This is a genomic window from Massilia sp. Soil_C_3 (assembly GCF_057657035.1).
Genome location: NZ_JBDGJG010000006.1, coordinates 227,984 through 285,654 on the forward strand (window position 1 = coordinate 227,984; position 57,671 = coordinate 285,654).

At 66.3% G+C, this 57,671-nt stretch carries 45 protein-coding genes and 1 tRNA gene (1 of these 46 cut by a window edge); 17 read left to right on the forward strand and 29 right to left on the reverse strand.

All coding sequences use genetic code 11. From position 1 onward, the window contains the following. A protein-coding gene (locus tag AC3A6F_RS13980) for a putative bifunctional diguanylate cyclase/phosphodiesterase (protein ID WP_487681669.1) crosses the window boundary here: on the reverse strand, positions 1–372 show its start. 1,728 nt of this gene lie to the left of the window's left edge; 372 of the gene's 2,100 nt are visible here — the first part of the coding sequence; it begins with the start codon at positions 370–372; its stop codon lies beyond the left edge, outside the window. Positions 373–647: 275 nt separating this feature from the next. Here AC3A6F_RS13980 and AC3A6F_RS13985 point away from each other — a divergent pair, with 275 nt between their 5' ends. From AC3A6F_RS13985 to AC3A6F_RS14000, 4 genes are all read left to right on the forward strand, one after another. Next, positions 648–2,927: a carbohydrate binding family 9 domain-containing protein gene (locus AC3A6F_RS13985; protein WP_487681671.1), complete on the forward strand. Its 2,280-nt coding sequence runs from the start codon at positions 648–650 to the stop codon at positions 2,925–2,927. Positions 2,928–3,081: 154 nt separating this feature from the next. Next, positions 3,082–7,239 carry a CheR family methyltransferase gene (locus AC3A6F_RS13990; RefSeq protein WP_487681673.1) on the forward strand — a complete coding sequence of 1,386 codons (4,158 nt, stop codon included), beginning with the start codon at positions 3,082–3,084 and terminating at the stop codon, positions 7,237–7,239. Between the two features lie 75 nt (positions 7,240–7,314). Further along, positions 7,315–8,346: a chemotaxis protein CheB gene (locus tag AC3A6F_RS13995; protein ID WP_487681675.1), complete on the forward strand. Its 1,032-nt coding sequence runs from the start codon at positions 7,315–7,317 to the stop codon at positions 8,344–8,346. A gap of 62 nt (positions 8,347–8,408) precedes the next feature. Beyond that, positions 8,409–8,756, forward strand: a complete 348-nt coding sequence (locus AC3A6F_RS14000) for a hypothetical protein (protein ID WP_147935595.1) — start codon at positions 8,409–8,411, stop codon at positions 8,754–8,756. A 43-nt stretch (positions 8,757–8,799) separates the two neighbouring features. Here AC3A6F_RS14000 and AC3A6F_RS14005 read toward each other — a convergent pair whose 3' ends face one another. Continuing rightward, positions 8,800–10,758: a phosphatase PAP2 family protein gene (locus AC3A6F_RS14005; RefSeq protein ID WP_487681677.1), complete on the reverse strand. Its 1,959-nt coding sequence runs from the start codon at positions 10,756–10,758 to the stop codon at positions 8,800–8,802. Positions 10,759–10,852: 94 nt separating this feature from the next. On the opposite strand from AC3A6F_RS14005, the gene AC3A6F_RS14010 reads away from it, so the two are divergent. Continuing rightward, positions 10,853–11,701: an oxygenase MpaB family protein gene (locus AC3A6F_RS14010; protein ID WP_487681679.1), complete on the forward strand. Its 849-nt coding sequence runs from the start codon at positions 10,853–10,855 to the stop codon at positions 11,699–11,701. Here the strand turns inward: AC3A6F_RS14010 and AC3A6F_RS14015 are convergent, their stop codons facing one another. Both AC3A6F_RS14015 and AC3A6F_RS14020 read right to left on the reverse strand, forming a co-directional pair. Then, positions 11,702–12,895, reverse strand: coding sequence for an acyl-CoA dehydrogenase (locus AC3A6F_RS14015; RefSeq protein ID WP_320473974.1), 1,194 nt, complete (start codon positions 12,893–12,895; stop codon positions 11,702–11,704). A 108-nt stretch (positions 12,896–13,003) separates the two neighbouring features. Continuing rightward, complete coding sequence (locus tag AC3A6F_RS14020; protein WP_487681681.1) at positions 13,004–13,516, reverse strand: flavin reductase family protein; 513 nt, start codon at positions 13,514–13,516, stop codon at positions 13,004–13,006. A gap of 156 nt (positions 13,517–13,672) precedes the next feature. Between AC3A6F_RS14020 and msrA the strand changes: the two genes are divergently transcribed. Next, entirely contained in the window at positions 13,673–14,215 is a 543-nt protein-coding gene (msrA, locus tag AC3A6F_RS14025) for a peptide-methionine (S)-S-oxide reductase MsrA (protein WP_487681683.1), read from the forward strand. A gap of 174 nt (positions 14,216–14,389) precedes the next feature. On the opposite strand, the gene AC3A6F_RS14030 is transcribed toward msrA, so the two are convergent. Next, on the reverse strand, positions 14,390–15,607 hold the full coding sequence (locus tag AC3A6F_RS14030) for a class I SAM-dependent methyltransferase (RefSeq protein WP_487681685.1): 1,218 nt from the start codon (positions 15,605–15,607) through the stop codon (positions 14,390–14,392). A gap of 48 nt (positions 15,608–15,655) precedes the next feature. Further along, a complete protein-coding gene (pdxH, locus tag AC3A6F_RS14035; protein WP_487681687.1) occupies positions 15,656–16,855 on the reverse strand; it encodes a pyridoxamine 5'-phosphate oxidase in 1,200 nt (399 codons plus the stop codon). 110 nt (positions 16,856–16,965) lie between these two features. Between pdxH and tcdA the strand changes: the two genes are divergently transcribed. From tcdA to cysK, 3 genes are read left to right on the forward strand one after another with little or no spacing between them, the layout of a single operon-like run. Further along, complete coding sequence (gene tcdA, locus AC3A6F_RS14040; protein ID WP_487681689.1) at positions 16,966–17,862, forward strand: tRNA cyclic N6-threonylcarbamoyladenosine(37) synthase TcdA; 897 nt, start codon at positions 16,966–16,968, stop codon at positions 17,860–17,862. A 43-nt stretch (positions 17,863–17,905) separates the two neighbouring features. After that, positions 17,906–18,439, forward strand: coding sequence for an FKBP-type peptidyl-prolyl cis-trans isomerase (locus AC3A6F_RS14045; RefSeq protein WP_320473980.1), 534 nt, complete (start codon positions 17,906–17,908; stop codon positions 18,437–18,439). A gap of 30 nt (positions 18,440–18,469) precedes the next feature. After that, positions 18,470–19,402, forward strand: a complete 933-nt coding sequence (gene cysK, locus AC3A6F_RS14050) for a cysteine synthase A (RefSeq protein ID WP_487681692.1) — start codon at positions 18,470–18,472, stop codon at positions 19,400–19,402. 173 nt (positions 19,403–19,575) lie between these two features. Here the strand turns inward: cysK and AC3A6F_RS14055 are convergent, their stop codons facing one another. The 4 genes from AC3A6F_RS14055 to AC3A6F_RS14070 form a co-directional block, all read right to left on the reverse strand. Continuing rightward, positions 19,576–20,559, reverse strand: a complete 984-nt coding sequence (locus tag AC3A6F_RS14055; protein ID WP_487681693.1) for a cation diffusion facilitator family transporter — start codon at positions 20,557–20,559, stop codon at positions 19,576–19,578. After that, the gene (locus AC3A6F_RS14060; protein ID WP_487681694.1) at positions 20,556–20,912 is read right to left on the reverse strand and encodes an ArsR/SmtB family transcription factor; all 357 of its coding nucleotides are present in this window, start codon (positions 20,910–20,912) and stop codon (positions 20,556–20,558) included. The genes AC3A6F_RS14055 and AC3A6F_RS14060 overlap by 4 nt, the downstream gene beginning before the upstream one ends. A gap of 57 nt (positions 20,913–20,969) precedes the next feature. Then, positions 20,970–23,804 carry a M16 family metallopeptidase gene (locus tag AC3A6F_RS14065; protein ID WP_487681696.1) on the reverse strand — a complete coding sequence of 945 codons (2,835 nt, stop codon included), beginning with the start codon at positions 23,802–23,804 and terminating at the stop codon, positions 20,970–20,972. Between the two features lie 98 nt (positions 23,805–23,902). Beyond that, positions 23,903–24,385 (reverse strand): CinA family protein, encoded by a 483-nt coding sequence (locus AC3A6F_RS14070; protein ID WP_487681698.1) that lies wholly within the window; start codon positions 24,383–24,385, stop codon positions 23,903–23,905. A 309-nt stretch (positions 24,386–24,694) separates the two neighbouring features. On the opposite strand from AC3A6F_RS14070, the gene AC3A6F_RS14075 reads away from it, so the two are divergent. Further along, positions 24,695–26,731, forward strand: coding sequence for a sensor histidine kinase, YfiR-like protein-associated (locus AC3A6F_RS14075; RefSeq protein ID WP_487681700.1), 2,037 nt, complete (start codon positions 24,695–24,697; stop codon positions 26,729–26,731). Continuing rightward, positions 26,728–29,331, forward strand: a complete 2,604-nt coding sequence (locus tag AC3A6F_RS14080) for an EAL domain-containing protein (RefSeq protein WP_487681702.1) — start codon at positions 26,728–26,730, stop codon at positions 29,329–29,331. The genes AC3A6F_RS14075 and AC3A6F_RS14080 overlap by 4 nt, the downstream gene beginning before the upstream one ends. 25 nt (positions 29,332–29,356) lie before the next feature. Here the strand turns inward: AC3A6F_RS14080 and AC3A6F_RS14085 are convergent, their stop codons facing one another. The 7 genes from AC3A6F_RS14085 to AC3A6F_RS14115 form a co-directional block, all read right to left on the reverse strand. Next, complete coding sequence (locus AC3A6F_RS14085; protein ID WP_487681704.1) at positions 29,357–30,538, reverse strand: SGNH/GDSL hydrolase family protein; 1,182 nt, start codon at positions 30,536–30,538, stop codon at positions 29,357–29,359. A gap of 3 nt (positions 30,539–30,541) precedes the next feature. After that, entirely contained in the window at positions 30,542–31,108 is a 567-nt protein-coding gene (locus AC3A6F_RS14090; protein ID WP_487681706.1) for a DUF308 domain-containing protein, read from the reverse strand. A gap of 21 nt (positions 31,109–31,129) precedes the next feature. After that, the gene (locus tag AC3A6F_RS14095; protein ID WP_487681708.1) at positions 31,130–31,897 is read right to left on the reverse strand and encodes a molybdopterin-binding protein; all 768 of its coding nucleotides are present in this window, start codon (positions 31,895–31,897) and stop codon (positions 31,130–31,132) included. Further along, the gene (locus AC3A6F_RS14100; protein WP_487681710.1) at positions 31,890–32,633 is read right to left on the reverse strand and encodes a cytochrome b/b6 domain-containing protein; all 744 of its coding nucleotides are present in this window, start codon (positions 32,631–32,633) and stop codon (positions 31,890–31,892) included. Before AC3A6F_RS14100 ends, AC3A6F_RS14095 begins: the two co-directional genes overlap by 8 nt. Before the next feature lie 17 nt (positions 32,634–32,650). Continuing rightward, complete coding sequence (locus AC3A6F_RS14105) at positions 32,651–33,292, reverse strand: hypothetical protein (RefSeq protein ID WP_487681712.1); 642 nt, start codon at positions 33,290–33,292, stop codon at positions 32,651–32,653. 122 nt (positions 33,293–33,414) lie between these two features. After that, positions 33,415–33,999 (reverse strand): TetR/AcrR family transcriptional regulator, encoded by a 585-nt coding sequence (locus AC3A6F_RS14110; protein WP_487681714.1) that lies wholly within the window; start codon positions 33,997–33,999, stop codon positions 33,415–33,417. Between the two features lie 66 nt (positions 34,000–34,065). After that, positions 34,066–34,893, reverse strand: coding sequence for an oxidoreductase (locus AC3A6F_RS14115; protein ID WP_487681716.1), 828 nt, complete (start codon positions 34,891–34,893; stop codon positions 34,066–34,068). 87 nt (positions 34,894–34,980) lie between these two features. Here AC3A6F_RS14115 and AC3A6F_RS14120 point away from each other — a divergent pair, with 87 nt between their 5' ends. Continuing rightward, positions 34,981–35,904, forward strand: coding sequence for an AraC family transcriptional regulator (locus tag AC3A6F_RS14120; RefSeq protein ID WP_487681718.1), 924 nt, complete (start codon positions 34,981–34,983; stop codon positions 35,902–35,904). Positions 35,905–35,909: 5 nt separating this feature from the next. Here the strand turns inward: AC3A6F_RS14120 and thiL are convergent, their stop codons facing one another. After that, positions 35,910–36,893, reverse strand: a complete 984-nt coding sequence (thiL, locus tag AC3A6F_RS14125) for a thiamine-phosphate kinase (protein ID WP_487681720.1) — start codon at positions 36,891–36,893, stop codon at positions 35,910–35,912. Positions 36,894–37,033: 140 nt separating this feature from the next. Here thiL and AC3A6F_RS14130 point away from each other — a divergent pair, with 140 nt between their 5' ends. The 5 genes from AC3A6F_RS14130 to AC3A6F_RS14150 all read left to right on the forward strand — a co-directional run bounded on the left by AC3A6F_RS14130 (position 37,034) and on the right by AC3A6F_RS14150 (position 43,959). Further along, positions 37,034–39,346 (forward strand): NADP-dependent malic enzyme, encoded by a 2,313-nt coding sequence (locus AC3A6F_RS14130; protein ID WP_487681721.1) that lies wholly within the window; start codon positions 37,034–37,036, stop codon positions 39,344–39,346. A 302-nt stretch (positions 39,347–39,648) separates the two neighbouring features. Then, a complete protein-coding gene (gene gmd / locus AC3A6F_RS14135; protein ID WP_487681723.1) occupies positions 39,649–40,689 on the forward strand; it encodes a GDP-mannose 4,6-dehydratase in 1,041 nt (346 codons plus the stop codon). A gap of 1 nt (position 40,690) precedes the next feature. Further along, positions 40,691–41,641, forward strand: a complete 951-nt coding sequence (locus AC3A6F_RS14140) for a GDP-mannose 4,6-dehydratase (RefSeq protein ID WP_487681725.1) — start codon at positions 40,691–40,693, stop codon at positions 41,639–41,641. Continuing rightward, positions 41,638–42,777, forward strand: a complete 1,140-nt coding sequence (locus AC3A6F_RS14145) for a glycosyltransferase family 4 protein (RefSeq protein ID WP_487681727.1) — start codon at positions 41,638–41,640, stop codon at positions 42,775–42,777. Before AC3A6F_RS14140 ends, AC3A6F_RS14145 begins: the two co-directional genes overlap by 4 nt. Before the next feature lie 12 nt (positions 42,778–42,789). Next, positions 42,790–43,959, forward strand: a complete 1,170-nt coding sequence (locus AC3A6F_RS14150) for a glycosyltransferase family 4 protein (RefSeq protein ID WP_320473994.1) — start codon at positions 42,790–42,792, stop codon at positions 43,957–43,959. Positions 43,960–44,102: 143 nt separating this feature from the next. On the opposite strand, the gene AC3A6F_RS14155 is transcribed toward AC3A6F_RS14150, so the two are convergent. The 11 genes from AC3A6F_RS14155 to hutC form a co-directional block, all read right to left on the reverse strand. Then, positions 44,103–45,098 carry a response regulator gene (locus AC3A6F_RS14155; RefSeq protein ID WP_487681730.1) on the reverse strand — a complete coding sequence of 332 codons (996 nt, stop codon included), beginning with the start codon at positions 45,096–45,098 and terminating at the stop codon, positions 44,103–44,105. Further along, on the reverse strand, positions 45,095–48,442 hold the full coding sequence (locus tag AC3A6F_RS14160; RefSeq protein WP_487681732.1) for an MHYT domain-containing protein: 3,348 nt from the start codon (positions 48,440–48,442) through the stop codon (positions 45,095–45,097). The genes AC3A6F_RS14155 and AC3A6F_RS14160 overlap by 4 nt, the downstream gene beginning before the upstream one ends. A gap of 190 nt (positions 48,443–48,632) precedes the next feature. Beyond that, entirely contained in the window at positions 48,633–50,837 is a 2,205-nt protein-coding gene (locus tag AC3A6F_RS14165; protein WP_487681734.1) for an O-linked N-acetylglucosamine transferase, SPINDLY family protein, read from the reverse strand. Positions 50,838–50,986: 149 nt separating this feature from the next. Then, positions 50,987–51,071: transfer RNA gene (locus AC3A6F_RS14170), tRNA-Leu, on the reverse strand. Positions 51,072–51,194: 123 nt separating this feature from the next. Beyond that, on the reverse strand, positions 51,195–51,662 hold the full coding sequence (locus AC3A6F_RS14175) for a hypothetical protein (RefSeq protein WP_487681736.1): 468 nt from the start codon (positions 51,660–51,662) through the stop codon (positions 51,195–51,197). Positions 51,663–51,925: 263 nt separating this feature from the next. After that, entirely contained in the window at positions 51,926–53,647 is a 1,722-nt protein-coding gene (locus AC3A6F_RS14180) for an ArnT family glycosyltransferase (RefSeq protein ID WP_487681738.1), read from the reverse strand. Between the two features lie 111 nt (positions 53,648–53,758). Continuing rightward, positions 53,759–54,028 (reverse strand): type B 50S ribosomal protein L31, encoded by a 270-nt coding sequence (locus AC3A6F_RS14185; RefSeq protein ID WP_487681740.1) that lies wholly within the window; start codon positions 54,026–54,028, stop codon positions 53,759–53,761. 358 nt (positions 54,029–54,386) lie between these two features. Further along, on the reverse strand, positions 54,387–55,649 hold the full coding sequence (gene rho, locus AC3A6F_RS14190; protein WP_005665081.1) for a transcription termination factor Rho: 1,263 nt from the start codon (positions 55,647–55,649) through the stop codon (positions 54,387–54,389). Positions 55,650–55,789: 140 nt separating this feature from the next. Beyond that, complete coding sequence (trxA, locus tag AC3A6F_RS14195; RefSeq protein WP_005665082.1) at positions 55,790–56,116, reverse strand: thioredoxin TrxA; 327 nt, start codon at positions 56,114–56,116, stop codon at positions 55,790–55,792. 230 nt (positions 56,117–56,346) lie between these two features. Further along, complete coding sequence (locus tag AC3A6F_RS14200) at positions 56,347–56,754, reverse strand: response regulator (RefSeq protein ID WP_487681743.1); 408 nt, start codon at positions 56,752–56,754, stop codon at positions 56,347–56,349. An 86-nt stretch (positions 56,755–56,840) separates the two neighbouring features. After that, entirely contained in the window at positions 56,841–57,542 is a 702-nt protein-coding gene (gene hutC / locus AC3A6F_RS14205; protein ID WP_320474124.1) for a histidine utilization transcriptional repressor HutC, read from the reverse strand. Positions 57,543–57,671 lie beyond the last annotated feature (129 nt).

The following is a 57,671-nucleotide window of genomic DNA, read 5'->3' on the forward strand; positions in this document are numbered from 1 at the left end:
CATGCCGGGTGCGCCGCCCGACAGATTGAGCGAACCCTGTTCGCAGATCCAGCGTATGTCGCCGCTCGCGGTGCGGATCCGGTAGGTCACCTGGTAGGTGCTGCCCTGGGCCAGCGCCAGGGCAACCGCGCCATCCACCAGGACGCGATCCTCAGGAACAATGATGGAGCCGAAAGGCAGGCCGGGCCGCGCGGTGAAGGCGGCCGGCGAGTAGCCGGTCAGCTTTTCGACGCCGTCGCTGATGAATTCGATGGTCCAGTCGCGGTCGTGATGGCAGCGATAGACTGCGCCTGGCAAGTGACTTAATAGCAGGTCGAGCGACAGGGCGCCCGGTTGCTCGGGCAGGGAAGGATCCGGCTGCGTCGTACTCATCTGCGCACTCATGTGTTCTCACGCTCAAGAAGTAGAGACTGGCACGATCTTCATGCGTCGTGCATTGATGGTAGCGTAAATACTCACGCACACAGAGTGGACCTGAGGCTGATAGCGCTAAAGATTGTCAAATGAGAACGCCATACCACGGAATGTGACATGTTCAGTAATCACTTTCACAGTCGCAACCCAAGTTGCATGGTATGTCGGTTGAATTTTCTTTTTAATAACTTGCATGCTAGACTGCCCGGCCCCCATTCCGAGCGATCCCTGACGTGACCCTGCGCCGATTTTTTGTCCTGCTCGCCGCCTTCCTCTCGGCCGGCGCCGCGCATGCTTCCGCTGATGGCGACGGCTTGCGCGCGCTGCGCATCGGCGCGCCCGAGGCGCCGGCCATCGATGGCATGCTCGATGAGGCGGCCTGGCAGCGCGCGCCACTGTACGACGATTTCCACAAGCACTTGCCGCGCGACGGGCAGCCCGCTCCAGGGGGCTTGCGCACCACGGTGCAGTTGCTGGTGGACGATGGCGCGCTGGTATTCGGCATCCGCGCCTGGGACCCGGCGCCCGAGCGGCGCCGCGGCCAGCTGGCGCGGCGAGACAAGGTCGCCGCCGACCAGGACTTCATCGGCATCTGGATCGACCCGGCCGGCCATGGCCGCTCGGCCCAGTTCGTGCGCATCAATACCCTGGGTGTGGTCAGCGACGGCATCCACCGCGCCGACGACGACGAATCCGACCTGGGCCCGGACTTCCCGGTCGAGACCGCCGTCAAAATCCTTCCCGACGGCTACAGCATGGAAGTGCGCTGGCCGCTGTCGAACCTGCGTTTCCCGTATGCGGACGGACGCAACTGGCGCATGATGGTCGAGCGCAGCGTCCCGCATGCCCAAGGCGCCTTGCTGGTGACGGCGCCGTTCCGGATCGACTCGCTGAGCCACCTGAGCTTTTTGCAGGAGATCGCGGGCATGGACGCCACCGTGGAAGCGGTGCGCGACCGCGGCTTCGTCGAGCTGCGTCCCGAACTGACGGTGCGCAGCGCACGCGCCTGGAGTCCGGGCCAGCGGATGCGCGGCTCGCAGGCCGAGCTGGGCCTGGAAATCAATGCCCGCCCGCGCGCCGACTGGGTGTTCAACGCCACCATCAACCCGGATTTCTCGCAGGTCGAGATCGACGAGCCGGTGTCGCAGGGCGCCAGCAACGTGGCGCTCAGCCTGCCCGAGAAGCGCGGCTTCTTCCTGGAGAGCGCCGACGTGCTGGGCCTGCCGCTGCCGGCCTTCTATTCGCGCACCGTGAACGATCCCGAATATGGCCTGCGCGCGACCTGGCGCGGCGCGCACATGGACGCCACCGCGATGAGCCTGCGCGACGAGCCGGGCGGCCTGGTGCTGCGCGGGCGTCCCTATGAAACGCTGGAATACGCGCAGACCCTGCGCACGATGGCCAGCCTGGCGCGAGCGCGCTGGCACCAGGACGGCCTGCTGCTGGGCGCCTTCGTCTCGCAGCGCGACTACCACCGCTTCGGCAGCAACGAGGTGCTGGGCGTCGATGCGCAATGGCGCGGCGAGACCGACGGCGGCGTCCAGCATCAGCTGTCCGGCGTGGCGATGGCCTCGCGCACCACGGCCGGCTTCACGGAAGATGATTTACCGGCGCAGGTGGACGGGCGTTCCGGCGGCTACCTGTGGGGCAAGTACCTGCACAAGACCGCACGCTGGTGGCACGAAGCCGAGGTGGAGGCGATCGCACCGGGCTTCGTGAACGACAACGGCTTCGTGCCGCAGGCCGGCATCGCCCGCATCACGGGATCGATGAACCGCATCCTGGGCCCGCAATCCATCGGCTCGCTCGAGCTGTACGAATTCGAGACCTATCTGATCGTGCACGAGATGCGCACGCTGGCCGATAGTTTCACCGGCCAGCGCGGCGGAGAAACGGTCGAGCGCAAGCTCCGTCCCGGCGTATGGATGGCGGCGCCGCTCCAGACCGGGCTGTGGTTCGAACTGGGCTTCGACCGCCAGCGCGCCGGGCCTGGCGGGCGCCTGCACGATACCCGGGTCGTCAACTTCGGCGTCGAGACCACGCCGGCGCCGTGGATCTCGAAGATCGCGGCGGAAGTCGCGCTGGGACGCCAGCTGGACGTCGACGCCGACCGCGTGGGGCCGGGCGGCAACGTGATCCTGGACGTGGGGCTGCGCTTCCCATTGCGCCGCGGCTGGTCGCTGGAGCTGGACCATCACGTGAACCGGGCCTGGGTACAGGGCACGCTGGGCCAGCCGGCGTTCTCCGACACCGCCTGGCGCTGGCTGGCGATGCTGCATTTCAGCGCGCGCGACTCGGTGCGTCTGCTTGCGCAAAACACCTGGGCTGCGCGGCGCGACGACGGCGTGACCCAGCTGGAAGCGTGGAACGACCGCCAGATCCATCGTTCGCTGCTGTACCGCCACCAATGGCGGGTCGGGCGCACGGTGTCGTTCGGCGTCGTGGACGACAAGCTGCCGCTGGTGGATGAGCGCAGCAGGTCGGTGACGTTCAAGCTGCAGTGGGAAGTGTAGGCGCTGCAGTGACGGTCCGCCGGCATGAAGCGTGCAGCACCATGTGAATGTGCACAATCGCGCGGCTCCCGCAAGCGACATACATTTGCATAAAGGCTTACTTTAATGACATTCATCGGATAGACTGCAATTTCACTCTCGAGTCCCCGAACCGATGAATACAGGCAACCCACCGGCTCTCGCAGCCAACCAGACGCCCGGACGAGCGGCCCGTAGCGGACTGGATTTCCCGGTTGTGGGGATCGGGGCGTCGGCCGGCGGTTTGCCGGCCTTGCTGCGCCTGTTCGGCGCGATGCCGGCCCAGCATGGCATGGCCTTCGTCGTCATCCTGCACCTGGCGCCAGAGCACGACAGCGCCGCCGGCGCCATCCTGCAGCGGGTGACGCAGATGCCCGTGCACCAGGTGAGCGAGCGGCAACCCATCCGGCCGGGTCATATCTATGTGATCGCGCCGAACCAGCAATTGTCGATGGACGACGGTCACCTCGACGTCGCCGCGCTCACGCGGCCGCGCGGCAAGCACACCGCGATCGATCTGTTCTTCCGCACGCTGGCCGAGGCGCACGGGCGCTGCGCCGTGGCCGTCGTCCTGTCCGGCACCGGCTCGGACGGCTCGGTCGGCCTGGGGCGGGTAAAGGAGCTCGGCGGCGTCACGCTGGCGCAAGACCCGATCGATTGCGACCATGAGGGCATGCCGGCCGCCGCCATTGCCACCGGCGTGGTCGACTTCGTGCTGCCGGCCGATGCGATGGCCAAAAAACTGGTCGACTTGTGGCAGACTTCACGCGATCTGGAACTGCCCTCGGAGGCCATCGAAGCCGAACCGGAATCCGGCAACGACAATGCCAGCGGCGGTAGCGCCAACGCCCGCGACGAGGAGGCCCTGCAGCGCATCATCACGATGCTGTGCGCCGATACCGGTCACGATTTCCGCCACTACAAACGCGCCACGGTGCTGCGCCGCATCGAGCGCCGCCTGCTGGTCAAGGGTGTGACCTCGCTGTCCGCCTACGCCGAACTGCTCGAACGCGAGCCGATCGAATTCCAGCTGCTGCTGAAAGACCTCCTGATCAGCGTAACGTCGTTCTTCCGCGACCGGGGTGCGTTCGAGGCATTGGAGCAGACGGTCATTCCCGACCTGTTTCGCAACAAGCCGCCGGGCCAGCAGATCCGCGTCTGGGTTGCCGCATGCGCCACCGGCCAGGAGGCGTATTCGATTGCCATGATGCTTGCGGAACACGCGGCAAGCCTGCCCAAGCCGGCGGAATTCCAGCTGTTCGCCTCCGATATCGACGAACACGCGATCTCGGTTGCCCGTGCGGGCGCCTATCCCACCGCGATCGCCATGGATGTGCCGGCGATCAAGCTGCGCCGTTTCTTCACGAAAGAGGAGGGACGCTACTGCATCCGCAAGTCGGTGCGCGACCGCATCCTGTTCGCATCCCACAACCTGTTGCGCGATCCGCCGTTTTCGCGGCTGGACATGATTTCTTGCCGTAATGTACTGATCTACCTGAACCGCGAGGCGCAGCTGCGCGTGCTGGAAAAATTCCACGCGGCCCTGAATCCCGATGGCTTCCTGTTCCTCGGGTCGTCCGAATCGGCGGATGCGGCGTCGGAATATTTCGTGCCGTTCGACAAGAAGAACCGGATCTATCGCGCTCGCACCCTGTCCCGGTCCGCCCGCTACCTGCCCGCACTGACCAGCCCAGCGCCGCATCGCACGCCAGAGCCGCTGCTGGCCGGCGTGCCGCCGCGTCCCCAGTTTTCCTACGGCGAGGTGCACCAGCGCGCGCTGTCGAAATTCGCGCCGCCAAGCCTGATCGTCGACCGCGATTCGGACATCGTGCACATGTCCGACACCGCCGGCCGCTTCCTGCGCCATATCGGCGGCGAACCGTCGCGCAATGTGATGGCGCTGGTGCTGCCCGAGCTGCGGCTCGAACTGCGCATGGCGCTTTACCAGGCGCTCCAGACGGGCAACAGCGTCGAGGCGCATCGGGTGATGATCAAGCGCGAAAGCGCGACCTTCTTCGTCAACATGATCGTCCGGCCGTTTACCGACGAGGTCGCCAATACCGGTTTCGCCCTGATCCTGTTCGAGGAGATCGAAAGGACGATGAACCCCCAGCCGGGCGAGAACGTCGTCGAGCCGAAGGATCTCGTGCTCCGCCAGCTCGAATCCGAGCTGCAGCGCAGCAAGCAGAAACTGCAAGAGACGATCGAGCATGCCGAGGTCTCCAACGAAGAGCATCGCGCTTCCAATGAGGAACTGCAGGCCATTAACGAAGAGCTGCGCTCGGCCACCGAGGAACTCGAAACCAGCAAGGAAGAGCTGCAGTCGGTGAATGAGGAACTCGTCACCGTCAACTACGAGCTGAAAGTGAAGGTGGAAGAAACCGGCAAGGCGAACGACGACCTGAACAACCTGATCGCGTCCACCGACATTGCCACGATCTTCGTCGACCGGGCGGTGTGCATCAAGCGCTTTACACCGCGGGCGGCGGACATCTTCTCGATCATCGCGACCGATATCGGCCGCTCGCTGCTCGATATCACGCACCGCCTCGAGTACGGCCACCTGGCCGACGACGTGTCCTCCACCTTCGATACCCTGCACCCCGTCGAGCGCGAGCTGCGCAGCAACGACGGGCGCTACTACCTCATGCGCCTGCTGCCCTATCGCACGACCGAAGACAGGATCGAAGGCGCGGTAATGACCTTCATCGACATCAGCCGCCGGCGCGAAGCGGAAGCCAAGGCCCGCATCGGCGAGGAGTGGATGCGCCTGGTGGCCGACAGCACCGACGACTACGCGATCATCACCACCGACCGCCAGGGCCTGGTCACGGCGTGGAACAAGGGGGCGGAGCGCAACTTCGGCTATGCCGAACAGGACATGCTGGGCGCCAGCGTGGATCGCCTGTACCTGCTGGAAGACCGGGTGGCCGGCGTGCCCGACAGCGAGCGCCGCGGCGTGCGCGCCAGCGGCCGCGCCGAGGACGAGCGCTGGTACCTGCGCAAGGACGGCAGCCGCTTCTTCTGCGCCGGCGTCACCACGATCCTGCACAAGGGCGACTTCGAAGGCTATGCCAAGATCATGCGCGACCAGACCTCGCGCGTGCATCACGACGAGCAGCGCGAGGTGGCGCTGTCGCGCGAACAGACCGGCCGCTCGCATGCCGAGTCGGCCAATGCGCTGAAGGACGAGTTCCTGGCCGTGATGTCGCATGAACTCCGGCACCCGCTCAACATCATCTATATCAATGCCGAACTGCTGGGACGCCTGCCGGCGGTGCGCGAGTCGCAGCCGGCGCTGCGCTCGGCTGCGATCATCCGCGAATCGGTGACGGCCCAGGCCAAGATCATCGAAGACCTGATGGACATTTCACGCGTCACGACCGGCAAGCTGACGCTCGCGATCCAGGACATCGACCTGGCCACGATCGCCGGCAAGCTGGTCGACGTTATGCGCACCGATCCGGCGGTCGACAACCTGCGGCTCGAATTCGTCCCCTATACCCGACCCGTGATGGTGGCGGTCGATCCGGTGCGGATCGAACAGGTGATCCTCAACCTGCTGAGCAATGCGGTCAAGTTCACCCCGGCCGGCGGCACGGTGCGCGTGGCCCTGGGCATCGAGAACGACCAGGCGCGCCTGGAAGTGAGCGACACCGGCGCCGGCATTTCCGAAGAAGCCCTGCCGCGCGTGTTCGAGATGTTCGGACAGGGCACGGCGACGGTGGTGCGCAACAAGACGGGCCTGGGAATCGGCCTGGCGCTGGTGCGCCAGATTACCGAACTGCATGGCGGCACGGTCGAGGTCCGTTCGCCCGGCATCGGCCAGGGCAGCACCTTTACCCTGTGCCTGCCGCTGGCGCAGATGGCCCAGGATGGCGGCGGGGGCGATGGCGGCGCCGGCCTGTCGAACCTGGCCGGACGCCGGCTGTTGCTGGTCGACGATTCGGAGGATACCGCCTCGGTGATCCAGATGCTGCTCGAGCTCGAGGGCGCCGAGGTCCAGGTGGCGTCGACCGCCCGGCAGGGCCTGGACCTGCTCGGACAAAGGAAATTTGATGCCGTCATTTCAGACATTTCCATGCCGGATATGGACGGCTACGAGTTCATTGCGGCGATCCGCACGATGCCGGGCCTGGCGCGCTTGCCGGTGATCGCGGCAAGTGGCCTTGGCCAGGAGCAGGGAGGCAAGCGCGCCGTGGAGGCGGGTTTTTCCGCCTGGCTGACCAAGCCGGTATCGGTGGACGTGTTGTGCGAAACCGTGCATGCCTTGTGCGAAGCCGCAAACGCATGATGTGACGCCCGAAGCATGTGTGCGCCTGTGCGCCAGCGCACCGACTGCGGCGTGAAGACGGATCATTGTCGTTAGATGAAAACGCCCCCGATTCCCGCCCGCGATATCGTTGTCATCGGTACTTCCACCGGCGGGCTGGAAGCGCTGCGCCTGCTGGTGGCCGGCCTGCCGTCGGGTTTTACGCCTGCCGTGCTGGTCGTGATGCACATCGGCACGCATGACAGCATCCTGCCCTCGCTGCTCGCGCGCACCTCGGTGCTGCCGGTACGACAGGCCCGCCATGGCGATCTGGTAGAGGCGGGCAGGATCCTGGTGGCGCCCCCCGATTTCCACCTGACCATGGTGCGCTCGGGCGCCCAGTGCAAGGTGGTGCTGGTCAGGACGGCCAAGGAAAACCATACGCGGCCGGCGATCGATCCCCTGTTTCGCGCTGCCGCGGCGGCCTTCGGGGCACGCGCGACCGGCGTGATCCTGACCGGCGCGCTGGACGACGGGACGGCCGGCCTGGCGGCCATCAAGGCCTGTGGCGGCACCGCCGTGGTACAGGATCCGGCCGAGGCGATGGTGCCCGACATGCCTGCCAGCGCCATCGATCACGTCGCCGTCGACCACGTGCTCAAGCTCGAAGAAATCCCTCAGGCCCTGCTGCGGCTGGCCGAGGCGAATGCGCAGGGCGGAGCGGCGCCGGGTGTTGCGCCGGAAGTACCGCAGTGGGTCGAACTGGAAAACAATTTCGGCATGGAGGGAGTTGACATGCACCGTCTGGAAGAGATTGCGCAGCCATCGACCTTTACCTGCCCCGACTGTCATGGCACCCTGTGGGAGCTCAAGGACCAGCAACCGCGGCGCTTCCGCTGCCATACCGGTCATGCCTACACGGAACGCAATCTCGTCGCGCTGCAGGGCGAGACGGTCGAGGATTCGATCTGGAGTGCGATGCGCGCGCTCCAGGAAAAAGAAATGCTGCTGCGTCGGATGTCAGACGACGCCTTGCGGAACAAGCAAATCGCGGCCTCTCTCGACTACAGCGCCCAGGCCAGGCAAGCCCAGCGCAGCGCCGAGGTCCTGCGCAGCCTGATCACCTCGAACACCGACGAAAGCCCCTGACTTCACATGCCTGATTACGACCGCTGACGCCGCGCCGTGCGCGCCGGTGATATGCTGGCGCCATGACTACCGAATCCGATATCGAACTGTCCGGCGCCTTCCAGGCCAAGGATGGGCAAGGCCGTACCCTCGACGTAAAGAACATCACCATCTTCGACGAGGGCTACGGGATTATTGACGTGTACGTGAAGTTCGCGGCCAAGCTCGAACCGGGCGCCTACAAGGACACGGTCCTGGTGCGCCAGCTCGTCGACCGCCTGCGCGCGGTCGGCTACAAGGGACCGGACTTCGGCCACAGCGATCCGGGGCTGCAGGAGAGCCGCCTGATCGTGCTCGAAGCGCCCGAGGAATTCGCGGCCTTCGCCAAGAGCCGCGGCTGGAAGAACCTGGCCGAAGACTTCGACGAATAAGCCACATTGAAAAGGGCCGGGATCGCTCCCGGCCCTTTCTACATCATGCGCCCAGGCGCAGCTCCAGTCCCGTCGCGGTATAGGTCGGCGTCACCGTGTAGCCCTCGACCGTGATGGTCTCGAACTTGCCTTTCAGGCTGCCCGCCGTGATCACCTTCAGCGTCGCGCCGGCCGCCGGCTTGTAGCCGTTCTGGAACACGATGCGCAAGGTGCCGCCGCCGATGGTCACCGCGCCGCTGACGCTCAGGTGGCCGTGGGTCACGGCGCCGACGCGCATTTCCAGCGTGCCGCCCTTCTGCTGGGTGTATTGCTTGGCCAGGGCCAGCGTGCCCGCCGTATTGTTCACCACCGTGGCGCCGCTGGCGACGTACACGTCGCCGGTGCCGAAGGCCGTCATCGACAGGGCTTCGAGCGTGCCGCCGTCGACCTGGGCGCCGCCGGTCCAGCTGCTCTTGCCGCCCAGCCTCAGGTTGCCGCTGCCTTGCTTGACCAGCTTGCCGCTGCCCGAAATGTCGTTGCGCCAGCGGTCGACCGCGTTGAAGCCGCCCTTGCCCGCATCCATGTTCACCACCACGTTGCCGGTGAAGACGGCATAGCCGTCGCCCGCGGCAAATAGATTAAGGCGGCCCCAGCCTTCAGGATCGTCCAGCACCGGATAGCCGGAAGGGATCGCGGTCGTCTTGAGCACCACGCGGCGCTGCGCCTCGCTCAGGTAGGGCAGGCGGGTTTCCAGCATCACTTCGGCGCCTTTCGGCACGACGGCCGGCGCGGTGGTCGAGCCGGTCTGCGGCAGGCCATAGGTCATACGGCGCAGGTAGTTGGCGCGGCTGGCAGCGTAGTCGGCGAAGCGGTCGTTGGCCGGCGTGCCGGAAGCCGCGTAGTTTGCGAAGTTGCCGGCATTGGTATCGGTCAGCTTCATCAGCGTGGCCTGGGCCTGGGCGCGGGCGGCGGCGCGGGTGGTGGCGCCGGCGGCAATCAGGTTGGCGGCGGCGATGGCTTGCGCCTGCACGCGGCCGCTGATCACGTCCAGCGGCGAGTGCATGCCGGCGAAGATGCGGCTCTCGCCCAATTCGAGGCCGCGGCCGACCAGTTCCTGGAAGCGTTCCGGCACCACATAGGCCATGGCGACGGCGTTGCGGGTCGCCTCGGCCGAGTGGCCGCTGGTGAAGCCGCCGTCGGTGCCCGGCGTCGTGCTCTTGGCCGGTTCCAGCTGCGGCACCACCTGCACTGCGCTGCTCCAGCGGTAGGGGCGCGCGTACTTGTAGAAGCGCTTGGCCGGCTCGGTCGAGCCGTTGGCGCCCATCGCGTTGACCAGGTCGATCACCTTGCCGAACTCGGGATTGGCATCGCCGCCCACGCCGTTGTTGTTGCCGCCGTCTTCGTATTTGACGGTCACGGCGTCCTGCGGCATGTCGTTGATGGTGGTGGTCTGGCGCGAGGCGCTGCGCCAGGCTGCGGTCAGCGGACCCATGCCGCTGGCGGTGCTGTAGCCCTTGCCGCGGCGGTCGTCCAGGTAGGCCAGCAAGGTCTGCTCCGGGGTGCGGCTGGCGGTGGCCTTGACCACGTAGTCGATGTTCGCGTTGTGCACCTGCGCGTTGACGATCGTGCCGCCGTTGGTGCCGTCGTTCGGCACGCCGGTCCAGGTCGAGGCGACGATGGCCGGGAAACCGTCCACGGCCGGCGCGGTCACGCCGGCATCGACGATCTCGGCCACCGGCTTGAAGATGTCGAGCATGCCGCCCAGGACGCGCACGCCGGCGTTGGTGGCCAGCGTGGCGTAGCGCGCGTCGCCGCGCTGGTTGGTGGCGACGGTGTCGACGAAGGCCGTGACGCCCGGCACCGGCGCGCTGTCGGCCGCACCCTGGTCGGCCGGCGCCGGGGGGATGACGACGACGACGTCGGCATCGTCATCGTGGTCCGAGCCGCCGCAGGCGGAGAGGGCGAGGACGGCGCCGATGGCGATGGCGAGCGGAAGACGGCGCAGCTGGACGACCTGGTGCATGTGAAATCCTTCAATGAATTGTGAGACACAAAAATTGAAGGGATGATATGAATACGCCATGACATGTTGATGACGGGATCATCAGGAGGAATGAATGCTCGATGCGGTACGCGATCTGATGCAGCCCCCGGCGGGCATGGCCTTCGACTTCAGCCAGCCGGCCGGCGAGGCGGCGCTGGCGCCGCATGACGGCGTCTCGTGGCGCGTGTTCGCCAATCCCATTGGCCTCTTTGTTGGCGGCGTGACGGCGGTGCTGCTCGAACTGGCCGAACCGTCGGTGCGCTCCGGCGTGTGGGACCACAGCAGCTTCCAGCGCGACCCGGGCACGCGCCTGCGCCGCACCGGTTTCGCGGCGATGATGACGGTGTACGGCCCGCGCTCGGCGGCCGAAAAAATGATCGCGCACGTGGTGCGCATGCATGGCCGGGTCAAGGGCACTACGCCCGATGGCGTGGCCTACCAGGCCAACGATCCGCGCCTGCTCGACTGGGTGCAGGCGACCGCCTCGTTCGGGTTCACCGAGGCCTATCACCGCTATGTGCGCGCGCTGTCCGATGCCGAGAAGGACGCCGCCTTCGCCGAGTCGGAACCGGCCGCGCGCCTGTACGGCGCGACCGGCGCGCCGGGTTCATGGAAGGAGTGGGAATCGCTGCTGGCGAAGACCGCCCCCGGACTGGAAGGCTCCGATATCCTCGCGGATTTCATGCGCATCATGGGCGAGGCGCCCATCCTGCCGGCGCCCTTGCGGCCGTTGCAGCGGCTGCTGGTGCGCGCCGCGGTGGAGATCACGCCCGAGCCGGTGCGCTCGCTGCCGCAGCTGCGCGGGCGGGGCTTGCGCTTCGGCGAAGCGGCGCTGGTGCGCGCCCTGGCGCGTGGGTCGGTGCTGGCGCCGCTGGGCGACACGCCGCAGGCCCAGGCCGCGCGGCGCGTCGCGCGCCGGTGATCAGAACGCGGCGATGCCGGTCTGGGCGCGGCCCAGGATCAGGGCGTGGATGTCGTGCGTTCCTTCATAGGTGTTGACCACCTCGAGGTTGACCATGTGGCGGATGATGCCGAATTCGTCCGAGATGCCGTTACCGCCCAGCATGTCGCGCGCGACGCGGGCGATGTCCAGCGACTTGCCGCACGAGTTGCGCTTCATGATCGAGGTGATCTCGACCGCCGCCGTGCCTTCGTCCTTCATGCGGCCCAGGCGCAGGCACCCCTGCAGGCCGAGGGTGATCTCGGTCTGCATGTCGGCCAGCTTCTTCTGCACCAGCTGGTTCGCCGCCAAAGGTTTACCGAACTGGGTGCGGTCCATCGTGTACTGGCGCGCGGTGTGCCAGCAGTCTTCGGCCGCGCCCAGCGCGCCCCAGGCGATGCCGTAGCGCGCCGAGTTCAGGCAGGTGAACGGGCCCTTCAGGCCGCGCACCTCGGGGAAGGCGTTTTCTTCCGGGCAGAACACCTCGTCCATGACGATTTCGCCGGTGACCGAGGCGCGCAGGCCGAACTTGCCGTGGATCGCCGGCGCCGACAGGCCTTTCCAGCCCTTCTCGAGCACGAAGCCGCGGATCGCGCCTTCGTCGTCCTTGGCCCACACCACGAACACGTCGGCGACCGGCGAATTGGTGATCCACATCTTGCTGCCGGTCAGGCTGTAGCCGCCGTCCACCTTGCGGGCGCGGGTGACCATCGAGGCCGGGTCCGAGCCGTGGTTCGGTTCGGTCAGGCCGAAGCAGCCGATCCATTCGCCGGTGGCCAGCTTCGGCAGGTATTTCTGGCGCGTTTCCTCATTGCCGAATTCATAGATCGGCACCATCACCAGCGAGGATTGCACGCTCATCATCGAGCGGTAGCCGGAGTCGACGCGCTCGACTTCGCGCGCGATGAGGCCATAGGCGACGTAGTTCAAGCCAGGTCCGCCGTACTGCTCGGGAATGGTCGGGCCCAGGAGGCCCAGGTCGCCCATTTCGCGAAAGATCGAGACGTCCATGGCCTCGTGGCGGAAGGCCTCGAGGATGCGCGGCTGCAGCTTGTCCTGGCAGTAGGCGGCGGCCGCGTCGCGCACCATGCGCTCGTCGTCGGTCAGCTGGCTGTTCAGCAGCAGCGGGTCATCCCAGTGGAAGGAAGCTTTCTTGGACGAGTCGGTACGGGTCATCGCAAAATCCTGTCTCTAAGTTCTAGTTCGGTAGGTGCCTTGTAAGGCGCGCCTGAACATTATAGAAACGTGCCGCCCACGTATCTTTTGAAACTGCGACAGGAATTTCTATTTTTGACCAGCCGTGCTGCCGAATTTGCCGCCGTGGAAGATCAGGGCCGACTGTGGATGGACCTGGCACTCCTCGACCTCGCCGACGAAGATGACGTGGTCGCCTTCGGGATAGCGGCTGCGGTTGTGGCATTCGAACCACGCCGACACGCCTTTCAGGATCGGCAGGCCGGTGCGCGACAGTTCGTACTCGACACCCTCGAACGGGTTCTCGCTGCGGCGCGAGAAGCGCAGCGCCAGTTCTTCCTGGCCGGCGGACAGCACGTTGATGACGTAGTGCGAGTTGCCGCTGAAGATGGGCAGGCTGTTGGCGCCGGCGCCCAGGCTCCACAAGACCAGCGGCGGGTCGAGCGAGACCGAATTGAAGGAGCTGGCGGTGAGACCCCGGAAGCTACCGTCGGCCAGGCGCGTGGTAATGACGGTCACGCCGGTCGCGAATTGCGACAGGGCGTGGCGGAAATGTGTTGTATCGAAGTCGCGCGTCGTCGCGCGGGCGGAAAGTGTATTCATGCGGTTCCTGAGCGTTGGCGCTCATTATGCCATCGTCGGGGGTGTCCTTGCCGCGAGCGGGCCGTAGCCGTGGTCAGTATCCCCGCAGTTCAATGCAGAACGATGCGCTTTGCGCTACATTAAAGATATCTGATCTTACCAATGCCAAGGTGAACTATGAGTGAGCAAAAAGCAACCGAAGTAGCCATCCTGGGCGGCGGATGCTTCTGGTGCCTGGAAGCGGTGTACCTCGAGGCGCGCGGCATCACCCGCGTGGAATCGGGCTATATGGGGGGCCAGGTCGACTATCCGAGCTACGAGGCGGTGTGCAGCGGCACCACCGGCCACGCCGAAGTGGTGCGTCTCGAATTCGACCCTGCCGTGATCGGCTACCGCGACATCCTGGAGATCTTCTTCACCATTCACGACCCGACCACCCTGAACCGCCAGGGCAATGACGTCGGCACGCAGTATCGCTCGGTGATCTTCACCACCTCGCCCGAACAGGTGGAGATCGCGCACAAGGTGATCGGCGAGATGGGCCTGGTGTGGGACGCGCCGATCGTCACCGAGGTCAAGCCCCAGGAAACCTGGTACAAGGCCGAAGACTATCACCAGAACTACTTCGCCCAGCACCCGCTGCAGGGCTATTGCGCCTTCGTGGTGGCGCCGAAGGTGGCCAAGTTCCGCAAGACCTTTACGGATCGTTTAAAGGCATAAGCACCATACGAGCAGCCACCGTCGTTCCCGCGCAGGCGGGAACCCAAGTAAGCATGAGCCGCCTCTGCAATAATTTTCCGTGGCAGTGCTGAGGACTTGGGTCCCCGCCTTCGCGGGGACGACGTGCTCAAGCCGCGTGACAAATACGATGCGCCTGATCGATCGACATCGGCATCAGGCATACATATACCTCCTCGACCAGGGCAACTGCGCCACGTCGCTCCCCGCCTTGCCGCACACGATCTGGTACAGGCTGATCCGGTCGTGGGCGAAGGCGTAGGCGCAGCCGGCAAGGTAGACGTGCCAGATGCGGAAGCGCTTCGGGTCGGTCAGGGTGCGGATGTGGGCGGCATTGCTCTCGAAATTGTCGGTCCAGAGCGCGCAGGTGTGCGCATAGTGGCGGCGCAGGTTTTCCACGTCGCGCACTTCCAGGCCGCCTTCCTGCATCGCCCGCACCACGGTTGCCAGGTGCGCCAATTCTCCCTGCGGGAACACGTATTCGTCGATGAACTGGCCGCCGCCATAGGGCGTGGCGCCATTGTCGGCGTCGGTGGTGGTGATCCCGTGGTTCATCACGACGCCGCCTGGCGCCAGCAGGCGCGCCACCTGCGCGAAATAATCCTTCAGGTGCTGCACGCCGACGTGCTCGAACATGCCGACGCTGGTGATGCGCTCGAAATGGCCGTCGACGTCGCGGTAATCCTGGATCCGGATCTCGACACGGTCCTGCAGCCCGGCCTTGACGACCCGTTCGCGCGCCAATGCGGCCTGGTTCTCGGACAGCGTGATGCCCACGCAGCGCGCGCCGAACTGTTCGGCCGCGCGCAGCACCAGCGCGCCCCAGCCGCAGCCGATGTCGAGCAGGGTCTGGCCGGGACGCAGGTCGATCTTGCGCAGGATGTGGTCGATCTTCTTGGTCTGCGCGGTGGCCAGGTCTTCGTCGCCGCCCTCGAAGTAGGCGCAGGAATACACCATGCCGGGATCGAGCCAGGCGGCGTAGAACTCGTTGGAGACGTCGTAGTGGTAGCGGATCGCGTCGCGGTCGGATTCGCGCGTGTGGTTTCGCCGGAAGCCCAGCGCGTCGGCCAGGCGGCTGCGCCCGTTGTCGGCGCCGGACGCCGCCAGCGCATTGCCGACCGCGATGATGTCGGCCGCGCGGCCCATCACCTCGATCGCGCCCTCGACGTAGGCGCGGCCCAGGCTGTACAGGGAAGGGGAGCGCAGGTAGCGCAGTGCGGCCGGGCCGGGGATGCGGATGGTGACCCGCGGTGGATCGGGCGACAGGTCGATGCGTTCACCGTTCCACAGCTCCACGCGCAGTGGCAGTGACAGTTGCGGCAATGTGCCGCGCAGGCCCGATTGCCAGGCCGACAGCTTGATCTGATCGAACACGGTCCACCCCTTTTATCAAAGGCGTAGCCGGCCGCGGCTCCTGGCCGGTTACGGTTGCAAACGCTGGCGCGTCCAGCTGCCGTCTTCCTGACGCTCGTAGACGATGCGGTCATGGAAGCGCGAACGCCGGCCTTGCCAGAATTCGATACGGTCGGGGATCAGGCGGAAGCCGCCCCAGTTGTCGGGACGCGCCGGATCCTCGCCAGCCCCCTGCGCCACGACGTCGTAGTTCTGTTCGAGTTGCGCACGGCTGTCGATCGGCGCGCTCTGGCGCGAGGCGATCGCCGACAACCGGCTCTTGAGGGGACGGCTGCGGAAATAGCGGTCGCTTTCGTCCGGCGCAGTACGCTCCACACGTCCTTCGATACGTACCTGACGTTCGAGTTCGCTCCAGAAGAACAGCAATGCTGCGTAGCTGTTGTCGCGCAAATCCGCGCCCTTCTTGCTGTCGTAATTCGTGTACCACGAGAAGCCGCGCGCATCGAATTGCTTGACCAGCACGATGCGCGAGCTTGGCCTGCCGTTGGCGGCCACGGTGGACAGCGACATCGCATTCGGTTCGTTCACTTCGGCTTTCAGGGCCTGCTCGAACCAGGCCGTGAATTGCGCGATCGGATCGTCGAGGACGTCGGCCTCGTCCAGGCTGGCCTGGCCGTAGTCCTTGCGCAGGTCGGCCACGGCCTGGCCCACGGCCGGCGACGGCGCGGCCGCCGGCACAGCAATGCCGCGGCGCAGCTGCATGGCCTGGCCCAGTTGCGCCATCTGCTGCGGCGAGAACAGGCGTATCGCCATCGGCGCCATGGTGCTTTCTTCGCGCTCCATATGGGAGGTATAGCTGGCCACGAAGCGTCGCACCTGGCTATCCGACAGCACCGTGCCCGTGCCTTCGGCAATGGCGGTCAGCTGCTCGTGCAGGTCTTGCCACAGCGCATCCATGTCCTTGTGGTCTTGCAGGATGGTCGGCGCCAGCGCCTGCAGGATGGCGGCGTCGTCGCCCTGGGCGGTGGCGCGCAGCATCGGGATCAGGTCCTGCTCCTCGTCGTCGTGGTGCAGGTGGGCCGCCTTGTCGAAGTAGCGCAGCACCGCGCTCGCCGCCTGGCGCGCCTGCTCGTCGGCGCCGTGCAACGGCAGGTGTTCCAGCAGTTTTTCCAGGGTCGCGAGCTGTTTGCGGATGCGTCCGTGGCAGTGCTTGAGCACGGCGATCGGCTGGGTGAAATCGGGGGCGGCGTCGTGCAGGAGGGAGCTCATGGCGTTCCAGTAGCATTTTGGTGACACGCAAAAAATTTGCTCATCACTATTTGGTTATCTAAGAGGTATTTTAGTGCAGATGCGAAAGGCGTGTCCGCTACAATATTGGGATGAACCAGATCAACACTCAGCTCTTTTCGGCAACGTTGGACGACGAAGTCGACTTCGCGCGACGCTTTGGCGGCATCGCCCGCCTCTACGGTGAGCGCGCGCTCGAACGTTTTCGTTCAGCACACGTTTGCGTGATCGGCGTCGGCGGCGTCGGCTCGTGGGTGGTCGAGGCGCTGGCGCGCAGCGCGGTCGGCCGCCTGACCCTGATCGACCTCGACAATGTGGCAGAGTCGAACATCAACCGTCAGATCCAGGCGCTGTCGTCGACCGTCGGGATGGCCAAGATCGAGGCGCTCAAGCAGCGCATCGCCCAGATCAATCCGTTCTGCCAGGTCACGCTGGTCGAGGATTTTATCGATCCCGAGAACATCGCGGCAATGATCGGCGATAAGGATTTCGATTATGTGGTCGATGCCATCGACAGCGTGAAGCCGAAGGCGGCCCTGATCGCCTGGTGCAGCGCCAACAAGATGCCGCTGGTGGTGGTGGGCGGTGCGGGCGGCCAGATCGATCCGACCAAGGTCGAGATCCGCGACCTGGCCCGTACCGAACAAGAGCCCTTGCTCAAGAAAGTGCGCAAAATCTTGCGTGCACAATATGGTTTCTCGCGCGGCGAGAAACAGAAATACCATATCGACGCCGTGTTCTCGATGGAACCGCTGCGTTATCCCGACGCTGGCGATGCCTGCGATGTCGAGCCGAACAGCATCACGGGCCTGAACTGCGCCGGCTTCGGTTCGAGCATGGTGGTCACCGCCACCTTCGGCATGGTGACGGCGGGCCAGGTGCTGCGCCGCCTGGCTGAGGCCGCCAATGCCGAGGCCGAGGCTGCGCTGGAGGCCCAGGCTGCCCCGGTCGGGCAAACTGTGCAAGCCGAAGCGGCCTTGTTATCATAAGATTGTTGCAACCGTCCGGTTGCCTATTCTTGGAAGAGCACACATGATTCGTCGATCCGCATTCATTGCACTGCTGCTGGCCGCCGCGAGCGTCCAGGCGCAGGAAGGCGCGCAGGACGCCAGCAAACCGACCACCCAGCCGCCGCCGGACGTGCAGCAGTCGAGCACGCCGCCGGTCGCGCCGCCGGAGAATCAGGTCCCGGCGCCGGTGGCCGAGGCGCCCGCACCCCAGGTCGAGATCGTCGATCGCGTGGTCGGCACCGGCAAGGAAGCGTCGCTGGGCAGCAATGTCGTGGTCAACTACACCGGCTGGTTCCACAAGCCGCTGGCCCGCCAGCAGCGCGGACGCAAATTCGATTCGTCGCTCGATGGCGGCCGCGATCCGCTCGAGTTCCAGCTCGGCGCGGGCCGTGTGATCAAGGGTTGGGAGCAGGGCGTGGCCGGCATGAAGGTCGGCGGCAAGCGCACCCTGATCATCCCGAGCGCGCTGGCCTATGGCAAGCGCGGCGCGGGCGGCGGCATGATCCCGCCGGATTCCGACCTGATCTTCGACGTGGAACTGCTGGACGTCAAATAACGTCAATATTTGTTCGACAACGGAGGCGGCATGAAAATCGCGAACGATGTCACTGAACTGATAGGCAATACCCCGCTGGTGCGCATCCGCAAGCTGGCGATGGGCAGCGGAGCCGACCTGGTCGGCAAGCTGGAATTCCACAATCCCGCGCACAGCGTCAAGGACCGCATCGGCCTGGCCATGATCGAGGCCGCCGAGGCGGCCGGCCTCATCGACTCCGACACCACGGTCGTCGAACCCACCAGCGGCAATACCGGCATCGCGCTGGCGATGGTGTGCGCGGCGCGCGGCTACCGCTGCAAGCTGGTGATGCCCGAGACCATGAGCAGCGAGCGGCGCATGCTGCTGCGCGCCTATGGCGCCGAGCTGGTGCTCACTCCCGGCAGCGAAGGCATGCTGGGCGCCATCCGGCGCGCCGAAGAGATCGTGGCAAGCGACCCGCGCGCCTTCATGCCGCAGCAATTCAACAACCCCGCCAACCCCGAGGTGCACCGCCGCACCACGGCCGAGGAAATCTGGCGCGACACAGACGGCAAGATCGACATCCTGGTGGCGGGCGTGGGCACCGGCGGCACCATCACCGGCGTGGCCGACGTCATCAAGCCGCGCCGCCCCGGCTTCCAGGCCATCGCCGTGGAGCCCGAGGCGTCGCCGATGCTGTCGAAGGGCACCAAGGGCCCGCACCCGATCCAGGGCATCGGCGCCGGTTTCGTGCCGCAGGTATTGGATACCGCGTCCTACGACGAAGTGATCTCCGTGAAGAACGAAGATGCCTTCGAGACGGCGCGCGCCGCCGCGCGCGAGGAAGGACTGCTGGTCGGCATCTCGTCGGGCGCGGCGCTGTGGGCCGCGATCGAGGTGGCGCGCCGGCCGGAGAACGCGGGCAAGCTGATCGTCGTCATCATTCCCTCGTTCGGCGAGCGTTATCTCAGCACGGCGCTGTATGCGAATCTGGCGGGATAAACGCTAACCCTGCGCATCATGCTTGGGTTCCCGCCTGCGCGGGAAGTCGTTATCTCCAGTGGAGATAACGACGTGAACGAGGTGCGGGCTAAAGAGTTTGCATCCCGATTCCTCCACCCCAAACAACGTCGTACCCGCGCAGGCGGGTACCCAAGTCCTTCGCACACCCGCAGCTAGTGCGCGTGCACCTGCAAGGTGCAGTGGTGATGAATCGTCCCCTGTTCCACCTGCAGCGTGCAATGGTGGATCGCATGCTTCTCGCGCAGCGTGTGCTCGATGGCGTCGAGCACCGCGTCGCCCGGATAGCCGCCCGGGATCACCAGGTGGGCGGTAAGCGCGGTCTCGGTCGTGCTCATGGCCCAGATATGCAGGTCATGCACCTCGGTCACGCCCGGCTGGCCGGCCAGGAAGGCCTGCACCTTGCCTGCGTCGACGTTCGGGGGCACGGCCGCCATCGACAGCTGCACCGATTCGCGCAGCAGCGACCAGGTGCCGATCACGATCACCACCACGATCACCAGGCTCACGATCGGATCGATCCAGGTCCAGCCCGAATACATGATCGCCAGGCCAGAAATCACCACGCCCAGCGACAGCGCGGCGTCGGCCGCCATGTGCAGGTAGGCGCCGCGGATGTTCAGGTCGCCCTTGCTGCCAGCCAGGAATAGCCAAGCCGAGAAGCCATTGATGACGACGCCGATGGCGGCCACGATCGACACCGTCGCGCCGGCCACGGGCGCCGGCTCGGCGATGCGCTGCACCGCTTCCCAGGCGATCGCGCCGCAGGCCACCATCAGGAGCAGGCCGTTGCCCAGCGCCGCCAGGATCGACGAACCGCGCAAGCCGTAGGTGTAGCGGCCCTTGGGCGCGCTCTTGGCCAGCAGGGCGGCGCCCCAGGCCAGCATCAGGCCCAGCACGTCGGACAGGTTGTGGCCGGCGTCGGCCATCAGCGCGGTGGAATGGGCGATGAAACCATAGGTGAACTCGACGATGACGAAGGCCAGGTTCAGGCCGATCGCCAATGCGAAGGCGCGGCCGTGGCCGTCGGGCGAGGGCATGTGGTGGTGGTGGTGGTGGTGGCCGAAGCCATGGGAATGGCCGTGATCGTGGCCGTGGTCATGGTGATGCTTGTGCTGATGGTCGTGTGCGTGGCTCATGCGTCCATTCCGTTGGCGGGTTCGGCGATGTGCTCGAACATGGTGGAGAGCAGGCTGCTGATGTGGGCGTCGGCAGCCGAATAGAAGACTTGTTTGCCCTGGCGCTCGGCCTTGACGATGCGGGCCGCGCGCAGCAGGCGCAGGTGGTGGCTGACCAGGGAACTGGACAGCGCCAGGCCGGCCGCGATATCGCCCACCGCCGTCGGCTGGGCCAGGCAGGCCAGCACGATGCGCAGCCGGGTCGGGTCGCCCAGCAGGTGGAACAGGTCAGCCAGCTGGCCGATCGCCTCATCTGGCGGTGGGGCGATGGGCTGGGCGGGCGGATGTGCGATGGTCAAGTGTGGCTCTAACATATGAATAGGTGTTCATATGTTAGGCGAAACAACCGCGCCGGGCAAGCGCGGTGTCGTTCAGCGTTGTGTCTTATCCATCGTCTGTCCGTCGTCGTCGCGCATCTCGGGCTGTCCCAGTCCAAGTTTCTGCAGCTGCGGCAGGATCTTGCGCCGCTCGCCGACCGCCACCACGATCATCCGGTCCGGATCGAGATACGCCCGCGCGACTCTCTGCACGTCTTCCACGCCGACCTGCGCCAGCTCCCGCGCCAGACGGTCGTAGTAATCCGGCGCCAGGCCATAGACGAACAACTCGGTCAGGCTGGCGCCGATGTCGGCATTGGTCTCGAACTGGCCCGGCAGCGACAGCAACTGGGCGTTGCGCGCCGCATCGAGTTCGGCCTGCGACAAGGGCTGCTCGCGCATGGCCGCGATCTCGCGCAGGATCTCGCGCACCGATGCGCCGGTGGCGTCCTGCTGCACGCTGGCCTCGACCGAGAATGGCGCGGGGGTGCGGTCATAGTCGAAGTGCGAGTAGATGCCGTAGGTATAGCCCTTGGTCTCGCGCAGATTGTTATTCAGGCGGCTCGAGAACATGCCGCCCAGCGCGCCGTTCATCACTTGCAGGGCAGGGAAGTCGGGCGTGTCGCGCGCCGGGCCCATAGAGGCCACCTGCAGTGCCGTCTGACCGGCGTCCGGCTGGTCGACCAGGATCAGGCGCGCCGGCGTGGGGCGGGTCTCGGCGGGCTTGACCTCGGGCGCGTCGGCCGCCGGCCAGGCGCCGAACTGCGCCTCGGCCAGCGCTTCCAGTTCGGCGCGCGTGATGTCGCCGGTCACCACCAGCGCCGTATTGGACGGCACGTAGTGGCGCTTCCAGAAGCCGGCGATGTCCTCACGCGTGGTGGCGCGGATCGCCGGCTCCAGGCCCAGTTGGCCATACGCCTTTGGATGCGCGCTGCCGAATAGCGCGCCGGCCGCCGCCAGCGCCGCCACCGTTTCCGGATCGTCGCGCTGCTGCGTCAGGGCGCCGAGGCGGTCCTGCCGCTGGCGCTCGATCTCGGCCGCCGGGAAGGACGGGTGCTGGACGATGTCGGCCATCACTTCGAGTGCGCGCGCAAAGGTCGCGCGCAGCGCCAGCAGCGACACGGTCGAGACGTCGTCGCTGCTGCCGGTGTCCATGAAGGCGCCTAATTGCGCGATCTCGTCGGCGATCTGCGGGGCGCTGCGGGTGGCCGTGCCTTCTTCCAGCATCTGGGCCGTGAAGCCGGCCAGGCCCGGCAAATTGTCCGGGTTCGCCGCGCCACCGCTCTTGACCACCAGCTGGCTCGACACCAGCGGCAGCGCCGGATTGTGGTGGTGGATCACCGTCAAGCCGTTGGCGAGCTTGAAGGTCTCGCCACGCGGCAGCGTGACCTTCGGCGTCGGGCCGGCCATGGGCGGCGTCGCGCGCCACGGTTCGGCCTCATTGAGTGCGGCCTGTGGGTCTGGCGCGGCCGGCGTCTTGGCGGGCTTGGGCGCGCGCGGATCGTCGACCTTCGGCTTGCCGGGCACGCCGGTCACCACGGCGCGCGCCTCCGGCTTGAGCCAGGTCTGCACGGCGCGCTGCACGGCGGCGGCGTCGATGCGGCGCAGGCGCGCCAGGTCCTTGGCGAGGTAGCCCGGGTCGCCCGTGTACAGGTTGTAGTGGTTGAGTTGCTCGGCCAGGCCGTCGCCGCCGAGTTTTTCGAGCGACGCCAAGAGGGCCGTCTCCAGGCTGTTGCGCGCGCGTTCGACTTCGCGCTCGCTCGGGCCGTCCTTGCGCAGCCGTTCCAGCTCGGCGTCGATCGCCGCTTCGAGTTCCTGCGGCGTGTGGCCGGCGCGCGCGGTGACGTCGACCACGAAGGTTGAACTCAAGGCCAGCGAGGTCTGGGTGCTCGATACGTCCTGCGCGATCTGGCGCTCGTACACCAGCGCCTTGTACAGGCGGCTCGACTTGCCGCCGCCGAGGATGGTGGCGGCCACCGCCAGTTCGGCGTCGCCCGGCTGGTAGGCGGCCGGCGTCAGCCAGCCCATGAACACGCGCGGCAGCTCGACCCGGTCGCGCACCACGACCCGGCGCTCGGCCGCGATCGGCGGCGTGACCACCTTGGGACGCACGACGTCCGGGCCGCGGCGCAGGCCGCCGAAGTAGCGCATCACCAGTTCGCGCGTCTTGCCCTTGTCGATGTCGCCGGCGATCACCAGGCTGGCGTTGTTGGGGCCATAGTAGTTGGTGAAGAATTCGCGCACGTCTTCCAGTCGCGCGCCCTGGATGTCGGCGTGCGAGCCGATGATCGAGGCCGCATACGGATGGCCCTTGGGGAACAGCGTCTGCAGCAGCGCTTCCTCGACCAGGCCATATGGCTCGCCCTCGACGGTCTGGCGGCGCTCGTTGCGCACCACGTCCTGCTGGTTGGTCAAGGCCGGCTGGTCGAGCACGTCCAGCAAAAAGCCCATGCGGTCGGCATGCACCCACAGCGCCAGTTCGAGCTGGTTGCTCGGCACCGTGTCGTAGTAGCTGGTGCTGTCGAAGCCGGTGCCGCCATTGCTGTCGGTCGCGCCGGCGCCTTCGAGCAGGCGGTCGGCCTCGCCGCGCGGAATGTGGCCGGTGGCGGCGAACATCATGTGCTCGAACAGGTGGGCGAAGCCGGTCAGGCCGGGCGCCTCGTTGGCCGGGCCCACGTGGTACCACAGGTTGACGGCCACGATCGGCAGGCGCTTGTCCTCGACCAGGATCAGCTGCAGGCCGTTGGGCAGCACCGTTTTTTCAAAGGCGATCGACGGGATCGGCGCCGAGGCCGGCGCAGGAGGCCGGTCCTGGGCCTGGCCGGCCGCCGGCGCGGTGGCCGGAACGGCAGCAAGCATCAGCGGGACCATCAGGGTGGGGATGTTCAAATACTCTCCGTAATTCAATGACAATGCCCTTGCCGCGATCGAGCGGCGCACGCCTTGCCATTATCCCGGATACGGAGAAATTTGTGGCAAGGCGCCGCTTACTCGATAAAGCGCAGGATGCCGCGCAGCGCGTGGGCGATGGACTGCTCGCGCACGGCCTGGCGGTCGCCCTGGAACACCAGGCGTTCTGTATGGACATGATCGCCGCGCGCCCAGCCGAAGCACACGGTGCCGATCGGCTTGCCGGGCACGGCGCCGGTCGGGCCGGCGATGCCGGTGGTCGAGACGGCGATGTCGGCGTTGCTGTTGGCCACGGCGCCCGCGGCCATGGCGGCGGCCACTTCTTCGCTGACCGCGCCGAACTGCGCGATCACGGCGTCGGGCACGTCCAGCATCTCGTTCTTGGCGGTGTTCGAATAGGTCACGAAGCCGCAGTCGAACCAGTCGCCCGAGCCGGGGATGGCGGTGAGCGTGTAGGCGATGCCGCCGCCGGTGCAGGATTCGGCGGCGGCCAGCATCAGTTTTTTGGGGCCGAGGGCGTCGCTGACTTTCTGGGCAAGGTCGATGAGTTCGTTCGTCACGTGGGTCTCCTTTGGAAGCCGCCGGCCGGGCGAATGCCACGTCGGGAAACCGGTCGGACTCCCTTCATTCTAGCGCGCTGCGCGGGCGCGCGGTAAGCGAACGGCAGGTCAAAGTTTCAAAAATTGCTACCCAAACAGCAGGCGAACGTTTACAGTGCCAGCCGCATTCTCATCCTGCCCCGGCTTGATAAATGTTTCGTGCGACACACAGCACGGGCGTGCTGCTATGCTGGGATGACCGATTTCTCGTCTTTGTTAGAAATTTTACATGCCGCGCATGCTGTTCCATGAGCGGTCCGTGGAGGAAGCATGAGCCGCCAGCGCTCTATCCGCAAGAAGCTGGTGGCGGTGGTGATGACGACCACGTTCGTCGCGTTGCTGGTCTCGATCGCCATCGTGATCGCCTATGACCTGCGCAGTTACCACCGCGCCCTGGTGAACGACCTCTCGACCCAGGCCGAACTGGTCGGCCACATGACGTCCGCAGCCCTGAGCTTTGACGATCCGCGCCTGGCCAATGAGAACCTGGCGCTGCTGCGCACCAGTCCCCTGGTGCGGGCTGCCGCCATCTACGATGCCAAAGGCGCGCTGTTCGCCTCCTACGCCGCCGCCGGCGAACCCCGTAATATTCCCCAGCGCCTGGACGCGGCCGTGCAGTCCGAGGGCGCCAACGACGACCTGGTGGTGCGCCAGCCCATCGTCGAGAATGGCGACACCGTGGGCACGGTCGTGCTGCGCGCCGAGAACCGCCTGCTGGCGCGCACCATCGATTATCTTGCGATCGCGGCCGGGGTGACCTTGCTGGCGATGGCGATCGCCTATCTGCTGATGTGGCGCCTGGGGCGCGTGATCACGGCGCCGATCGTGGCCGTCACCGAGATCGCGCGCGAGGTGGTGGCCACGCGCGACTATTCGCGCCGCGCGCCGCGCATCGGCGACGACGAGGCGGCCGAGCTGGCCGACTCCTTCAACGCCATGCTGACCGAGATCGAGGGCCGCACCCGCGAGCTCGAGGATTCGCACAGCACCACCCTGCGCGAGGCCCGGCAGCGCACGCGCGCGCAGCAGGAAGTGATGCGCCTGAACGAGCAGCTCGAGCAGCGCGTCGACGAGCGCACCCTGCAACTGGCGCTGGCCAACGCCGAACTGGCCAACGCCAACGAGGAAGCGAAAAGCGCCAACCAGGCCAAGTCGGCCTTCCTGTCCTCGATGAGCCACGAGCTGCGCACGCCGCTCAACGCGATCCTCGGCTTCGCCCAGATTCTGACGTCCGACACGCTGCCCTCGACCCTGGAGCAGAAGAAGGAATTCGCGAACCACATCCTCAAGTCGGGCCGCCACCTGCTCACCCTGATCAACGAGATCCTCGACCTGGCCAAGGTCGAATCGGGCACCATCACCCTGTCGATGGAACCGGTGGCCCTGACCGACATCCTGCTCGAAGTGCGCACCATGATCGAGCCGATCGCCGCCACCCGCAAGGTGCGGGCCCTGTTCCCGGATGCGTCGGAGGCGGTGGTGATGGCTGACCGCACGCGCCTGAAACAGGTGCTGCTCAACCTGTTGTCGAACGCCGTCAAGTACAACCGCGAAGAGGGCGCGGTGGTGGTCAGCTGCGAGCATCCGACGCCCGATCGCCTGCGCCTGTCGGTGCAGGACACCGGCAACGGCCTGAACCCGGAGCAGCTGGCCAACCTGTTCCAGCCGTTTAACCGCCTGGGCCAGGAAGCGGGGGCGCAGGAGGGCACCGGCATCGGCCTGGTGGTGACCAAGCGCCTGGTGGAACTGATGGGCGGCGAGATCGGCGTCACCAGCAGCCCGGGCGTGGGCAGCGTGTTCTGGATCGAGCTGGCCAGCACCACGCCGCTGGCGTCGGCGCTGCCCGAGCGCAGCCCCGAGGCCGCGAGCGCGCCGAGCGACTTGCCCGACGAGGGGGAGCCGCACCTGGTGCTGTACGTCGAGGACAACCCGGCCAACCTGCGGCTGGTGGAAGAAATCGTCGCCTTCCGGCGCGACCTGCGCCTGCTGTCGGCCCCCGACGGCCACCTTGGCCTGGAGCTGGCCAGGGCGCACCTCCCGGAAGCGATCCTGATGGACCTGAACCTGCCGGGAATGAGCGGCTACGAGGTGCTGCGCCAGTTGCGCGCCGATCCCGAGACCACCTGGATTCCGGTCATCGCGCTGACCGCCAACGCCATGCCGCGCGATATCGAGCGCGGCATGGCGGCGGGCTTCCACCGCTATCTGACCAAGCCGATCGACATCGATAAATTCACTGAAGCGATCAATAGTACGCTGGCAGAGCAGCCCAGGACGGGCCCGCCAGGCGAAAGGAAGGCTAGATGATTTCCCTGTCCGACATCCGGCGCGCGCGCATCCTCGTCGTCGACGACGAGCCGGTGAACGTGCAACTGCTCGAATACCTCCTCAAGACCACCGGCTACGAGAACGTCAGTTCCACCCACGATCCGCGCCAGGTGGTGGCGCTGCACCTCAAGCACCGCTTCGACCTGATCATCCTCGACCTGCACATGCCGGGCATGGACGGCTTCGAGGTGATGGAAGCCCTGAAGCCGCTGGAGAGCGATTCCTGGCTGCCGGTGCTGGTGGTGACGGCCGAGCCGGATAAAAAACTGGCGGCGCTCGAGGCGGGCGCACGCGACTTCATCGGCAAGCCGATCGACACGGTCGAGGTGATGACCCGCATCCGCAATCTGCTCGAGGTGCGCCTGCTGCACCGCGAGTCGCTCGACTACGGCAGCCAGCTGGAGCGCCAGGTGCGCGAGCGCACCGCCGAACTGGCGCGCTTTCGCGGCGCGATGGACGCCACCCAGGACGCCCTGTTCCTGATCGACACCGCCAGCATGGCGATGGTCGACGTGTCGGAAGGCGCCTGCCGCATGCTGGGTTTTTCGCGCGACGCGCTGCTGCGCATCGACCCGGTGGCGCTGGGCCTGGCCACGCGCACCCAGCTCGAGCGCCTGCTGGGCGGCGGCGCCGCGCACGATGGCGAGTCCGAGGCCGACATCGTCGAGACCGACCTGCTGCGCGCCGGCGGCGAAGGCTCGGTGGCGGTCGAGATCAGCTGGAAGCTGCAGGAACAGGACGTCGAGCACGCCGCGCAGCGCATGCTGATCGCGGTGGCGCGCGACATCAGCGAGCGCCTGCAGGCCCAGGAAAACCTGCGCCACGCGGCCAGCTACGACGCCCTGACCGGCCTGCCGAACCGCACCCTGTTCTTCGAAAACCTGCGCGACACCATCGAGCTGGCCCAGGACAAGAACTGGCGCGTGGCGGTCCTGTGCATCACGCTCGACCGCTTCAAGGTGATCAACGACACGCTCGGCACGCGCGGCGGCGACGAGCTGCTGCGCCAGTTCAGCACGCGCCTGGTGCGCTGCGCGAAAGTGCGCGATTCGGTGGGGCGCCTTGGCGGCGACGAGTTCGCGCTGATCCTCACCATGCCGCGCGAGCAGCAGGACGCGGTGAACATGGCCAACGACGTGCGCGAGTCCCTGCGCATGCCGTTCGACCTGCACGGCCAGCAGGCCGCGCTGACGGCCAGCATCGGCATCGCCATGTACCCGGACGACACGGTCGAGCCGGGCGCGCTGGTCAAGTACGCTGACACCGCCATGGTGCGCGCCAAGGAGGCCGGCCGCGACGGCTACCGCTTCTTCACCGCCGGCATGAACGTGCAGGTGCTGGCGCGCCTGGATCTCGAACTGGCCCTGCGCGGCGCGCTCGAAGACGCGCAATTCGTGCTGCACTACCAGCCCAAGCTGGAGCTGAACACCGGCCGCATCGCCGGCACCGAGGCGCTGCTGCGCTGGCACCGTCCCGGCTACGGCCTGGTGTATCCGGCCGAATTCGTGCCGATCATGGAAGAGACGGGCCTGGTGGTGCGGGTCGGCGACTGGATCATCGACGAGGCCTGCCGCCAGATCGCGGCCTGGAACGCTGACGGGGTGCGCGACGTGCGGGTGGCGGTGAACGTGTCGAGCCGCCAGTTCGTCGAAGGCGACCTCGAAGGCGTGATCAAGGGCGCCTTGGCCCGCCACGACGTCGAACCGGGGCTGCTGGAACTGGAGCTCACCGAAAGCGCGCTGATGCAGAACGCCCAGCGCACCACCGAGGTGCTCACGCGCCTGAAGGCGCTCGGGATCCGGATCGCGATCGACGATTTCGGCACCGGCTACTCGAGCCTGGCCTACCTGAAGCGCTTCCCGATCGACAAGCTCAAGATCGACATCGCCTTCGTGCGCGATATCGTCAACAACCCGGACGACGCCGCCATCGCGCTGGCCATCATCAGCATGGCGCACAGCCTGCACATGCAGGTGATCGCCGAGGGCGTCGAGACGCGCGCCCAGATGGCCTACCTGCGGCGCAACCGCTGCGACCAGATCCAGGGCTTCTATTTCTCGCGCGCGCTGCCGGCCGACCAGATGGCCGAGATGGTGGTGTCCAATCGCGCCAAGCCCGACGAGAAACAGACTGCCGACGACAAGGTGCAGACCCTGCTCATCGTCGACGACGACCCGAACGTCTTGAGCGCGCTGCACCGCCTGTTCCGGCGCGACGGCTACCGCGTGCTGACCGCGTCCTCGCCGGCCGAGGGCTTCGAATTGCTGGCGCTGTACCGGGTGCACGTGATCCTGTGCGACCAGCGCATGCCGGTGATGAGCGGGACCGAATTTCTCAGCAAGGTCAAGGAGATGTACCCCGAGACCATCCGCATCATCCTGTCCGGCTATACCGGGGTGGACTCGGTGCTCGACTCGATCAACCGCGGTGCGATCTACCGCTTCTACACCAAGCCATGGGACGACCAGCAACTGCGCGACAATGTCCGCCTCGCGTTCCGGCATTACTGGATGACGTACGGACCCTACGACGACCGCAAGACGCCGCGCGAGGAAGACCAGCAGGGCGAGGCGGCCTAGGAGGCGACTGCATTTCGGCGCCGGCTCAATCCGGCACGATCTCGCGATACGCCACCGGCACATGGCTGGGCGCCAGCACCAGCCCGGCGAAGCGCTCGCCGATGAGCCGGTGGCCGGCGCCGTCCGGATGCAACGCGTCGCGCAGGACCAGTCGCGCGCTGTCGGCGAGGCCGTACAGCCGCCTGCCGTCCAGGTAATGCAGGTCGGGATCGACCGCCGCCCGCTCGCGCACGATCGCCTCCAGCTCTTGCCGGATGACCCCCAGCGTCAGCTTGCCCTGCGCGATCTCGTGCACGTCGCCAGCGGCCCGGTACAGCACCCGGCCCGCGGCCAGGGCTTCGGTCTCGAACTGCGTCGGCCCCGGCACGTCTTCGTGGATCGGAGAGCACAGCGGCGAAACGACGAACAGCGGCGTCGTGGGATGGCCGTCCCGGATCGTGTCGAGAAAGCCATGCACCGCCGGGCCGAAGGCGCGCAGGCGCATCAGGTCGGTGTGCACCAGGTCGATGCCGATCTTGAGGCTGATCAGGTCGGCATCCAGTTCGCGGATGGTCCGCGCCAGGAAGGGATCGAGCAGGGCGTTTCCGCTCAATCCCAGGTTGAGCAGGTCCACGCCGGCGCGCAGCGCGGCGACGGCGGGCCAGGTGCCGGTGGGATGGGCGGCGTTCGCGCCCTGGCTGATGGCGCCGCCGTGGTGCAGCCATCTGCGTTTGCGCAGCGCGGGCAATGCGGCCACCGGCGCCGGCGAGCGCAGCGCCACGACCTCGGTCACCTGGTCGTGGGGCAGCCAGATCTCGACCGTCTTGCGACCGCCCGGCAGCTCGTCGAAGCGCACGGTCTGCATCGCGGCGCCGACCGGCGTGGTCGCGCCGGACCTGACGTCGATCTTCAGCGAGCGCGCCCCGCGCGCGCTGGCGCGGCGCGCCATGCGGCCGTCGACCAGCAGGTCGTAGACGCCGTCCGGACCACTCGCGGGCCGGGTCGCGCGCACCACGAGTTCCAGCCAGCGCGATGCGGTCTGGAACGCCAGCCGCACGCCCGCGCCCTGCGCCGCGGCCTGCGCCAGCTGTGGATCGCGCGAGCGGGCCCTGGCCCAGGCGGGCAGCCGGTGCGGCAGGAAGCCGGCCGGCGTCTGCTCGATCTCGACCGCGCCATGGATGAAGCGCGGGCCGAGCGGCGTGACCAGCGGATGAAAAGCCAGCGCCATGCGCTAGCCGGCCCTGAGGCGCCGCGGGCGGAACTGCAGCAGCAACGCCGACACCAGGAAGTAGAAGGCGCCGAAGCCCGCGTAGCCGGCCACCGTGGCGACCGTGGGTTCGGCCGGCATGCGCGCCTGCCCGATGAATACGGCGCCGGCCAGCGCCGACTGCGCGCCGCTCAGGGCCATCGCCCACTGGGCGCCATACGTTTTCCAGCGGCGCAGCGCGGTGCCGAGCTGCAGCAGGCCGGACAGGATGGCCCAGGCGCCGAACACCGCCAGCACGCGGTGCATGTCGGGCAGCGAGATGGCCAGCGCCAGCGCGACGGCCAGGCTCACGACGACGTTCAGGAGCTGGGTGCGGTTGGCCGCCAGTCCGCCGCTGCGGCGGCCGTCGGCCATATTGGCCAGCGCGTCCCAGGCGGGATAGGCGACCAGCAGCACGGCGCTGGCGACCGCCGACTGGCTGGCGAGCGCTAGCACCGCGATCACCCAGCAGATCGAAAACGCCGCGCGCACGAAATAATAACGTTTGAGCCAACCTTCATCGGCTGCGTGGTGGAAAGGTAGTTTGTTCATGGTGTCCTCCATCGGTTGAAGTTAAATTCCGGCATACCATTCGTAGCCGCGGTCTTCCCAGTAGCCGCCGTTGCCGCCCCACAGGCCGGCGAAGCTGTCCACCAGCTCGATCCGCATCAGGTACTTGGCCTGCTTGTAGCCCAGTTGGCGCTCGACGCGCAGCCGCAGCGGCGCGCCATGGCCGACGCCCAGGTCGGCGCCGTTCATGCCGTAGGCGAGAATCGTCTGCGGGTGGAAGGCGTCGACCAGGTCGATGCTCTCGTAATAGCGGCCGCTGCCGTCGAGCGTCGCTTCCAGTTCGTCGGCGCAGTGGAACACCACGTAGCGCGCGGACGGCATGACGCCGACCGCGCCGAGCAGGAAGCCCAGCGGCACGCCGGTCCACTTGCCGATCGCGCTCCATCCTTCCACGCAGTCGTGGCGCGTGATCTGAGTGCGCGAAGGCAGCAGCTTGAGCTGGGCCAGTGAAAACGACTGCGGGCGCGCGACCAGCCCGCCGACCTGCAGGCGCCAGTCGGCAAAGCCGTTCTCCAGCAGCGCGGCATAGGTGTCGCTGTCGGGCATGCTGGTGCCGTTGACGCGAAAGCGCGGCGAGATGTCGGCCTCGGTGTATTCGCGCGCCAGCGCCGTGCGGTCCAGCAGCCGGCGCTGCGCGCCCATTGTCAGGCTTTCGGCAAGGCGCAGGACGTCGCCGGCTCCGGCGGACGGCCCGCCCAGGTCGCAGCCGGCCAGGGCCAGGGCGCCGGCGCCGGCCAGGAAGCGGCGCCGGCCGGCAAGGAAATCAGTCATGGGAGTCTCCCTCCTGGATTGCATAACGTCCCGACAGCATCGAGCGCAGGTTGTTCCATGGACCCGACAGCAGCACCATGGCCAGGTGCACGACGAGGAACAGCACCAGCAGCGCGGCGCTGATGAAATGGAGGGTGCGCGCCGACTGGCGCCCGCCGAACAGGTCGAGCAGCCAGGGTACGGCGGCGTTCATTCCCGGCGACATCGTCAGGCCGGTCAGCACCATCAGCGGCAGCAGCAGGCCAATGACGGCGAGGTAGCTGAGCTTTTGCAGCGCGTTGTAGTCGCGCGCGCGTTCGTCGTGCGCAAAGCGCAGGCGGGCATGGTCGGCCACTTCGCGCCACAGGTGGCGCGCGGCGAGTTCGCGCCGGCGCGGCAGCAGGTGGCGCCGGAAGTGGTCGCTCAGCAGGCCGTACGCAAGGTAGGCCGCGCCGTTGAAGACGAAGCACCAGGCGAAGAACAGGTGCCAGCGCCGCCCGGCGGCCAGGTCTTGCGCCGCGGGCAAGGTGAGCCAGGCGGGGAAGGGGCCGAGCGTGAGCAAGGCCTGCGCGCTGTCGGCCCCGGCCTGGCCCCAGTACAGCTGCGGCCATGCATTGAAGATCTGCATGCCGCTGGCCGCCAGTACGCAAAAGAAGACGGCGTTGAGCCAGTGGGTGAGCCGCGTGACGACGGCGTGGCGCTCGATCATGACGACGCGCGGCGCCGCCCTTTCCTGGATTGCCTGGTGGATGTGCATGGGAACCTCGGTGGCGATTACATCGGCGGCACGATGCCGTTGTTGCCCACCACGATCTGCTGCGTGACCAGCTTGCCCTTCGCGTCCTTCTGCGCCGGAATGAAGACGACCGCTTCAGGCTTCAGGTCGGCGCCCGTGGCCGGTCCGAGCGTCACGATCGGGGTGCCTTCGGGGATGGCGATCTTCTTTTCCTTGCCGTGGTAGGTCACGGTGACGGTATGGCCGTCGACGCCCTGCACCGCATTGGCCACGGTCGCATTGGTCATATTGCTCTTCGGCTTGAGGTCCCAGGCGTAGCTGCCTTCGCCGGTGCCCTTCATCGCCGGCGGGAACACCAGCACTTCGAGCGCGCCGTCGCCGCCTTCGGCCTTCGGCAGCGAGGCGATGCCGACGAAGCTGCCCGGCTTGATGTCGGCCATGGTGGCGCGCGCCACGCCGGCCACCTTGTAGCCTTCGGCCAGGGCCACGGTCACGGTCTTGCCTTCGCGGCTCTTCACCTGCAGGGTGTTGGCGGACACACTGACGATCTTGCCGCGCACATTGACGCGGTCCTGGGCGGCGCCGGCCGCCAGCGCCGGGGTGGGGGAGATGGCGCCCGCGACGAGCGTGGAAGCGACGGCCAGCATGGGAATGAAACGGCTGAAAGTAATATTGTTCATGAGCATACCTACTAGTTGGTAGAGTTGTGGCGCAAAAAAATGCCGGTCCCGCACGGCGCGCCCAATGTCGCGGGACCGGGTCGGCTCCGGGCATCCTCGGCGAGGCTGCCCGGCTTGATTCGTCATGCCGGCACGGCGAGACGCTCCAGCTGGGTCGTCGTGATGGCTCCGAACACCTTCGCATCGCCATAGGCGCGCGCCGACAGCATGGCGCCGTGCACCGTGGCCATGAAGACTTCGGCTTCGACCTCGGGCGACTGCGTCAGCCGGATCGTGCCCTGTTGTACACCCTGCCCGAGGAGCGAGGCCATCCAGCCCGACAGGAAGCGAAAGTAACTGCGCACCTCGACCGCCACCTCGGCCGGCAGGATCGGCAGTTCGCCGGCCAGCAGCGCGCACACGCAGAACGGCGCGCTCAGGTCGGCGATGCACTTTTCCCAGTAGTCGATATAGGCGCGCAGCATTCCCAGCGGATCGGGAATCGCCTGCTGCAGGCGCTCGATCCCCTCGGCAGTGGCCTGGCGGTGCTGCACCACGATGGTCTTGACCAGGTCGAGCTTGTTCGGGAAGTGGTGGTGGATGCTGGCCTTGCGGATGCCGACCACATCGGCGATGTCCGCATAGCTGAAGCCGTTGTAGCCACCGGCCACGATCAGGGCGCGCGCGCAGGTCAGGATGTCTTCCGAGGTGTTGGACAGTTTCTTCATGCAGTCATCCTACCTTTTGGTAGGTAGGATCGTCAAGCACTTGTTTTCCTGGCGCGCCGGACCGGATCAGCCGTCGGTCGAACGGGTGACCGCCTCCCAGGCATCGATCTCGGCCAGCCGCCCGGCAAGCGCGGCGCGCACCAGCGCCAGCGCATCGCTGCCGAGCAGCAGGTGTGCTGGCGGCCGTTCGCTCTCGACCAGGCGCAGGATCGCCTGGGCCGCCCTGGCGGGATCGCCCGGCTGCTTGCCGCTCTTTTCCATGCGCGCCCGCCGCACCGGTTCGAAACTGGCGTCGTAATCGCCGATCGCGCGCGGGCTGCGCACCATCGAACGCCCGGCCCAGTCGGTACGGAATGATCCCGGCGCGACGGCGGTGACCGCGATGCCGAAGGGCGCCAGCTCCTTGCTCAAGGTATCCGAAATGCCTTCCAGCGCAAACTTGCTGCCGCAGTAATAGGCGATGCCGGGCATCGTGATGGCGCCGCCCATCGAGGTGATGTTGACGATGTGGCCCTGGCGGCGTCGGCGCATTCCCGGCAGCACGGCCTTGATCACGGCCACCGCGCCGAACACGTTGACGTCGAACTGGCGGCGCATTTCGTCCAGCGGCGATTCTTCCAGCACGCCTTCGTGGCCGTAGCCCGCGTTATTGACGAGCACGTCGATCGGGCCAAGCGTGCGTTCGACCCGGGCCACGACGGCCTCGATGGCGGCGTTGTCGGTCACGTCCAGCAACTGCGGATGCGCGCGCGCCGGATCGAGGGCCGCGAAGGCGGTCGCCTGTTCGCTGCCGCGCACCGTGCCGGCCACGCGGTGGCCTGCCGCCATCGCGGCCTGCGCCAGTGCCCGTCCGAATCCGCTGCTGACGCCGGTAATGAAGAATAGCTTGCCCATAAGTCCTCCTTGATGTCGAGAACTGGCATGATATTCTTCAGCATTGCGTTACCGCCGCCGAGAAACCTCGATTTCTAGCCTGATCCTATGAGTGCACGCCAACAGACCGTCGCCCTGCTGCGCTCCCTGTCGCCACTGGAAGGCTATAACCTGACGCCGCTGCCGGACGTCCGGCTGCTGCGCTCCGACCGCCCGCTGGCGCGCACGCCGGTGCTGTACGACCCCGGCATCGTGATCGTGTGCCAGGGCAGCAAGCAGGGCTATTTCGGTGGCGAGGTCTATCGCTACGACGCGCAGCATTACCTGGCGGTGGCGGTGCCGGTGCCGTTCACCATGGAGACCCAGGCCAGCGCGGCCGAGCCGCTGCTGGCCATCTACCTGCACCTGGATCTCGAACTGGCGGCCGACGTGCTGCTGCAGGTCCAGCAGCATGGCGGCCTGGCCGAGGCGGGCGCGAAGAGCATGGTGTCGACGCCGGTCGACGCGCCCTTCGCGGCGACCGTGCTACGCCTGGTGCAGGCGCTGGCCGACCCGCTGGAGGCGGCGGTGCTGGGACGCGGATTGCTGCGCGAGCTGTATTACCGCGTACTGACCGGGGAGCAGGGCGGCGCCATGCGCGCGGCGCTGGCCCGGCAGGGGAAGTTCGGCCAGGTCTTCAAGACCCTGCGGCGCATCCACGCGGCCTACCGCGAGCCGCTGACGGTGGAACAGCTGGCGCTGGACGCCGCCATGAGCGTGCCGACTTTCCACCAGCACTTCAAGACGGTCACCGGCACCACGCCGATCCAGTACCTGAAATCGATCCGGCTGCACCAGGCGCGGCTGCTCATGGTGCGCAACGACCGCAGCGCGGCGGTCGCGGCAGCGGAGGTGGGTTACGAAAGCGCCTCGCAATTCGGGCGCGAGTTCAAGCGCCTGTTCGGCCTGAGTCCGGCGCAGGAAGCCAGGCGCATGCGCTCCAGCTTTGCCCTGCCGCCGCAGGCCAATCCGGCGTTCGTGTCATCGCATTGAGACATTCAGCTGCCGCTGAAGTGATCCCAGCCCGTCAAGCCCAGGTCGAGCGGCGCGCCGTGCGCGTCGACCAGGCGCAGGCCGGGCGCGGTCTCGATCGTGCCCACCCGGGTGACCGGCGTGGCGGCCTGCGCCGCGGCTTCCAGCACCGCCGCGCGTTGTGATACCGGCGCCGTGAAGCACAATTCGTAATCGTCGCCGCCGGCCGCCGTGAAGCGGCGCCGCAGCGCGAGGTCTTGCCGCGCCAGCACCGGGCCGGCCGGCAGCGCATCGACGTCGAGCGTGGCGCCGACGCCGGATGCCGCCAGGATGTGTCCGAGGTCGCCGACCAGGCCATCCGAGATGTCGAGCGCGGCGTGTGCAATCGGCGCACCTGGCACCGTCGCCAGCGCCAGGCCCAGGGCCACGCGCGGCATCGGCATGTGCAGCCTCGGCGCGGCCTGCGCATGCGCCTCCGGAGTGAGTTCGACCTCTTTCCAACAGCCTGCCAGCGCCAGGCGTGCATCGCCCAGCGTGCCCGAGATCCAGATGTCGTCACCCGGTTTGGCTGCAGCGCGCCGCAGCGCATGGCCGGGGGCGACTTCTCCGAACACGGTGATGCAGATATTCAGCGGCCCCCTGGTGGTGTCGCCGCCGATCAGTTCGCAGCCATGCTCGTCGGCCAACGCGAACAGGCCGCGCGAGAAACCGTCGAGCCACGCCTCGTCGGCCCGCGGCAGCGCCAGCGCCAGGGTAAAGGCGACGGGGCGGGCCCCCATCGCGGCCAGGTCCGACAGGTTCACGGCCAGGGCCTTGTGGCCCAGCATGAAGGGATCGGCGCCGGCGAAGAAGTGGCGGTCCTCGACCAGCATATCGGACGAGATCGCGATCTGGCGGCCAGGCGTCGGGACGAGCAGGGCGCAGTCGTCGCCGATGCCCAGCGCGACGTCATGGCGGCCAGGGCGCTGGCGGTGAAAAAAGCGCTTGATGAGGTCGAATTCGGAAAGCATGGCGGCGATTGTACCGTTCCGCGATGGCCTACCAGGAATTGCTGCAACCGCACATAAGTGTGGTGAAAATACGTAGCCATTGACAACATCCTGTCTGATAAAATCAAAGACCCCGATTTGCTTCAGGAAGGCTGCCCAGCATGGATTCGTCATCTGACAAAAAAGAAGAATTACGTCAGCAACTGCGTCAAGCAGCGCTCGAGTATCACCAGTTTCCCCGTCCCGGCAAGATCAGCGTGGCGCCCACCAAGGGCCTGCTGAACCAGCGCGACCTGGCCCTGGCGTATTCCCCGGGCGTGGCCGCGCCTTGCGAGGAAATCGTCAAGGATCCCGCCAACGCCTACAAATACACCGCGCGCGGCAACCTGGTCGCCGTGATCTCCAACGGCACCGCCGTGCTGGGCCTGGGCAATATCGGTCCGCTGGCGTCGAAGCCGGTCATGGAAGGCAAGGGCGTGCTGTTCAAGAAGTTCGCCGCGATCGACGTGTTCGACATCGAGATCAACGAGACCGATCCCGATAAACTGGTCGACATCATCGCCTCGCTCGAGCCGACGTTTGGCGGTGTGAACCTGGAAGACATCAAGGCGCCCGAGTGCTTCTACATCGAGCGCAAGCTGCGCGAGCGCATGAAGATCCCGGTCTTCCACGACGACCAGCACGGCACCGCGATCATCGTCGGCGCCGCCATCCTGAACGGCCTGAAGGTCGTCAACAAGAACATCAAGGAATGCAAGCTGGTGGTCTCGGGCGCCGGCGCGGCCGCGCTGGCCTGCCTCGACCTGATCGTCGATCTCGGCTTCCCGATCGAGAACATCTTCGTCACCGACCTGGCCGGCGTGGTCTATAAAGGTCGCGTCGAACTGATGGACCCGGACAAGGAACGCTTCGCGCAAGACACGCCGCACCGTTCGCTGCTTGATGTCATCCCCGGCGCCGACATCTTCCTGGGCCTGTCCGCTGGCGGCGTGCTCAAACAGGACATGGTCGCGAAAATGGCCCCGAGCCCGCTGATCCTGGCGCTGGCCAACCCGAATCCGGAAATCCTGCCGGAAGACGCGAAGGCGGTGCGCGGCGACGCCATCATCGCCACCGGCCGTTCGGACTACCCGAACCAGGTCAACAACGTCCTGTGCTTCCCCTATATGTTCCGCGGCGCCCTGGACTGCGGCGCGACCACCATCACGCGCGAAATGGAAATCGCGGTGGTGCACGCGATCGCCGACCTGGCCCATGCCGAGCAGTCGGACATCGTGGCCTCGGCCTACGGCATCTCGAACCTGTCCTTCGGTCCGGAATACCTGATCCCGATGCCGTTCGATCCGCGCCTCTTGACCCATATCGCGCCGGCCGTGGCCAAGGCCGCGATGGACGGCGGCGTCGCCACCCGTCCGATCGAGGACCTGGAAGCCTACGCCGAAACGCTGCAGCAGTTCGTGTACCGCAGCGGCACCTTCATGAAGCCGCTGTTCACGGTCGCCAAGAGCGCGCCGCCTGAGCTCAAGCGCATCGTCTACGCCGAGGGCGAGGACGAGCGCGTGCTGCGCGCGGTGCAGGTGGTGGTCGACGAGAAGCTGGCGCGCCCGATCCTGGTCGGCCGTCCGGCGGTGCTGGAGCAGCGCATCGAGAAATTCGGCCTGCGCCTCAAGCTGGGCGTGCACTTCGACGTCATCAACCCCGATTTCGACGAGCGCTACCGCGACTACTGGCAGAGCTACCACCAGATGGTGATGCGCAAGGGCGTAACGCAAGACCTGGCCAAGCTGGCCATGCGCCGCCGCCATACCCTGATCGGCGCCATGATGATCCACAAGGGCGAAGCCGACGGAATGATCTGCGGCACCTATGGCACGACCCAGATGCACCTGGAATTCATCGACCAGGTGCTGGGCAAGCGCGCCGGCGCCAACGTCTATGCGGCGATGAACTTCATCATCACGCCGGAACGCCAGCTGGCCATGGTCGACACCCACGTCAACGAGAATCCGAACGCCGAGCAGCTGGCCGAGATCACGATCATGGCGGCCGAAGAGATGGAACGCTTCGGCATCTGCCCGCGCGCGGCCCTGCTGTCGCACTCGAACTTCGGCAGCGCCAATACGGAATCGGCGCAAAAGATGCGCGCCGCCCTGGCCCTGGTACAGCAGAAGAAGCCGGAACTGGAAGTCGACGGCGAGATGCACGGCGACGCCGCGCTCGACGCCAAGAACCGCGCCAAGATCATGCCGGAATCGACCCTGAAGGGCGACGCCAACCTGCTGGTGCTGCCGAACATCGATGCCGCCAATATCTCGTACAACCTGCTCAAGACGGCGGCCGGCAACGGCATTGCGATCGGCCCGGTCCTGCTCGGCTGCGCGCGTCCGGTCCACATCCTGACCCCGTCAGCGACGGTGCGCCGGATCGTCAATATGACGGCGCTGGCCGTGGTGGATGCTGTTTCCCAGCGGTAACTATTCGCCGGTTTGTACCAGACGCCTGCCTCGCGCGCCTTGCGCCGGGGCAGGCGTTTTGTTTGGAACCTGTCTCCAGCTGTCGCTGTTTGTCGTTCTGCAAAGACACTGGTAACAAACCGTAAGCGACCGTCGCTGCTCGTCATTTTCGGGTCATAATGTTCAGATAAGTGTTGATTTAATTGCACTCATTTCTGATGTGCAATTAGGCAAAACGACCTCCTCTGTTACAATCCTGGCTTCGCCGGGCTCGTCAAGTAATACGTGGCGCCCGCAAGACCACTTCATATCCATCCAAGAACATGCAAAACAAACGAGCCCTCATCACCGGTATCACCGGCCAGGATGGCGCCTATTTGGCCCAGTTGCTCCTGGAAAAAGGCTATCACGTCACCGGCACCTACCGTCGTTCGAGCTCGGTCAATTTCTGGCGCATCGATGAACTCGGCATCACCTCGCATCCGAACCTGTCGCTGGTCGAATACGACCTGACCGACCTGGCTTCGAGCCTGCGCCTGATCGAAACCGCGCAGCCGAGCGAAGTGTACAACCTGGCGGCGCAGAGCTTCGTCGGCGTGTCCTTCGACCAGCCGCTGACCACCGCCTCGATTACCGGCCTGGGGGCCGTCAACCTGCTGGAAGCCATCCGCATCGTCAATCCGAAGATCCGCTTCTACCAGGCGTCGACCTCGGAAATGTTCGGCAAGGTGCAGGCCATCCCGCAAAAAGAAGATACGCCGTTCTACCCGCGTAGCCCGTATGGCGTGGCCAAGCTGTACGCGCACTGGATGACCATCAATTACCGCGAGTCCTACGACATCTTCGGTTCCTCGGGCATCCTGTTCAACCACGAGTCGCCGCTGCGCGGCCGCGAGTTCGTGACCCGCAAGATCACCGATTCGGTGGCCAAGATCGTGCAGGGCAAGCTGGAACTGCTGGAGCTGGGCAATATGGACGCCAAGCGCGACTGGGGCTTCGCCAAGGAATATGTCGAAGGCATGTGGCGCATGCTGCAGGCCGACAAGCCCGATACCTACGTGCTGGCGACCAACCGCACCGAGACCGTGCGCGACTTCGTCACCATGGCCTTCAAGGCTGCCAACATCACGCTGGACTGGAGCGGTTCGGGTGAGCAAGAAGTGGCCCACTGCAGCCAGAGCGGCAAGCAGCTGGTGGGCGTCTCGTCCAAGTTCTACCGTCCGGCCGAAGTCGAGCTGCTGATCGGCGACCCAGAGAAAGCCAGGCGCGAGCTGGGCTGGGAGCCGAAGACCACGCTCGAAGAGCTGTGCCAGATGATGGTCGACGCCGACCTGCGTCGCAACGAACAGGGCTTCTCGTTCTGATATGACGCGCCTGGCCACGGATGACGTTTCCGCTCTCGCGCAGCGCGCGACAGAGCGCGAAGGGGAGGGCCGCCGCGCCCTGATCACGGGCCTGCGCGGCTTCACCGGCCATTACCTGGCGCAAGAACTGACGGCCGCGGGCTACCGTGTGTTCGGCACCGTGATGCCGGGCGAGGAAACCGGGCCCGATCTGTTTGCGGTCGACCTGTGCGACCGCGATGCGGTGGCCGCCATGGTCGCCGAGGCCAAGCCCGACGTCGTGGCCCACCTGGCCGGCATCGCCTTCGTGGGCCATGCCAACGTCGAGGCGATCTACCGCGTCAATGTGGTGGGCACGCGCAACCTGCTCGAAGCGCTGGCGGCCGGCGAGCATCGCCCCACCAGCGTGCTGCTGGCCTCGTCGGCGAATATCTACGGCAATGCCAATGTGCCGGTGATCGACGAAAGCGTGCCGCCGGCGCCGGCCAACGACTATGCGGTCAGCAAGCTGGCGATGGAATACATGGCGCGCCTGTGGATGGATAAATTGCCGATCACGATCGTGCGTCCATTCAATTACACCGGCGTGGGCCAGGCCGAGAATTTCCTGTTGCCCAAGATCGTCAACCACTTCCGCCGCAACGAAGCCCGCATCGAACTGGGCAATCTCGCCATCGCGCGCGATTTCTCCGACGTGCGCATGGTGGCGCGCAGCTATCGCCGCCTGCTGGCGGCGGCGCCCGCCGGCGAAGCCTTCAACGTCTGCTCGGGCACGCCGCACTCGCTCTCGAATGTCATCGAGACCATGGGCGAGATCGCCGGCTATCGTATCGACGTGCAGGTCAATCCCGCCTTCGTGCGCGCCAACGACGTGCTTCAACTGACTGGCAGCAATCGCAAGCTGGCCGCCGTGATCGGCGACCTGGCGCCGACCCCGCTGCACGAGACGCTGGACTGGATGTACAGGGCGTGAAACCGGCAGTCATCAAGGTCGGTCTGGGCACGACCATGGTCGAGCCCGGTTTGACCGGTGGCCGGCTGGACGGCATCGGCGTGTACACCCGGGCCCTGATGCAGCACCTGCCCGCAACGCTCTGCGAGGTGGCGCCGTTTTCCTGGCCCCGCCTGCGCCAGGGCGATGCGGGTATCTCCATCGGCCAGGCATTCCCTCAATCTTTTGAGTCAGCGACCTTGATTGACCTGGTGACGCCGGGCGCGCACCGTGTCCACATGCCGGCCGATATCTTCCACGTGACCGACTACCGCGTCGTGCGCATGGATTGCCCGGTGGTGGCCAGCCTGCACGATGCGCTGCCGATCAAGCACCCGGAATGGTGCAACCCGCGCCTGCGCAAGCTCAAGAACTGGCTGCAAGCCAGGGCGGCGCGCAAGGCCGACCACGTGATCGCGCTGTCGCACTTCGCCATCGACGAACTGGTCGAATGCTTCGGCGTCGACGAGCGGCGCATCTCGGTGGTGCCCTGCGGCGTCGACGAGGAATGGCTCGCCGCCCCCGCACCGCAGGCGGTCAAGGCGACCCTGGACGCCTATGGCCTGCAGCCTGGCTATTTCTTCTTTGTTGGAACCCTGCAACCGCGCAAGAACGTCGAGCGCCTGCTGGAAGCGTATCTGGCGTTGTCCGCGCCCTTGCGCGCCGAACGTGGCCTGGTGATCGTCGGCGCGCCCGGCGCGCGCAGCGAAGCCCTGGTGGCCTCGATCAAGGCGGCGCAGGCGGCGGGCGAGAACGTGGTCTGGCTGGATCGCCTGACCGACTATGGGCAATTGCGCCACCTGTATGCCGGCGCCGGCGTGTTCGTCTTTCCCTCCTTGTACGAGGGCTATGGCATTCCGGTACTGGAAGCCTTTGCCTCGAACGTGCCGGTGGTGGCCTCGAACACGACCTCGCTGCCGGAAGTGGCGGGCGACGCGGCGCTGCTGGTCGACCCGCTGTCGAGCGGCGCCATCGCCGACGCCATGCGCATCCTGGCCACGGACGGTGTTGCGCGCGCGCGCTGTATCGCCGCCGGACGCGCCCGCGCCGAACAACTGACATGGCAAAACACCGCACGCCTGACGGCGGAAGTGTACCGTGCCGTCCTTTCGCAGTAAGCTGAGCTGATTATGCGTGTCCTTCATTTCTACAAGACCTACCACCCGGATTCCGTGGGCGGGGTCGAACAGGTGATCCGCCAGATGTGCGTGGGCACCGGCCGCCTCGGCGTGAGCAATACCGTGCTGTCGCTGTCGCGACACGACAACCTGGTCCCGTTCGAATTCGAAGGCCATATGGTGCACCGCGTGCCGCTCAATGCCGAGATCGCGTCCAACGCCATCTCGGTGCAGTCGATCGGCGCGCTGGCGCGCCTGGCGAAGCAGGCCGACGTGGTGCACTACCACTTCCCCTGGCCCTTCATGGACCTGGCCCATTTCATGGCCCGGGTCGACAAGCCGACGGTGGTCACCTACCACTCCGACATCGTGCGCCAGCGCCACCTGCTGCGCCTGTACCAGCCGCTCAAGCACCGCTTCCTCAAGAGTGTCGATGCGATCGTCGCCACCTCGCCCAACTACCTCGGTTCGTCGACCGTGCTGGCGCGTTACAAGCAAAAAACCTCGGTCATTCCCTTCGGCCTGGACCGCGGCACCTATCCGCAGCCCGAGCCCGACCGCCTGGCGCACTGGCGCGAGCGCGTGGGTCCCAAGTTCTTCCTGTTCGTGGGCGTGCTGCGCTACTACAAGGGCCTGCACATCCTGCTCGAGGCGGCGCAAGGGCTCGACTATCCGATCGTGATCGTCGGCGCCGGGCCGATCGAGCAGGAGCTCAAGGAACAGGCCGCACGCCTGGGCCTGTCCAACGTGATGTTCGTCGGCGCGATCGACGAACCGGACAAGGCGGCGCTGCTGACGCTGTGCTATGCGGTGTCTTTCCCCTCGCACCTGCGGTCGGAAGCCTTCGGCATCTCGCTGCTCGAAGGGGCGATGTACGGCAAGCCGATGATCTCGAGCGAGATCGGCACCGGCACCACCTATATCAACATCGACGGCGACACCGGCCTGGTGGTGCCGCCGTCCGACGCGCAGGCGCTGCGCGCGGCGATGCGCACCCTGTGGGACAACCCGGACATGGCGCGCGCCATGGGCCACCGCGCCGAGGCGCGTTTCGAAGAATTGTTCACGTCAGAGAAGATGGCGGCCAACTACACGGCGCTGTACCACGAACTGGTCGCAAGGCGTTCGCCAAGGGAAGTCGATACGGCGGTTGAACAGCCTAAGTCGCAGTTCATTCGATAACACCCGTCCGTCGTTCCCGCGGAGGCGGGAACCCAAGTCTCGTCGTACAGTGGCGGCGGCAAACGTAGTCGCGAGGCACGCAACCTTGGGTTCCCGCCTTCGCGGGAACGACGGGCGGGGGCTAACTGGATCGATTGCTGCCGCTACGCCGTCTCGGCCCAGCGCAACCTGATCTCGCGGATCGCCGGCATCTGGTCGGCGAACAGGTCCACCAGCAGCGGGTCGAAGTGGCGGCCCTTCTGCTCGCGGAGAAAAATCACCGCCTCTTCCTCGGTCCAGGCCTTCTTGTACGGCCGCACCGAGGTCAATGCGTCGAACACGTCGGCGATCGCCACGATCCTGCCCACCAGGGGAATGTCTTCTCCGGCCAGGCCGTTCGGATAGCCGCTGCCATCGTATTTCTCGTGGTGGGTCAGCGCGATCTGGCGCGCCAGCGACAGCATGCCGCCATCGTGCTCGCCGATGATCTCGGCGCCGATCGTCACGTGGCCCTGCATGATCTTCCACTCATCGGCGTCGAGCGGACCGGGTTTCTGCAGGATGCGGTCGGGGATGCCGATCTTGCCCACGTCGTGCATCGGCGCCGCGTGCAGAAGGTCGTCGGCTTCGATCTCCGTCATGCCGGCGGCGATGCCGAGGATGCGCGAGAAGTGGCTCATGCGGATCACGTGCAGGCCGGTCTCGTTGTCCTTGTACTCGGCCGCCAGGCCCAGGCGCTGCACGATCTCGAGGCGGCTGGCGCGCAGTTCTTCCATCCGCACCAGCGACAGGTGGGTGCGCACGCGCGCCCGCACCACCGGTGGGCTGACCGGCTTGGTGATGTAGTCGACCGCGCCGGCCTCGAAGCCTTCGACCTCGTCGGCGGTCTCGGTCAGGGCGGTCACGAAGATCACCGGCACCGAGGCGGTGGCGGGATGCGCCTTGAGGGCGGCGCACACCTCGTAGCCCGACATCCCGGGCATCATCACGTCCAGCAGCACCAGGTCGGGCTGCTCCTGGCGCGCCAGTTCGAGCGCGCGCGCGCCGTCCTTGGCGAACAGCAGGCGATAGTGGTCCTGCAGGATCTGGCGCAGCAGCTGCAGGTTGCTGGCTTCGTCGTCGACCGCGAGGATCAGCGGGCGGGTATTCGGTTGGCTCATGCTGGGGATTCGTCGGAAATTTCGTCAAGTGCCCCATCACCCAAGAGGCCGATGACGGTCTCCAGGTGCCCGAGGGCGAGGTCGAAGTCGAAGTCGGCGATCGCGGACTGGACCTGGGCGACGCGGGTGGCGGCCGGATGCGCCGCCAGCGCCGCGGCCAGGCTGGCCATGGCGCCGTCGTTCAGGGCGCCGCGGCGCAGCGCCTCGAGCAGCACGCCGCCGGCGCGCCGCGCGCGCGCCAGGTCGACCGTGCTGCCTTGCGCCACGGGCGCCGGCGCCGTCGCCACGGCGCGCAGCGCCTCGAGGGCGGCGTCCAGCGCATTGGTCGCCACCACCACGGTGTTGGCGACCCGGCGCGCATCGGTCGGCACCGCATCGGTGGCCTGCTCCAGCGCGGCCAGGGCGTCGGCCAGCAGCTCGAGGCCGACGTTGGCGGCCGCGCCGCGCACCTTGTGCGCCAGCATGCGCAGCTGCTGGTGCTCGCCGCCGGCCGCGTGCAGGCGCAGCGCCTGGCCCAGGCTGGCGTACTGGCGGGAGAAGTGCTCGAGCGCCTCGGCATAGGCGTCCTCGCGGTTGCTCCAGCGGTGCAGGCCGGCGCGCCGGTTCAGTACTTCGCGCGGCGCATTGGCCGCACCAGGCGCGTCCGGCGCGCTGCTCGAAAGGCCGAGCACGCGCGCGATCTCGTGCGACAGCGCGAACCAGTCCACCGGCTTGCTGGCAAAACCGTCCATGCCGGCATCGACGCTGGCAGTGCGGTGTTCCTGCAGCACGCTGGCGGTCATCGCGATCACCGGCAAACGCGGGCGGCCCTCTCGTGCTTCACTGGCCCGAATCGCGCGGGTGGCGGCCAGGCCGTCCATGGTCGGCATCTGGAAGTCCATCAGCACCAGGTCGAACCCGCCGCCGACGGCCAGTTCGACCACGGCGGCGCCGTCGCGCACGGCGGTCATGGTGTGGCCGCGGCGGCTCATCAGGAGCTGCATCAGTTCAAGGTTCTGCGGCACGTCGTCGGCCACCAGCACGCGCAGCGGCGGCAGCACGGCGGCGCTGCGCACGCGCGGCGCCTGTTGCGCAAAGCGCGCCAGCACCAGCGGCACCCGCACGTGGAAGGTGGTGCCGCATCCGAGCGCGCTCTCGGCCCAGATCCGGCCGCCCATCAGCTCGACCAGCTGCTTGCTGATCGTGGTGCCCAGGCCCGTGCCGCCGAAGCGGCGCGTCATCGAGGCGTCGGCCTGGGTAAACGGGTCGAAGATGGCGGTCAGGCGCTCGGGCGCGATGCCGATCCCGGTGTCGATCACGGCGATGCACAACTGGTCGCCTTCGGCGCCGACCTTGAGCGTGACGCTGCCCTTGGCGGTGAACTTGATCGCATTGTCGAGCAGGTTGGTCAGCACCTGGCGCATGCGCAGCTCGTCGCCGCGCAGGCCGGTGGGCAGCGCCGGATCGTACTGGATGTCCAGGTGCAGGCCCTTGGCGCGCGCGTTCGCGGCCAGGGTCGAGGACAGTTCGTCGATCAGCGACAGCAGGTTATAGTCGTTCTGCTCCAGCTCCACCGCGCCTTTTTCGAGCTTGGCGGTGTCGAGGATCTCGTTGAGCAGGCGCAGCAGGGCGCGGCCGGCGCTGCGGATGGTGTCCAGGTGGCGCCGCTGCTCCACGTCCAGGTCGCCGTCCAGAAGCACGTCGGTGAAGCCCAGGATCGAATTCATCGGGGTGCGGATCTCGTGGCTCATATTGGCCACGAAGGTCGCGCGCGCGGCGGCGGCCTGCTCGGCGGTTTCCTTCGCGGCGCGTAGCGCTTCTTCCATCTGGCGGCGTTCGGTGATGTCGAGGATGACGCCGTCCAGCCACTGGACGTCGCCGGCCTCGTTGCGCACGCCGGTGCCGTTTTCCCACAGCCAGCGCACGCCGCCATCGGCATGCAGCAGGCGGTATTCCACCAGATAGGGCCGGCCTTCGCGCAGCGCGGCGCCGGTCGCCTTCGCCACCCGGACGCGGTCTTCGGCATGGATCATGGCGCCGAACACGCGCCGCGGCGGCTCGCCCAGGAAGTCGGCGGCCGGATAGCCGGTGACGCGCTCGACTGCTTCGCTGACGAAGACCATCGGCCAGTCGCCATCGAGCTTGCTGCGGTAGGAGATGCCGGGAATATTGCCGATCAGGGAACGGAACTGCTGTTCGCTGTCGCGCAGCGCCCCTTCCATGGCGCGCCGCTCGCTGATGTCGGTGACGAAGCAGACGAACAGGTCTTGTCCATCCAGCAGCGCGTGGCCGAGCGCCCCACGCACCGGCACCAGGCTGCCGTCCTTGCGCAGCCCGAAGGTCTCGGTGCTGGTGTTGAGGCCTTCCAGGCTGCCCTTGCGCAGCACGTGCAGCAGGCCGCGTTCGGCGGTGCGGTCACGCTCATTGAGCAGCAGGGCGATATTGCGCCCGACGATCTCGTCGCGCCGCCAGCCGAAGATGCGCTCGGCCGAGGCGTTGAATTCGGCGATGGTGCCGTCGCGCCCGACCGTGATCACGCCGTCGACGGTGGTGGTGAGCAGCGCGCGCATCCAGGCTTCGCTGCGCTCCAGGCCGAGATACATCTCGCGATAGCGCAGCAGGCCGTTGACGGCCACCACGCCCAGCGACAGCGCCACCGTGATGACGGTGATCGACAGCGCCAGGAAGTCGCTGTTCGAACCGTCCAGGCCCATCGGATCGACTTCGCCGGCGAAGCGTGCGGCCGCCATCCCGGTGTAGTGCATGCCGGCGATGGCGCAGCCCATCACCACCGCTGCAACCAGCAGGCGGCGCGCTTCCGTCATCGATTTCCAGCGCGACAGGCCATGGCGCACGCCCAGCGCCAGCGTGGCCAGCACTACCGCGACCACGATCGACAGCGCGAACATGGCCGGATCGTAGTAGAGGTCGAGGCGCATCCGCATGCCGGCCATGCCGGCATAGTGCATGGCGCCGATGCCGGCGCCGACCAGCACCCCGCCCACCAGCAGGTGCGTCAGGCGCAGCTGGGGACGCGAGATCAGGTTCAGCGCGATCCAGGATGCGCCGATGCTGGGCAGGGCCGACAGCAGCGTGATGCCACGGTCGTAATGGACCGGCGTGCACAAGTTGAAGGCGAGCATGCCGATGAAGTGCATCGACCACACGCCGGCGCCCAGCGCCAGGCTGCCGGTTCCGAGAACGATGGCGCGGTGGGCGGAGTTAGCGCTGGCGCGGCCCGTTATCTGCAGGCCCATCCAGGAAGAAAAGATCGCCACCAGCAGCGAGAGCACGACCAGGCGTGGCTCATAGACCCCATAGGTCAGCATGGATGGATCGGCGGGTGCGTTAAATAGTTGCAACATGAATTCGCGGGTAGTCAGGATAGGGAAACTCTATCCATAGGGCATGACCGCGAAGTATGGCATCTTCCCGCGTGGAAATGTAGTGATTGCTGGATTTACTGGATTTTTAGCGATGTAATGTAGCTTCCGAGCGACCATTTTGGTACGGGCCGTGGTTGAGCGACCACGCCCGCTTGCAGACTGGACTGGGCTACGGCGATCGGGGTGTGGCGTCGGAGGGGGATGGCGGCAGCGTTGCCTCGAAGCTTTCTGGCGGCAGTCCCTGGCACCAGCGGCGCCAGATCAGGCGCAGCGCGTGCTCGATGCCGTCGGCGACCCGGGTCCTGGAGTCCGACGTGGGCAGCGCATAGCGTTCGCGCAGCGTGGCGCGCACCGCCGCCAGCGCAGGCAGGTCGGCGCAGATGGCCAGGCCCTTGGCGACGAAATCGTCGACGCCGTGCGCGACGAAATGGTGCAACCCCCAATGCTCGAGGATGCAGGCGGTTTGCCGTCCGCTCACGGTGCCTGCATCCAGGGTCAGGGTCGGCACGCCCATCCAGCCGGCGTGCATGGTCGTGGTGCCGCCCGTGTAGGGGAAGGTGTCGAGGCACAGGTCGACCTGCCCGTGCAGCGCCAGGTAGTCGTGCATCGCGATGCGGCCATGGAAATCGACGCGGTGCGCGGCGATGCCTTCCTGGTCCAGCCAGGCGCGCAGCTGTGCAAGGTCGTCCTGCTCGGGCATCCCGGCCACCAGCAGCCGCGCATCGGGCAGGGCGCGCAGCAGCGTCCCCCAAGCCTGGATCACTTCGCGGTTGAACTTGCTGAGACGGTTGAAGCTGCCGAACGTGACATGGCCGTTGGCCAGGGCGGGCAGCGGGCCGACGTCGGGCGCGCTGGTGACCGGGTGGAAGGGTATCGACATTGGCAACTGCAGCAGTTTCTCCGAGAACAGGTGGTCATACTGTCCGTGCGGCAGGAATTTGCGGTCGGCCAGGTAGTAATCCATGGCCGCCAGGCCGGTGGTGCCGGGATAACCCAGCCAGGATGCCTGCACCGGCGCCAGCCGGCGCGCGAAGGCGGGCAGCCGGTTGAAGGAAGTGTGGCCGGACAGATCGATCAGGATGTCGATGCCGTCGGCGCGCACCAGCCGCGCCAGCGCATCGTCGTCGAGTTCGGTAATGTCGCGCCAATGGGGCAGGTGGCCGCGCAGGCGTGCGGTGACCGCGTCATTCAGGGTGTGGTTGTAGTAGGCATGCAGCGCCAGTCCGGGACGCTGCCCGAGGCGCTCGAATACCGGCTCGATGAAGGCGGCGACCGCATGGTTGCGCAGGTCGCCCGACACGAAGCCGATGCGCAGGCGCCGCTCCGGCTCGGGCGTGTTGTCCCAGTGGAGCGACGGCGCGGTGTTCCGTTCGACCAGCTCGCCATAGTGCAGGTGCTCGCGGAACAGTGCGTCCGGCGTGAGCCCGGGCATTTCGTTCATGCAAAACAACATATTGCTGCGGGCGCCGATATTCTCCGGGCGCCGCTTCAGCAATGTGCGATAGACAGCCACCGCTTCGGCCGCCCGGCCCTGGGCCTGCAAGATCAGCGCAAGTGTGATGGTGGCATTCTCATGCTGCGGATCGAGCGCCAGCGCCGCGTTGACGATGGCATACCCCTCGGACAGGTTTCCCTGCTCGGACAGGGTGATGGCCAGCTGGTTAAGGGCGTCCGCATTCCCGGGCTGCCGCGCGATCACGCGCCGCAGCACGTTCTCGGCCTCGTCCAGCCGGTTGGCGCGCATCAGCAGCGTACCCAGGTTGTTGAGCGTTTCGAGATCGTCGTCGTCGAACCTGGCGGACATCGCCATCGCATGCAGGGCCGCCTGCGCCTCGCCCTGCCGGTGATAAATGCCGCCCAATAATTTCCAGCCGAACGGGTGCTGGGGGAAGCGCTCGACCAGGGCGCGCGCGACCTCGTACGCTTCTTCGCTGCGTCCCTCGGCGAACAGCGCTGCGGCGGCGTCGATCTCGGCGCTGTCGGGCGCGCCCGAGCTTGCCAACTGCCGTTCGATGTCGTCGATGACCGGACCTTGCAAGCCGTGGGTGCGGCCGAGCTGGAGCAGTTGCGTGGCGGCGGCGAACTGGCGCGCTGAGATCAGGGCGTCGAGATAGGCCAGCCAGTGGGCCTCCTGGTCGGGGTCGGCTTCCAGGGCGGCGGCGAAATGGGGCATCGCCACCTCGGCATCCCCGGCGCGGATGGCCAGCACGGCCACGGCGTGGTGCGCACCGGCGTGGCCGGGTTGGAGATCGAGCACCGCCCCGTACAGGGCGAGCGCCTGGTCGACGTTGCCCGCCTCGGTTTCGTGGTGTGCGGCCTGCATGGCCTGGTCGACGATCTGGCGGACGTCAGCGCTGGGTGGGAGCGTGCTCATGCCGCTACATTAGGGTATGACGTGGGCGAGGGTCAAGGAGAGGCCATGGGTGGCGGCATGCCGCGCCACTGGCTGGGCTGGATAACAAAAAACCCGCTGGTCCGATAAAGGATGCGGGTTTTATGCTGTACCGAGGAAATTGCTGGGTTTGGTGCCTCCGGCCGGAATCGAACCGGCACGCCTTACGGCGCTTGATTTTGAGTCAAGTGCGTCTACCAATTCCGCCACAGAGGCCCAATAGCAGGCGCGCATCTTAGCACATGGCGCACACAACTGACCAGTGTGCGCAAGAAATTGGCACAACCCGGCATGCGGCTACCCTCAAGCACGCCGCCAACCCGGGCCCAGCGCGGTGGCTCAGCGCGCGATCCGGTGCTGCAACAACCGCAAACTCCCCACCGGCCCGACGATCTCCAGCACGTGCTCGCGCACCGCGACATTGATCGCGCCTTCCTGCCCGCGCAGCCAGGGGCGCGGGCGGAAGTAGCGGATGCTGGTGCTGTCCGCCGCGGTGCGCCGGTAGCCCAGCGTGCCGAGTGCTTCGTCGAGCGTGGTGATCATGTAGTGGGCATCGAAGCGGGTGCGCATCTCGAAGCGCCCAGGCCCGAGCATATATACCGGCAGCAAGCCGCCCACGATGGTCGGCAGCACCAAGTAGGGCAGGGGCGTGTCGGGGTCGATCAGGTTCAGCGCCAGCACCAGCAGAGGCAGGCCGCCCAGCAAGGTCAGCGCCCAAGGCAGGGACTGGCGCCAGGTGTCGATGCGCCGCAGGAATCCGGGCCGCTCCCGGACACGGACGATTTCTGAAAACGTCACACTCTTCATGGTGATCTCTCCCTCACTCGTTTCGTGCAACGGTTTGTTTTGCTACCAATGTAGCTAGCGCAACAACCATTCAGCCCGGGCATTAATTATTATCGACTCGATTGTGACGAGCGGTCCGGGCTAGTGTTTGACTCCGCGCAAACACGCATCCTTTGCAAATAGGTTCTCATATTGGCAACACTTGCCGCGCACAGGTGAATATCGTTGCTCGCAAGCCTCATAAAGGAACAAGCCGCACAGTGTGCGGCTTGTCGAAGTGCATCTTATTGACTGCGGCGGAACAGCCTGAAGCGCTCGTCGCGGTCGGAGGCGCGCCGGCCTTCCCACAGCGGGATTGTGTTGCGCACGCCCCATTTGCGCAGCAGCGCGCGGTCGTTGCGGTTGCGCAGGCTGTCCTGCAGCAGCACATAGTCGCACTTGTCGCCGGCCAGGGTCACGAAGGGCAGGCGTCCGTAATAGGCCAGCGAAGCGCGCTGGGCCGGGCCGACATTGGTCTCGATGCAGTCGGTATCGGCCGGCAGGCGCGCCGCGATCTGCTGGGCCACGCCGGCGTAGCTCTTGCCGTAGTTCAGGTCAGGCAGGAACAGGGTCATCAGGAGCACCCACAGCAGGATCAGGCCGCCGGACGACAGCACCACCGCGCGCCACAGCACCGACGGCTGGCGCGACAGGCGCCAGTGCACGAGCACGACCCAGCCCACGCTGGCGGCAGCCGCCACGGTGAAGGTGACGATGCCGATTTCCGGCGTGAAGCCAGGCACCAGCTTGAGCGCGTTCTTGGCCAGCTGGGCCGGCCAGCCGGTCAGCTTGGCGATCCAGAACAGCCAGATGGTGGCGCCCAGCATGGTCAGCACCATCACCGAGAACCAGTCGATGGCGTTGATCGCGCCGCGCTTCATGGTCGGCAGGCCGAAGGCGGCCATCAGGGCCAGCGGCGGCAGCATCTTGAGGAAGTCGCTGTTCTCGGGCACCGGGTCGCACAGCAGCTGCAGCACCAGGGCCAGGAAGAAGAACACCGGCAGCACGATGTGCAGCATCTGCTGCTGGCGGCGCCAGGCCCAGACCGCCCAGAGCGCGAATGGCCAGGCCGGCCAGAAGAACCAGACACCTGTGCGGAAGAAGGTCTTGACCGCAACCCAGCCGGGCAGGCCGAACTGCTCTGCGTTCCAGGCCAGCCAGTCGGCCACCGGCGGCAGGCCATACGGCTGCACGACGACGGCGGGCAGGATCCACACCATGGTCAGGCCGACGCCGACGCCGGCCGCCACAAGCAGGTGGCGCAGCGCCTGGCCCGCGGGCATGTCGAGATAGCGGGTGCAGGCGAACAGGGCCACGATCAGCACCAGCGGCGGCAGGAAGCCCTGGGTCAGCGTCAGGGCGCCCAGGGCGAGGCCGACCAGCACCGCGTTGCGGGTGCTGGTGTGCTCGACGTAGCGCACGGCGCGGTACAGGAAATAGGCCAGCAGCGCGCCCTGCAGGGTGGCGGCCAGGGTCAAGTGGCTTTGCAGCAGCAGGCCCAGGCTGCCGAGATAGATCAGGACGGCGGTGTCGCCCAGCGTGCGGCCGTAATCGTCGGGCTCGGGCTGGCCGCCGAAGGCCAGGCGCAGCGGCTGCGCCTCGGCGCGCCGTCCAAGATGAAAGGCGGTGTACCACAGCGACATCGTGCCCAGCACGAAGATGGCGATGGTCGAGACGCGCGCGGCCAGCACGTCGCCCAGGATCCAGCCGAACAGCTTGATGCAGATGGCGCCCAGCCAGAAGGCCAGCGGACCCTCGTCGACGCTGGCCAGGCCGGCGATGTTCGGGTACAGCCAGTCATCCAGGCCGCCATGCGCCATGGTCCACATGATGCCGAAGCTGCCGGCGTCTTCCTTCCACAAATCGCGGCCGATGATGCCGGGCAGGATGTACAGCATGCCCAGCGCAAGCAGGGCCCAGCGGGGCAGCGCCAGGGTGGCGGCGGCGGGAAGACGGACTGGTTTCATCGGCAAATCGGATGGATGGAATAACTGCGTAGTATAGCTGCGAAAAAAAAGAAGCCGCTGAGGCGGCTTCTTTGGCGAAGCCCGGAGGCTTCGAAGATTCTACTGCGGCAATTAGCCGTTGGCGACCGAGGTCTTCGAGCCGACTGCGCCGAACTTCTGGCGGAATTTTTCGACGCGACCAGCGGTGTCGACGATCTTGTGCTTGCCGGTGAAGAACGGGTGCGACTCAGCCGACACCTCGATCTTGACCAGTGGGTAGTCTTTACCTTCGTGGTTGATCGTTTCGCGGGTGTTGATGGTCGAACGGGTGATGAATTTGAAGTCGCACGACAGGTCGTGGAAGACGACTTCGCGGTAATCTGGATGGATATCGGTCTTCATGGTATTGCTTTCTATTGAGTTGGTAGCCAAACAGCACTTCGGCGGTCGTCTTGCTTCTTGACCCGATTGCCGATCACTTGCCAGGGGTTGGACTGAACCGGAGATTATAAATTGGTTTTGCGTGGCAGGCAAACATTCGCATTCCATTGTTATCCTATATACGTCGCTCCCGCGCAGGCGGGAACCCAAGTGCGCATGCGCAGTGGTGGTGTTTATAGCAGACGGCGGCGCAAAAGCCTTGGGTTCCCGCCTGCGCGGGAACGACGGTCTTAAGGACATTGGTGGAAAGTATTTATCGGCAGTGCAAACAAAAAAGGCAGCCCGAAGGCTGCCTCTGCACGCGGTGCACCGGGGCGGATCAGCCGCCGCGGCGCATCATGTCGAAGAACTCGACATTGTTCTTGGTCGCGCGCATCTTGTCGAGGATGAACTCCATCGCCTCGATCTCGTCCATCGAGTACAGCAGCTTGCGCAGGATCCAGATTTTCTGCAGCTGGTCGGGCTTGATCAGCAGTTCTTCGCGGCGGGTGCCCGATTTGTTCAGGTTGATCGCCGGATAAACACGCTTCTCGGCCAGGCGGCGCTCCAGGTGCACCTCCATATTGCCGGTGCCCTTGAATTCTTCGTAGATCACGTCGTCCATGCGCGAGCCGGTCTCGATCAGCGCGGTCGCGACGATGGTCAGCGAGCCGCCTTCCTCGACGTTACGGGCGGCGCCGAAGAAGCGCTTCGGACGCTGCAGCGCGTTGGCGTCGACACCACCGGTCAGCACCTTGCCCGAGGCCGGGATCACGGTGTTGTAGGCGCGTGCCAGGCGGGTGATCGAGTCCAGCAGGATGACCACGTCCTTCTTCATTTCGACCAGGCGCTTGGCTTTCTCTAGCACCATCTCGGCGACCTGCACGTGGCGGGTGGCCGGCTCGTCGAAGGTCGAGGCGACGACTTCGCCGCGCACCGAACGCTGCATCTCGGTCACTTCTTCCGGACGTTCGTCGATCAGCAGCACGATCAGGGTCACGTCGGGGTGGTTCGCGGTGATCGCATGTGCGATGTGCTGCAGCATGACCGATTTGCCGGACTTCGGTGACGCCACCAGCAGGCCGCGCTGGCCCTTGCCGATCGGCGAGATCAGGTCGACGATGCGGCCGGTGATGTTCTCGGCGCCGTTCATGTCGCGCTCCAGGCGCAGCGGCTCGTTCGGGTGCAGCGGGGTCAGGTTCTCGAACAGGATGCGGTGCTTCGACGCTTCCGGCGATTCGCCATTGACCTTGTCGACCTTGACCAGTGCAAAGTAACGCTCGCCGTCCTTCGGCGTACGCACTTCACCTTCGATCGAGTCACCCGTATGCAAGTTGAAACGACGGATCTGCGACGGCGAGATATAGATGTCGTCGGTCGAAGCCATATAGCTCGCGTCCGGCGAGCGCAGGAAACCGAAACCGTCCGGCAGCACCTCGAGGGCGCCGTCGCCGAAGATCTGCTCGCCCTGCTTGGCGCGCTTCTTCAGGATCGCGAACATCAGTTCCTGTTTGCGCAGGCGGGCTGCGTTGTCGATGTCGAGGCCGATTGCCATTTCCAGCAGCGCGGAAACGTGCATCGCCTTCAGTTCAGATAAATGCATGTGTGTGGGTGACCCGTGACGGGTGAATTAGGTAGGGGAGGGGACTGCGTGGGTTAATCGAGGCGGGAGGGTGACTCCCGGCCAGTATTGTGACTGCGTGGCGACTGCGCGGGCGCGCCGTCGCCGCTATATTACTTGTATCAGATGTTGCTGTCGATGAAAGCGGTCAGCGGACCCTTGGCGACTGCGCCGACTTTCTGGGCTGCGACCTGGCCATTCTTGAACAGGATCAGGGTCGGGATGCCACGGATGCCGAACTGGGCCGGCACGGCCTGGTTCGCGTCGACGTCCATCTTGGCGATCGTGATCTTGCCTGCGTATTCCTTGGCTACTTCTTCCAGGATTGGGGCAATCATCTTGCAAGGACCGCACCACTCGGCCCAGAAATCGACCAGCACCGGCTGCTCGGACTTGAGCACGTCGGCTTCGAAGGATGCATCGCTGATGTGTTTGATGTTTTCGCTCATGGTTTCCTCAATGTGAGGTAAGAATCGTTATTAACGCCTTGAGACTCGTCATGCGGAATGTCTCGACCGGCTACCGTGTGTACTGCCTTGCCAAATATTGCTGCTACACAATGGTGGAGGCACTGTGTGCGAATTTCAATATTGGAAGAACGGCTAGAGGGTGTCAGGCGGGGAATGAGGCGAATAATACCCCATTTTTTTAAAAAGTGTTCGGGGCTTTGTACAAAATCTCAACATGCCAGCGCATGGCGCAATTGCTCGGGCGTGAGCGGCTTGCGGAACGAGCCAACCACCCGCAGGCCGAGGGCGCGCGCCAGTTCGGCGGCCGCCTCGCGCACCTCGTCTTCGAGGGCCGACAGCAGGATCACCTTGCCGGCATAGCCCAGGCTGGCCGCGACCTGCAGGAATTCGATGCCGTCCATCTCGGGCAGCACCAGGTCGCAGATCAGGACGTCGGGCATGGCTTCGTCGAGCCGGGCCAGGGCCTGGCGTGCATCGAGTTCGAGGACGATCTCGCACGGCCCGCAAGCCGCCAGCATCTCGCGCATCACCTCCAATAGCAGATGGTCGTCGTCGAGCACCAGCACGCGCAGTAGCGCGGAAGGCGAGTCGGCGTCGTCGGGAGGCATGTTCGTCATTATCTGGAATGGGTAGATCGACGGCCATTATCGCGAAAAACTGGCAAGCCGGGTTGTCCGCAACCACATTTAACGGTATTTATTTATCAAACGCTGCCCGTGAAGCGCGCCAGATGCCCCGGATGCCACATGGTGGCCACCGACGCCACCCGGCCGGCCGAGGTGGTGCGCCGGTGCAGCACCAGGCACGGGGCGCCGGCCTTGACCGCCAGCAGGCGCGCCTCTTCCTCTGGCGCCGGCTGGGCCTCTATCGTATAGGTGGCCCCCTGCAGCGGTGCGGTGGCCATCAGGTGCTCGTTGGGCGTGATGCGGGAAAAATCCTGCTCCAGGTAGGCCGGGGCGCAGACCGGGTTCACCCAGCGGTCTTCGAGCTGGACCGGCGCCTCGTTCTCGAAGTGGACGATCAGCGAGTGGAACAGGGTGGCGTCCGGCTCCAGGTCGAACTCGGCGGCCAGCGTGTCGTCGGCGCTTCTTGCCTCCAGCGCCAGCACGCGGCTGGTGTGCAGCTTGCCGCGCGCGCGGATCTCGTCGGCGATATTACGGATCTCGACCAGCGTGCCCTGATACTTCTGGGGGGCGACGTAGGTGCCCGAGCCCTGGCGCCGCACCAGCACCTGCTCGGCCGTGAGTTCACGCACGGCGCGGTTGACGGTCATGCGCGAGACACCGAACTGGCGCACCAGCGCCTGCTCCGAGGGCACCAGCTCGCCTTCCTTCCAACGTCCAGAGGCGATTTCGCCAACCAGGTAATCCTTGATCTGCTGGAAAATGGGCGACTTTTCCTGCATGCTGTCTTGCGCGGGCTGTGCTTCCAAACTCAATCTCCGAATGCCTGGCCTCTGGGACCCAAGCCCGATTCTAGCATCGCGATTCGAAAGCAAGACCCGGAGTGCGGCCTGGCGGCGGCGGCGTCAGGA

What these genes read in the sequence shown, in the direction of transcription:
- AC3A6F_RS13990 (WP_487681673.1), top strand. Translation starts at nt 3,082, where the DNA reads ATGAATACAGGCAACCCACCGGCTCTCGCAGCCAACCAGACGCCCGGA.
- AC3A6F_RS13995 (WP_487681675.1), top strand. Translation starts at nt 7,315, where the DNA reads ATGAAAACGCCCCCGATTCCCGCCCGCGATATCGTTGTCATCGGTACT.
- AC3A6F_RS14000 (WP_147935595.1), top strand. Translation starts at nt 8,409, where the DNA reads ATGACTACCGAATCCGATATCGAACTGTCCGGCGCCTTCCAGGCCAAG.
- AC3A6F_RS14005 (WP_487681677.1), bottom strand. Translation starts at nt 10,758, where the DNA reads ATGCACCAGGTCGTCCAGCTGCGCCGTCTTCCGCTCGCCATCGCCATC.
- AC3A6F_RS14010 (WP_487681679.1), top strand. Translation starts at nt 10,853, where the DNA reads ATGCTCGATGCGGTACGCGATCTGATGCAGCCCCCGGCGGGCATGGCC.
- AC3A6F_RS14015 (WP_320473974.1), bottom strand. Translation starts at nt 12,895, where the DNA reads ATGACCCGTACCGACTCGTCCAAGAAAGCTTCCTTCCACTGGGATGAC.
- AC3A6F_RS14020 (WP_487681681.1), bottom strand. Translation starts at nt 13,516, where the DNA reads ATGAATACACTTTCCGCCCGCGCGACGACGCGCGACTTCGATACAACA.
- msrA (WP_487681683.1), top strand. Translation starts at nt 13,673, where the DNA reads ATGAGTGAGCAAAAAGCAACCGAAGTAGCCATCCTGGGCGGCGGATGC.
- pdxH (WP_487681687.1), bottom strand. Translation starts at nt 16,855, where the DNA reads ATGAGCTCCCTCCTGCACGACGCCGCCCCCGATTTCACCCAGCCGATC.
- tcdA (WP_487681689.1), top strand. Translation starts at nt 16,966, where the DNA reads ATGAACCAGATCAACACTCAGCTCTTTTCGGCAACGTTGGACGACGAA.
- AC3A6F_RS14045 (WP_320473980.1), top strand. Translation starts at nt 17,906, where the DNA reads ATGATTCGTCGATCCGCATTCATTGCACTGCTGCTGGCCGCCGCGAGC.
- cysK (WP_487681692.1), top strand. Translation starts at nt 18,470, where the DNA reads ATGAAAATCGCGAACGATGTCACTGAACTGATAGGCAATACCCCGCTG.
- AC3A6F_RS14055 (WP_487681693.1), bottom strand. Translation starts at nt 20,559, where the DNA reads ATGAGCCACGCACACGACCATCAGCACAAGCATCACCATGACCACGGC.
- AC3A6F_RS14060 (WP_487681694.1), bottom strand. Translation starts at nt 20,912, where the DNA reads ATGTTAGAGCCACACTTGACCATCGCACATCCGCCCGCCCAGCCCATC.
- AC3A6F_RS14075 (WP_487681700.1), top strand. Translation starts at nt 24,695, where the DNA reads ATGAGCCGCCAGCGCTCTATCCGCAAGAAGCTGGTGGCGGTGGTGATG.
- AC3A6F_RS14080 (WP_487681702.1), top strand. Translation starts at nt 26,728, where the DNA reads ATGATTTCCCTGTCCGACATCCGGCGCGCGCGCATCCTCGTCGTCGAC.
- AC3A6F_RS14085 (WP_487681704.1), bottom strand. Translation starts at nt 30,538, where the DNA reads ATGGCGCTGGCTTTTCATCCGCTGGTCACGCCGCTCGGCCCGCGCTTC.
- AC3A6F_RS14090 (WP_487681706.1), bottom strand. Translation starts at nt 31,108, where the DNA reads ATGAACAAACTACCTTTCCACCACGCAGCCGATGAAGGTTGGCTCAAA.
- AC3A6F_RS14095 (WP_487681708.1), bottom strand. Translation starts at nt 31,897, where the DNA reads ATGACTGATTTCCTTGCCGGCCGGCGCCGCTTCCTGGCCGGCGCCGGC.
- AC3A6F_RS14100 (WP_487681710.1), bottom strand. Translation starts at nt 32,633, where the DNA reads ATGCACATCCACCAGGCAATCCAGGAAAGGGCGGCGCCGCGCGTCGTC.
- AC3A6F_RS14105 (WP_487681712.1), bottom strand. Translation starts at nt 33,292, where the DNA reads ATGAACAATATTACTTTCAGCCGTTTCATTCCCATGCTGGCCGTCGCT.
- AC3A6F_RS14110 (WP_487681714.1), bottom strand. Translation starts at nt 33,999, where the DNA reads ATGAAGAAACTGTCCAACACCTCGGAAGACATCCTGACCTGCGCGCGC.
- AC3A6F_RS14115 (WP_487681716.1), bottom strand. Translation starts at nt 34,893, where the DNA reads ATGGGCAAGCTATTCTTCATTACCGGCGTCAGCAGCGGATTCGGACGG.
- AC3A6F_RS14120 (WP_487681718.1), top strand. Translation starts at nt 34,981, where the DNA reads ATGAGTGCACGCCAACAGACCGTCGCCCTGCTGCGCTCCCTGTCGCCA.
- thiL (WP_487681720.1), bottom strand. Translation starts at nt 36,893, where the DNA reads ATGCTTTCCGAATTCGACCTCATCAAGCGCTTTTTTCACCGCCAGCGC.
- AC3A6F_RS14130 (WP_487681721.1), top strand. Translation starts at nt 37,034, where the DNA reads ATGGATTCGTCATCTGACAAAAAAGAAGAATTACGTCAGCAACTGCGT.
- gmd (WP_487681723.1), top strand. Translation starts at nt 39,649, where the DNA reads ATGCAAAACAAACGAGCCCTCATCACCGGTATCACCGGCCAGGATGGC.
- AC3A6F_RS14140 (WP_487681725.1), top strand. Translation starts at nt 40,691, where the DNA reads ATGACGCGCCTGGCCACGGATGACGTTTCCGCTCTCGCGCAGCGCGCG.
- AC3A6F_RS14150 (WP_320473994.1), top strand. Translation starts at nt 42,790, where the DNA reads ATGCGTGTCCTTCATTTCTACAAGACCTACCACCCGGATTCCGTGGGC.
- AC3A6F_RS14155 (WP_487681730.1), bottom strand. Translation starts at nt 45,098, where the DNA reads ATGAGCCAACCGAATACCCGCCCGCTGATCCTCGCGGTCGACGACGAA.
- AC3A6F_RS14160 (WP_487681732.1), bottom strand. Translation starts at nt 48,442, where the DNA reads ATGTTGCAACTATTTAACGCACCCGCCGATCCATCCATGCTGACCTAT.
- AC3A6F_RS14165 (WP_487681734.1), bottom strand. Translation starts at nt 50,837, where the DNA reads ATGAGCACGCTCCCACCCAGCGCTGACGTCCGCCAGATCGTCGACCAG.
- AC3A6F_RS14175 (WP_487681736.1), bottom strand. Translation starts at nt 51,662, where the DNA reads ATGAAGAGTGTGACGTTTTCAGAAATCGTCCGTGTCCGGGAGCGGCCC.
- AC3A6F_RS14180 (WP_487681738.1), bottom strand. Translation starts at nt 53,647, where the DNA reads ATGAAACCAGTCCGTCTTCCCGCCGCCGCCACCCTGGCGCTGCCCCGC.
- AC3A6F_RS14185 (WP_487681740.1), bottom strand. Translation starts at nt 54,028, where the DNA reads ATGAAGACCGATATCCATCCAGATTACCGCGAAGTCGTCTTCCACGAC.
- rho (WP_005665081.1), bottom strand. Translation starts at nt 55,649, where the DNA reads ATGCATTTATCTGAACTGAAGGCGATGCACGTTTCCGCGCTGCTGGAA.
- trxA (WP_005665082.1), bottom strand. Translation starts at nt 56,116, where the DNA reads ATGAGCGAAAACATCAAACACATCAGCGATGCATCCTTCGAAGCCGAC.
- AC3A6F_RS14200 (WP_487681743.1), bottom strand. Translation starts at nt 56,754, where the DNA reads ATGACGAACATGCCTCCCGACGACGCCGACTCGCCTTCCGCGCTACTG.
- hutC (WP_320474124.1), bottom strand. Translation starts at nt 57,542, where the DNA reads ATGCAGGAAAAGTCGCCCATTTTCCAGCAGATCAAGGATTACCTGGTT.